Source organism: Dactylosporangium sp. NPDC000244 (genome assembly GCF_040300725.1).
GTDB lineage: Bacteria > Actinomycetota > Actinomycetes > Mycobacteriales > Micromonosporaceae > Dactylosporangium.
The window spans coordinates 1-50,680 of record NZ_JBEPEH010000065.1; the positions used below are offsets into that span (position 1 = coordinate 1).

The following is a 50,680-nucleotide window of genomic DNA, read 5'->3' on the forward strand; positions in this document are numbered from 1 at the left end:
TTATATTATCTAGTAGTTTTTGGTGTGTGTCGTCTCCCCGGGGGCGCCGGCAACGTGGTATTGCCCCGCCGGGGGGGGGGGGGGGGGGCCCCGCCCCCCCCCCCCCCCCCCCCCCCGCCGGTCACTCAGTTCCCGATCCGCTCCCGGCGCAGTCCCTGGCGGGCGGGACCGGCTGGCGTCGTCGCAGGCGCTGACGGCCTACGGACACCTGGACGAGGAACGCCTACGAGACCAGCTTCCAGGGACCGTTCGCGCTCCCGGGCGCCTGCCCCCGGGTCCACCACTGTGCCTGGTAGACGTGGCCCTGGTACGTGACCTTGTCACCGGCGTTGTAGATCGTGGTGGCGGCCCAGCCGGGGGCGCCGGCGGGCGTGGTCACGACCTCGGCCCACGGCCCGTTCGGGTCCCCAGGAGCCTGGTTACGGGTCCACCACTGAGCCTGGTACAGCTTGCCCTGGTAGTAGGCCCTGTCGCCGGCATTGAAGATCCGCGACGCCGTCCACGCCGGGGATCCGTCCGCCGTCACGGCCAGTTCCTGCCACGCCCCCTGCGGGTCGCCCGGCGCCTGGTTCTGCGTCCACCAGCTGGCCTGGTAGACCTTCCCCTTGTAAATGACCAGATCACCGTTGTTGTAGACGGCCGTCGACTTCCACGCCGCGATCGTCTTGATGGTGACCGGCTGGGACGTTGCGCTGCCGTCGGGCCGACCGGCGGCGCTCGCCGTCACGGTGACCGTAACCGCCTTGCCGGACAGGTCCGGCGTCACCAGCAGCTTGGCGCCGGTGGCACCGGAGATCGCCGCGCCGTTTGCCGACCACTGGTAGCCGAACGCGGTGTTGTCGACGTCCCACGTGCCGGGGTCGGCGGTCAGGACCGCGTTGACCTCGGCGGTGCCGCTGATGGACGGCGCCGTCTGGGCGCCCGGCGCGGGCACGTCGCGGACCGTGACGGTGACGTTCCTGTTGCCCGCCAGGCTGTAGAACTTGGTGCCGTCGCTGGCCGTGAAGGTGACCGTGTAGGTCCCCGCCTGGCTGTAGCTCGGCGTCCACGAGAACTGCTGCGTCGCGGGATCGAAGCTCGCCCCCGCCGGCAGACCGCTGGCCGAGTAGGTCAGCGCGTCACCGTCAGGATCGGTCGCCGCGACACCGAACGACAGCGCCTGGCCCTCGTCGACCGACTGCGACTCGCCACCGGCGGCGAACACCGGGGCGCCGTTGACGAACGCCCCGCGCTGCCACGCGTAGTCCCGCGCGAAGTTCGCGAAGAGCTGCGGCCAGGCGTTGAAGTCGTGGCCACCCGCGATCTTGTCGAACTTGTAGTTGACGAAGCCGTTGAGCGCGTTGAGCTGCGCCTGGGTCACGCAGAGGTTGAGGTTGTCCCACGCCCCGCAGCCCATGTAGATGTACGCCTGCTTGATGTTCGCCGTGGTGGTCCGCGGCGGTGGGGTCCAGCTGAAGACGCCGTAGTAGCCGAAGCGCAGCGGGTTGTTGTTGATGATGTTGATCGTCATCGACGCACCCATCGACAGGCCGGCGAACGCCCTGTCCATCCGGTCCGTCGAGACGTTGTAGTGGCTCTGGACGAACGGGATGATGATGCCCTCGAGGTTGGTCGTGTACGGCGAAGAACCCATGTACGCGGAGTTCGTCGTCACGATGACCGCGGGCTCGGTCTGCCCGTCGGCGATCAGGTTGTCCATGATCACCGGCACGCTGCCGATGTTCAGCCAGTCGGACTGGTCCTGACCGCTTCCGTGCTGCAGGTAGATCGTCTTGTACGGCTGGGCACGGTTGGGGTCGTACCCGGGCGGCAGGTAGACGCCCAGCGTCCGCGTGGCCGTGCCGATCTGGATGGGCACGTAGCTCCAGGTGCCCTTCGCCGTGTCCGGCCGCGGGTTCGCGATCACCCGCTCCGCCAGCGGTGCGTAGTTCTGCTTCGCGGCGTCGTACGGCACGTTGACCCTGTTGAAGGCACGCCGGGACGTGCCCGTCAGGCCGTCCGGGGCGTAGATCGGCGCGTTCGCCGGGTCGGACACCCACAGGTTCGTGTTGTTGTTCACGTAGAACCAGTACTGGTTCGGGCCGGCGGCCAGCGGGACGTCGGTGACCCAGTAGCCGTTGCCGGCGTTGGTCATCTGCACGTCGTACGCACCCGCGCCGCGCATCAGGCCCGGGCGGTACTGCTGGGGTTGGTAGACGGTGGTATCGGTCTGGTCGGCCCAGTTGCGTAACAGGATGTCGGCGACGAAGCGCACACTTGTGGCCGTCGGGTTGTAGTACACGAAGTGGCCCGTGTAACCCGTCGGCGAGTTGGGATCCGCGATGACGTGCGGACCCGGGGTCAGGTCGACCGTGTCCTCAGCGTGCGCCGGGCTCGACATGCTCAGCACCATCGCCGAAACGAGCACGACAGCCGCAACTGACTTGAGTAGCCGGGCGCGACTGCTCGAGGCCCCTCGGGGGTGTCTCCGCAATTGCAGAACGCGTAACAACGTTCCTCCTTGAACGGGCGGTGAGCGCCCAGCGGCGCTCCTGGGGCCAAGTTACAGTCGCTTTACGACGTTGTAAAGAAGTTCTCTACAACGTAGTAGTACCAGCCTGCGCAGGGCGAAGAGCCGGTGCGGTAGACGTCCGGGATCAGCGCGCTGAGGTGCAACCCGAGCAGCCGGGACCTCGTCCTACCGCACGCGCGGGCCGCGGCCTGACACCGCGGCGGCCCGCCGTTCACTGACCGGCCGGCCCCCGGCAGGGCGGGCCGCGCGTGGCGCACGGGAGCAGACGTCAGCGGCTCGGCGCGGTGCTGTGCCGCACGACCAGGGTCGGCGCGATCCGCAGGTCCGGCGCCGGCTGGTCCTCGCCCTCGGGATCTCCGTCGATGATCCCGAGCAGCGCGGCGATGCACCGTCGGCCGACCTCGTCGAAGTCCTGCCGCACCGTGGTCAGCGGCGGGAACATGAACGCCGCCTCCGGAATGTCGTCGAAGCCGACGATACTCACGTCGTCGGGCACCCTGACACCCCGCTCGTGGAACGCCCGCAGCATCCCCAGCGCCATCTGGTCGTTGCCGGCGAACACGGCGCTGACGCCACGCTGCGCCGCCAGTTCCAGCCCGGCCGCATACCCGGATTGGGCACTCCAGTCGCCCGTCATGAGCCTCGGCGCGCTCAGTCCGGCGTCCTCAAGAGTCCCCCGCCAACCTTCGATGCGCCGCTGTGCCTCGATCCAGTTCCGTGGTCCGGACAGGTGCCACACCTGGCGATGGCCGAGCCGGAGCAGGTGCTCGACCGCCAACCGCGCACCAGCGACCTGGTCGACCGCGATGGCCGGGATCTCGCCGCCCGTGTCGGCCTCCGCCGCCACGGCGGCCATCCCCGACGGCAAGCTGCGCAGCGCGGCGGCGGCCGCGGCCTGGGGCGCGATGATCACCACCCCGTCGACCGACTGCTCGGCGAGCGCATGGATCGCGGCCATCACGCGCTCGCTGTCGATCCGTTCGACGGAGGCCACGCTGATGCCATATCCGGCGGCCCGAGCGGCGCGTTCGATGCCCAGCAAGGTCGAGGCCGGGCCGTGCAGGATCGTGTTGAACGAGACCACGCCGACCACCCGCGAGCGCCGCCCGGCCAGCCCGCGGGCCATCGCGTTCGGCCGGTAACCGAGCTGGCGCACCGCCTCCAGCACCCGCTGCCGAGTAGCCACCCTGACGTTCGGATGCTTGTTCAGCACCCGCGACACCGTCATGTGCGACACGCCGGCCAGTCGCGCCACGTCAGCCATGACCGCCTGCCGCCCCTGCGTCATCACCCGTACCAACCTCCCGCCCGAAGAAACAAGCAGGTCCGCTGGATGGCGGCCTACCATCGCGGCCGCTGACCTCGCCGCGGCGCTGCCGAGGACGTGTCTAGAAGCCTTGGGCCAACCGGTAGTACGCGTTGTTCCAGCGCACCTGGTGCTCGAAGCCGCGAACGGTGGTCTCACCGTCGATCAGCAGGAGCTCCGTCTCCACGATCCGCGCGAAGTCCTCGAACATCTCGGCGGTCGCGGCGGTGGTGAGCACCGTGTGATGGGCGGCACCCGCCGTCAGCCAGGCGGTGGCGCTGGTCTGGAAGCTCGGCCGCGGCTTCCACACCGCGCGGGCAACCGGGAGCTTGGGCAGCGGTGCGGGCAGCGACACGACATCGACGACGTTGGCCGTGAGCCGGAACCGGTCCCGCATGTCGCTGAGCGCGACGACGAGCCCCTCGCCCGGGTCGGTGTCGAAGACGAGCCGCACGGGGTCCTCGCGGCCGCCGATGCCGAGCGGGTGTACATCGAGTCGCGGCCTCCCGGTGGTCAGGCTCGGGCAGATCTCGAGCATGTGCGCGCCCAGGATCATCTCGTCGCCCGGCGTCAGGTCGTAGGTGTAGTCCTCCATCAGGGACGCGCCACCCAGCAGCCCCGCGCCCATCACCTTCGCCGCACGCACGAGGATGGCCGTCTTCCAGTCGCCCTCCGCGCCGAAGCCGTAGCCGTCGGCCATGAGCCGCTGGACCGCAAGACCGGGGAGCTGACGCAGCCCGCCGAGGTCCTCGAACGTGGTGGTGAAGGCCGCGAAGCCGCCCGCTTCGAGGAACGAGCGCAGCGCGAGCTCGATGCGCGCGCCGTAGCGCAGGGATTCGGCGCGGTCGGCGCCGGGCTTCAGCTCCTCGGCGACGTCGTACGCCGCGAGGTACTCGTCGATGAGCGCGTCGACCTCGGCGTCGGCCGCCGCCTCGACCCTGGCGACCAGGTCGTTGACGCCCCAGGTGTTGACTGAGACGCCGAAGCGGTGCTCCGCCTCCGTCTTGTCCCCTTCGGTGACGGCGACGTACCGCATGTTGTCGCCGAAGCGGGCGAGCTTCAGGTGACGCACCGCATCCGCTCCGCACGCCGCGCGCACCCAGGACTCGACCTGGCATTGGACCACGGGGTTGGAGGCGTGGCCGGCGACCGTCTTGCGCGGGACGCCGAGGCGGGTCTGGATGTACCCGAACTCGCGGTCACCGTGCGCGGCCTGGTTCAGGTTCATGAAGTCGAAGTCGATCTCGGCCCACGGCAGCTCGACGTTCGCCTGCGTGTGGAGGTGCAGGAGCGGTTTCCGGAGGGCGTCGAGGCCCTGGATCCACATCTTGGCCGGGCTGAAGGTGTGCATCCACACGACAAGGCCCACCACCTCGTCGGCGGCGTTGGCGTCGAGCGCGGCGCGGCGGATGGCGTCGGTCGACGTGAGCACCGGCATCCACTCGACCCGCACCGGGAGCGCGTCGTCGAGGAGCGCGGCCACCTGCCGCGACTGCTCGGCGACCTGGCGGAGGGTCTCGTCGCCGTAGAGACCCTGACTGCCGGTGAGGAAGCGGACGACCTTCGTGGCGAGGTCGGGGACGATGCTCGTGGTCATGTGGACTCCGTCCGATGGTCTGCCAGGATGTCGACGAGCGGCGTGCGAACCCGGCAGTTCGTGAACGCGAACGTGTCCGCGAGCCGCTCCGCCTCCTCGGGACCCACTCCGGCGAAGCACCCGGCGTAGTCGTCCACCATCGCCTCGGCGAGCATCACGTGGCGCACATGGCCGGCGATCCACCGCTGAGCCCCCCACGGGTACGGCGCGAAGGCCGGGAACTCGCGCGCGACGAGGTCCTCGACCGGTTGCATGATGTGCCGGATGTGTTCGTCGGTCGAGCCCCACGAGTCGACGCCGAGGCGGGCCTTCTTCGCCACGACCGGCGCGATCCTGCCCAGGTACGCGGAGTCGGGGCGCGCGTGCACCAGGCCCTGCAGTCCGATGTCCTTGTACGTCCACAGCGCCCAGCTGGCGTCGTGGCGGGCGAAGATCTCGAGCTGATCCTGCAGCAGGCGGTAGCGCTGCTCATCGCGCCCCGGGTCGCCGGTGTACACCGGACCGAACTCCCCGACCCAGATCGGCGTGCCCGTTTCCCGCATGTAGGCCGTCCGCGCGAGGAACGTTTCCTCGACCTGGTCGCGGTCCACGTACTCCCCGCGCGAGACGCCCGGGTATGGGCCGCCGTCGACGAATCCGGGGAGGGCGTAGTCGTGAGCCGTGTAGACGGTGTTGGGCAGAGGGTCGCCGAGCTGATCGAACTGGGTCGAGTACCGGTTGCCGTCCAGGAACAGGATGTGCTCGGGATCCACCGCCCGGATCGCCGCCTCGAGCCTGCGGTAGAACGGCCCGATCGTGCTGCCTTCGGCGTCGGCCGGCTCGTTGACCGGGTTGTATCCCGCCACCCACGGGTTTGCGCGGTAATGCTCGGCGAGGTGCTCCCAGAGGTGGACGACTCGGTCCTGGAAGTGCCGGTGCGCCCAGAACGATGCCCATTGCGTCGGGTTGTCACTGTGCCAGTGCTGGTTCTGAGCGCCGGGTACGGCATGCAGGTCGAGGATCGTATAGATCCCGTGCCGGGCGCACGTGTCGACCACCCGGTCGAGCAGGCGGAAGCCCTGCGGCTTGATGGTGAAGGGCTCGCCGTCGTCCTCGAAGTGGCGGTAGTTGAACGGGATGCGCAGCGAGTTGAGGCCGAGCGACGCGAGGTACGCGGCATCGTCGTCGGTGAAGAACACATCGAGGAAGCGGTCGAAGAATCGGTCGTACACCTCCCGCCCCATGGTCCGCAGCAGCGCCCGACGCATCTGGGACTCCGCTCCCGGGTACCCGGTGATGAAGTTCTCCATGTTCATCCACCCGCCCAGGCCGAACCCGCGGAGCAGGACCGGGCCGTCCCCGGCGGTGATCGCGGAGCCTTCGACGCGGAGGATGGCGCCGCCGGTCATCGCAGCGTCACCGCGGTCCAGGAGACCGGTGGCAGCGTGATCCGCAGCGTGTCGTCGCCGATGGAGTGCGAGGTGTTCGGCGTCAGGCCGACGCGCTGCGGATCATCGAGCGTGTTCTTCGCGTGGATGTCGTCGTCGTGGAGCGTCCGCGCGTCGACGACCGCCACCTGGCCGAGGTTGCTGACGTCGACCGACAGCTCCACCGCCTCGGTGAGGCTGCGGTTGACCATGAAGACCGCGGTGTCGCCCGTGCTCGCGTCGTGCGTCGCGACGGCGTCCACCACGCTGACCTCACCGTGCAGGGCGGTGTCGTAGGTCGGGCTGTCCAGCTTGAGCTCGAGGGTCACACCACGGGCGAGCTGTGCGGTCAGGGCGAACGGAAAGAACGTCGTCTGCCGCCAGGCCGGTCCCCCGGGCTCGGTCATGATCGGCGCGATCACGTTCACCAACTGGGCGAGGCTCGCGGACGTGACCCGGTCCGCGTGCCGCAGCAGGGAGATGAGCAGGCTGCCGACGACCACCGCGTCGGCGACCGAGTAAGCGTCCTCGAGCAGGCGCGGGGCGACCGGCCAGTCGTCGATCCTGGTGATGCGGTCGACCTCGGCGTAGCGCGAGTGGTACCAGACGTTCCATTCGTCGAACGAGACGTTGATCGTCTTGCTGCTGCCGCGCACCGCCTTGACGTGGTCGGCGGTGGCGACGACCGAGTCGATGAACCGATCCATGTTCACCGCGGACGCCAGAAAGCTCGCGTAGTCCCCGTCGTGGGGCTCGTAGTAGGCGTGGCACGAGATGTAGTCCACATCGTCGTACGCCGCCTCCAACACGATGCGCTCCCAGGTCGCGAAGAGCGGCATCTGCGCGTTCGAGCTGCCGCAGACCACGAGCTCCAGCGTCGGGTCGAGCTGCCGCATCGCGCGCGCGGTCTTGACCGCCAGCTGCCCGTACTCCTCCGGAGTGCCGTGCCCGAGCTGCCAGGGACCGTCCATCTCGTTGCCCAGGCACCATATGCGGATGCCGTACGGCTCGATCGCGCCGTTCGCGATGCGCTGCTCGGAGAGCGTGGTGCCCGAGCGGATGTTCGCGTACTCGAGCACGTCGAGCGCTTCCTGCACACCGCGCGTGCCGAGATTCACCGCATACATGAGCTCGCTGCCGACCTTCTTGAGCCAGCTCGCGAACTCGTCGAGACCGATCTCGTTCGTCTCCGTGGAGTGCCAGGCGAGATCGAGACGCTGGGGCCGGTGCTCGCGCGGGCCGACGCCGTCCTCCCAGCGGTACCCCGACAGGAAATTGCCTCCGGGGTACCGGACCGTGGTCACACCGAGCTCCTTGACCAGCTCGATCACGTCGCGCCGGTACCCTTCTTTGTCGGCGTCGGGGTGCGACGGCTCGTAGATGCCGTCATATACGCATCGCCCGAGGTGCTCGACGAAGGAGCCGAAGAGCCTGCGGTTGATCGGCCCGACGACGAAATGCGGGTCGATGGTGAGATGCGCGGAGATCAAGGTGTCCTCATTTTCCTTAGCGGCTGGTCGATGTCGGGCAGGCGAGCGGGCTATTTCAGTGCGCCAACGGTCAGCCCTCCACGCCAGTAGCGCTGAAGGGAGAGGAACGCGATGATCAGCGGGATGATCGAGACCAGCGAGCCGAGGATGATGATGCTCCACAGGTTCGTTCCGGCGGCGCCGTAGGTGGATGCGGTGGACTGCCAGAGCCCGATCCCGACCGTCACCGGGAAGAGCCGGTTGTCCACGAGCATCGCGAGCGGCAGGAAGTAGTTGTTCCACGACGACACGACCGACAGCAGCAGCACCGTGACGATCACCGGCCGCATGAGCGGCAGCGCGACCTTGACGAACGTCCTGAACTCTCCGGCACCGTCCACGCGTGCGGCATCCAGCAGCTCGTCGGGCACCGCGTCACGGGCGTACAGATTCACGAGGAACACGCCGAACGGGTTGAGCAGGGTCGGCAGGATCACCGACCAGATCGTGTCGGTCAGTCCCACCTGGGAGAACAGGATGAAGGTCGGGATGACGAGCGCGGTCGCCGGGACCATGACCGCGCCGAGCAGGATCGAGAACCCGACGCGGCGGCCCACGAAGCTGTACTTCGCGAAACCGTATCCGGCGAGCACCGCCAGCACCGTCGCCCCGATGCCCCCGGCGAACGCGTAGAGGGCCGAGTTCGCCAGCCAGCGCGCGTAGAGGCCGCCGTTGTAGGTGAAGAGCTGCTTCAGGTTCTCGATGTAGTTGATGTCGGAGGCGAACCAGAGGGCGTTGGTGCCGCCGAACAGCCCGGCCGAGTCCTTCGAGCTGTTCACGATGACCCACCAGAACGGGATCAGGAAGTAGATCACCAGCAGCGCGAGCACGATATGCAGCGGGATGTGCCGCGGTGTCCGACGAGCTCGTCTGCGCTCGATGTCGGTGGCGCTCATGACAGGAAGTTCCCTCGCTTGCGGGTGGCGAACATGAAGATGTACACGCAGATGAATACGACGGCGCCCAGCGCGAACGAGATCGTCGAGCTGTAGTTGCTGTTCGCCAGCGTGAACGCCTGCTGATACGCGTACATGTTCGGCGTGAAGTCGTCCGGGATGGCGCCGGCGGCGAGCTGCTGCAGGATCTTGGGTTCGTTGAAGAACTGCAGCGTTCCGATGAGCGCGAACACGAGGATGAGGACGAGCGCTGGCGCGAGCAGTCGGATCTTGATCCGGTAGATGATCTGCCACTGCGATGCGCCGTCGATGCGGGCCGCCTCGTAGAGACTCGGATCGATACCCTGCAGCGCGGCGTACAGGATGATCATGTAGTACCCGGCCCATTGCCAGGTCACGACGTTCAGCAGGCCGGAGAAGATCAGGTTGCTGCTGAGGAAGTCCGGTCCGGCTGCGCCGAAGGCGCCGAAGATGTCCGCGATGGGACCGAAGTTCTTGCTGTACAGGAAGCCCCACATCAGGGCGCCGATGACGGTGGGGATCGCGTACGGCAGGAAGATCATGAGACGCGAGAACCGGGCGAACTTGCTCGTCACCGTGTCGAGGATCAGCGCGATGGCCAATGAGATGGCCATCTGGACCGGGATGAGCACCAGCGAGAACCGCACGACGAACCACACGCCGCTGATGAAGGACGGGTCGCCGAAAACCTTGAGGTAGTTGCCGAGGAAGACGAACTTGGTCCCGAGGATCAGGCTCTTCTGGAACAGGCTCAGATAGAGCGCGTAGCCGATCGGGAGCACGAGGAGGGCGAGGAAGATGATGCCGAAGGGGCCGACGAAGAGCCACCCGGCCACGTTCTGCCGCAAGTTCGTGCGGCGGCGCTTCCGCGTTCGCACGGCGTCGGTGGTCGGGGCGGTCGTGATGTCGTCTGAGAGGGGCGTGGTTCGGCGGCCCCCTCTCGTTGGCGCGGGGCCGTTGGTCGAGGTGGTCATCATGTCTCCGGGTCTGGGACGGAACGACGGAGGGCCGGCCCATGGGTTCTCACGGACCGGCCCGCCGGATCAGGTCACTTGACAGTGAACGATTGTTCTTTCGCGTACCCCACGACATCCTGTTGCAGCGCGTCCGCGGCCGCGGACCCGGTCTTGGACCCGTTGTTGATCGCGGCGATCTGCTTCGTGAAAGCCGAGTAGAAGTACTGTCCGATCGGCGTGTACGTCATGCCCTGGTAGGCATTGGCGGCCGGGACGTACACCTCCTTGTTGGCCTGCTGGCCACCGAAGAACCCGATCTTGGCGTCGACGAACTCCTGGTTCTTCAGCACGCTGACGTTGAGCGGGAAGATGATCTGCTTCTCCCAGCCGTCCCGCAGCGACGCGTCGTCGGCGTAGACCCCGAACGCGACCTTGGCCGCGAGCGCCTTGTCCTTCGCCTGGGTGGTCACCGAGAAGGCGGAGCCGCCCCAGTTCACCGAGACGGGGTTGGCCGGGTCCCACTGCGGCAGCGGGGCCGTCGCCCACACCTCCGCGTCGGCACCCTTGCCCACGCCCGCACCCTGCAGGTAGCCCGGCGCCCAGGCGGCGGAGAGGTAGGTGGCGTACTTGCCGCCGATCACGCCCGAGATGTAATCGGGAGTGAACTGGTCCTGCGTGCCGACCAGGCCCTTCTTGACCAGCCCGGCCCAGTAGTCGAGCACCTTCTTACTAGCGTCGTCGTTCAGCTTGATGCCGATCTCGCCCTTGTTGGCGGGGTCGTACGTGAAGGGCTTCGCGCCGTTCTGGTACAGCAGCGCCGTGACGTAGGCCGGCTGGTTCGCCGGGAAGTCACCGAAGAGCGGGCCGCCGGCGTCCTTCACCTTCTGCGCCGCGGCCTCGTACTCGGCCCAGGTGGTCGGCGGCTTGATGCCGTATTTGTCGAAGATGTCCTTGCGGTAGATCATGCCCATCGGCCCACCGTCGATCGGCGCGCCATAGACGCCGCCGCCGACCGAGACGTCCTTCCAGGCGCCCGCGCTGAAGTTCGCCTTCACGTCGTTGTACCCGAGGCTGCTGAGGTCCACGAGGGCCTTCTGCACCTGGTAGGTCGGAATGCGGTCCGCCTCGAGCATGACCACGTCGGGGGCACCCTTGCCGGCCGTGACCGCCGTCTGGAACTTGTCGTACTCGTCGCCACCGGCACCGGCGTTCGTCCAGCAGACCTGGACGTCGTCGTGCTGCTTGTTGAAGTTGTCGACCACCAGCTGCGTGTTCGGGTACCAGGCCCAGAGCGTGACAACAGGCAGGTTGGCCTTCGGGATGCTGTTGGTGCAGTTCGTCGCTTGCTTACTACCGCCGTCATCTCCGCCCGAGCATGCGGCAAGTGCGCCTGTCAGCAAGAGGGCCAGCGACGCAGCGAGGCCTTGCTTCGCCTTCACTGTCATTCCTTTCAGATGCGGGGTGTCATCTCAGATGCGGGGTGTCATCAGCGCAGGCGTATCCGGGGACGGGGCGACCGCGACCTGGGAATTCGCTGACCCGCTCCGCGTCCTGGACGCTTTCTCACGTTGTATTTCTAACGTTGTAGGACCGACTATCGCGGAGAGCATCAGCGCTGTCAAGACTGCGAGTTGACCATCAGATGTCCGGCCGTGCCGGGTCATCAGCCGGGTCGTCGAGGACGTCAGTCGGCGCGCCGCAGGTTCCGGACCGTCCCCGACCCCCGCACCGCGTACCATTCGTTCCCACGGCGTCACCACCGAGCCTCAGCGGCGTGCAGCGTGGCCTTGCACATGAGGCAACGGCTGTCAGCCCCCGGAGGCATCGACGTGGGGGAAGCGCGACTCGCTTCTCGGTCACCGGACCGCCGGGCCACACCACTACACTCATTACAAGACCATTTTTTTCTGCGGACGCCGCGCGATGAGGGGAGATGGCGATCGCCGCCACCATGCATGACGTTGCGCGCGTGGCCGGAGTATCGGTCAAGACGGTTTCAAACGTCATCAACGACTATCCCTACGTGCGCCCCGCCACGCGCGACCGGGTGCGCTTGGCGATCGCCGAGCTGGACTACCGCCCCAATCTCACGGCGCGCGGGCTGCGCTCGGGCAAGACCGGGGTCATCGGGCTCGCGATCCCGGAGCTGCGCCAGAACTACTTCGCCGAGCTCGCCGACGCCGTCATCCGCGCGGCCGAGCGGCAGAACATCGCGGTGCTCGTGGACCAGACGGGCTCCACTCGCGAAGGCGAGATCGCGGTGCTGTCCGGACATCGATGGCGGTTGACCGATGGGCTCCTGTTCAGCCCGGAGCAGCTCGGTCAGGAGGACATGGCGCTGCTGCAGGTGCCGTTCCCGCTGGTGCTGCTCGGCGAGCGCATCTTCGGCGGCCCGACCGACCACGTCACGATGAACAACGTCGGCGCGGCCCGCGCGGCCACCGAGCACCTGCTCCAGATCGGCCGCCGGCACATCGCGGTGATCGGCGCACACCCGACGCATCAGGACGACATCCGGTCCGCGAACCTTCGCGTGCGCGGATACCGGGAGGCGCTGGCTGCGGCCGGCATCCCTTACGACCCGGCGCTCGTGCGGGTCGCCGCGCCGTGGCATCGCGAGAACGGCGCCGCCGCGATGCGCGATCTGCTCGCCGACGGCGTCGAGTTCGACGCCGTGTTCACGTTCAACGACACGCTCGGGCTCGGCGCGCTCCGCACGCTGGGACAGGCCGGAATTCGCGTCCCGGAACAGGTCGCGGTGATCGGGCTCGACAACATCGACGAGGCGCGCTTCTCGGTCCCGTCGATGTCAAGCGTCGATCCCGGCCGGGACCAGATCGCCGAGGTCGCCGTCGACCTGCTGATCCAGCGGATCAACGAGAAGGGCGACCCGTCGCCGCCTCGGCAGGTCCTGGCCGACTTCAGGGTCGCGGCACGCGAGTCCACCGGATTCCTGGACCCGGAGCCGGCGCTTACCTCGGCCGTGAGTCCATCGGTGTTGGCGGAGGACGCTACCAGCGGGACGTAGCGCGTGGTGTCTCCGGATGGTCCGCTGCCGAGGCCACCGTCGCCGCTCCCTTCGCGCCGGCCCGCCGGACAGCGAGATCGTGCTGTCCCCCACGCGCAGACGGGTGATCGCGGAGCCGACCTCCTGGACCACGCCCGGACGTCCCGTGTGCCGTGCCACGCAACCGCTTTCACCGCGTTCCCTCCCAGGCGGCGCGGCGTCGTCACCGCTTACCCTGTCGGGCTCGTGAAGTGGGTTTGGGGCTGTGACGTGCAGCTCTTTGTACGACGCCTGCCGCGTCAGGAGCGCTAACGATGGGTCATGACCGCTTCGCTGGTGTACCTGCTCCTGCGCCAGATCCTGCAGATGCTCGCCCAGCTGGCCCGCGACGGCGGTGCGAAAGACGTCGAACTGCTCGTATTACGCCACCAGGTCGGGTCCTACGGCGGCAGGTCCACCGCCCCAACCTGCAGCCCGCCGACCGCGTGGTGCTGGCCGCGCTGTCGCAGCTGCTGCCCCGCCAACGGTGGTCGGCGTTCTTCGTCACTCCCGCCACCCTGCTGCGTTGGCATCGACAACTGATCGCCCGACACTGGACCTATCCACACGCCCGGCCCGGACGGCCACCCATCAACCGGGAACTCCGCGACCTGATCCTGCGCCTGGCCGCGGTGTCCTTGGCGGCCCCCGGGATCGTGTTCGTCCCTCCCGGGTGTCAGCACGTCAGGACGAGCGTCTCCAACTCGGCGAGTGCCGGCTGCTGGCTCGGGCTGAATTGCGACATCCGCTTCAGTTCGCCGAGCCGTCCGGCCCACAGCACCTTGGCATCCGCGGTGAGGTGCTTGATACGGCTCAACGGGAACCATTCTGTCTTCGGACGCTCTTTGGTGAGGATCTCGTCCAGAGAATTTAGAACCGCGATGTTGGCCTTGTCGACCGGTCCGTCCTCGAGAGCCGCTCCGAGTAGCATCAACAGTTCCGTCACGTCCGGCAACTGCTCCGACGCGTCCGACAGCGTCACCTGGACCCGTGCCTCCGCATCGGGGGCGTCGAGGAACTGGTACGCGAGGTCTACCTGCTCGATCCGGGCCAGCAGGACGACCGCTTCATACACCCACGTGTCGCCCCTGACACCCTGCGGCGCCCGCGCGCTGCCGGCTGGTGGTGTCCAGTCAAGGAAGCGCCCACCGCCAGCCGCTCACCTTCGGTAGTGCGTGGCGATGCGGGCCAGTTCGTCTCCCCGCCCGTTCATGTACCGCTGCCGGACCCAGAACCTGAAGGCGGCGAGCGCGGCCGGCGACGAGCTCGGCGACCACGCCTCCTCCTTGGTCAGGTCGAAGTAGGTGAGCAGCTTGAGGTCGGGGTACGCGCCCGAGCGCAGCGTCGTGTTCATGTCCCTGAGCCACTGCGCCTTGTCGCCGCCGTCCTCGGTCGACGCGAACTCGCCGATCATCACCGGCCGGTGCGGCGCGACGGCGCGGGCCTTGGCGTATGCAGCGGAAAAGGTCTGGTCGAAGGTGGTCCAGTGGTCACCGGCCGGGTCCCACGAGGGGCCGAATCCCCAGTTGTAGCCGTCGATGCCGACCCAGTCGACATACGCGTCGCCGGGGTAGGCGGCCGCCGGGTCGTTGTAGGGCGCATCCGGTGACGAGCCGTTGTTGAAGGCCCACACCCACTGCACGTTGCGCGCGCCGGCGGCCGCGACGAGGTCGTGCACGTGCCGGTACGCCCGCACGTACAGCGTCGGGTCGGCGTTGTTGTTCGCGATGCCCCACGGGTACCAGTTGCCGTTGAACTCGTGGCCCCAGCGGACCAGGATCGGCAGGCGCACGGCGGCGAACTCCCTGGCGCGGGCCGTGATGTAGGCGTCCCACGAGCCGTCGATGATGTCCTGCAGGTGGATCTGTGCGGGGTCGTTCGGGCCGAGGGCGGTGTCCCAGGGTTCCCAGGTGTAGTGCGGCATGATGCCGTGGCGCCAGAGCGTCTTGGCTTCCGCCACCGGGAAGGGGCTGCCGCTCGCCCAGCTGTCGAACCACATCACGCTGGCGGGGGTGACGCCGTAGAGGCTTCTGACGTTGGCGGCGATCGTGGTGGGGTCCTCCTCCCGAAACATGCCTAGGTAGCGGGTCGGGGGTATGTCCCGGCCGGCTCCGGCGGCGGCCGCGCTGGCGCTCGCTCCGGCGCCGGTCAGCACCAGCGCGACGGCGGCAGCCACCGCGCACAGCCGTGTTCGCATCCGCATGTTGCCTCCTCATCGACGTTGAGAGCGCTCTCTCGCACGGTACGGCATCGACAGTAGCGATTGGTAGCGCTTCCACTCAGAAGCTAGTAGGTGCCGCACTTGGCGTAAAGAGGCGGACCTCGATCCTTGACAACTGTGGTGGTGCGTCACACGCTGTCATCGACGCCGCCGGTTCAGTTCGACTGGAAGCGCTTCCGGTTTGCGTGCGGGATCCCGCCAAATCCCCGTCCGCCGTGCGTGAGCAGCGGCTCCGCATGGCTTGTATAGAGTGGAGACGCCACATGTTGAGGACTCGATTGACCGCGTTGGTCCTCGCCACGCTCGGCATCACCGCGATGCTGAGCGTGCACAACGCGGAGGCCGCCATCGGACCCAGCTTCGTCGACAACTTCGACACATTCGACACCGCCCGCTGGCACAAGGCCGACGGCTACAGCAACGGCGGCATGTTCAACGCCGGCTGGCGCGCGGACCACATCTGGTTCAGCGGCGGTGTCATGGGCATCAACCTGGACACCGCGTCCTGCCCGGGCGGTTGCTCCGGTAAGCCCTATGCCTCCGGCGAGTACCGCAGCAACGACCTGTTCTCGTACGGGCGCTTCGAGGTGCGCCTGAAGGCCGCCAAGAACCCCGGCACCGTGACGTCGTTCTTCACCTACACCGGGCCCAGCGACGGGCAGCCCTGGGACGAGATCGACGTGGAGATCCTCGGCAAGAACACCAGGCAGCTGCAGACCAATTACTTCACCGGCGGCACCGGCGGGCACGAGACCGTCATCAACCTCGGGTTCGACGCCTCGGCCGGCTACCACAACTACGCCTTCGAGTGGTGGAACGGGGGCACCATCAACTGGTTCGTCGACGGGGCGCTCGTGCACCAGGAGACCGGCTCACGCGGTCCGCTGCCCACCCACCCGCAGCGCATCATGATGAACCTTTGGCCCGGCACCGGCGTGGACAACTGGCTGCAGCCGTTCACCTACCCGGGTCGGACGCTAACCGCCACCTACGACTGGGCGAGGTACACCAAGTACTGAACCGGGGTCAGGCCGTCTCCCGCACGACGATCCTCGTCGGCAGGATGAGCGACGCCGGTTGGGCGCCGTCGAGCAGCTCGACCAGCATGCGGGCGGCCTCGCGGCCCAGCGACTGCACCGGCTGGTGCATGGTGGTGAGCTTCGGGTCAGTGTGCAGCGCGATGGGCATGTCATCGAAGCCCACCACGGCCACGTCGCCGGGAACCGCACGGCCGGCGTCGCGCAGCACCCGCATGGCCCCGGCCGCCATGTTGTCGTTGGCGGCGACCACGGCGTCGAGGTCCGGCCGCGCGCTCAGCAACGCGCGCATGGCCTCGGCGCCGCTGGCCTCCATGAAGTCGCCGGCAGCGGTGGCGTACGGCTCGAGGCCGGCCAGGAGCAGCGCCTCCGCATAGCCGCGCAGGCGTTCCCGGCCCACGGCCGTGTCCCCGGGCCCGGTGATCATCGCGATGCGCCGGCGGCCGCTGCGCAGCAGATGCTCGGTCGCCGTCCGCGAACCGCCGACGTTGTCGACGTCGACGTAGTACGGCGGCGTCCCGCGCACCGGCAAGCCAATAAACACCGTCGGCAGCCCGGACTGTGCGGCGATATCCACCAGGGGGTCAGTGCCGCGCGTCGCGACCAGCATCACGCCGTCAGCCCCGCGGGTCTGCAGGAAGGTCCGCAACCGCCGCTGGCCGTGATCGTTCGTGACCAGGCTGAGCATGAGGTGCAGGTCGGTCTTCTCCAGCGCGGCCGATGCGCCGACGATGACCTGCGCGAAGAATGGGTCCCCGAAAACCTCAGGCCCATCGCCGGACACCGCCAGCACGACCACACCGGTCTGCCGGGTGGCCAGCGCCCGCGCGCTGCGGTTGGGGGTGAACCCGAGCTCCCGGATCGCCTTCTCGACCGCGTCCCGCTTGGCCCGGCTCACGTTGGGCCCGTTGTTGATTACCCTGGAGGCGACAGTGCGGGACACACGGGCGCGCTCGGCAACCTCATCGAGGGTCGGCGGTCGAGACGGGACCGGTGACGGCATGCGTGGTCCCTCCGCTCACGGTCCAGCCATGGTAGGTAGCCCCACGCAGACCTGTAAAGCCGGGCTCGGCGGTACCCCGTTACCTTTTTGATCGTCCCCAGTTGGGGACTGCCCGGTCGCTCGGTTCGGTATGACTTAGCCCTGATCCACCGATGGGATTGATGTGAGTACGAGGGGCTGGATGTGATGATGCCCCCGCGAGCTGGAAAGATAGAGGTTCTTCAGGCTTCTATCGTCCGGTTCGAGAGGGCACCGTCGGGGTGAGATTACCGTACGGCGCGGCACGGGTGCGTGCCTCGTTCGATAATCCGAATCTGGTGTCGTGTGCTGGTCTGGAACCGGTGATACGGCTGGCTGAAACATGCGGGCTGCATGACATCCTCGCTGCTCGGCTGCGCGTGCCCACGGACAAGGGCGCCAACGCCTCGGCAAAGATCGCAGCGATCGTGGCGGGCATGGTGGCCGGCGCGGACTCGATCGACGACCTGGACGTGCTGCGTCACGGCGGGATGCCGACGCTGTTCGGCGGCGTGTACGCGCCCTCGGCCCTGGGTTCGTTCCTGCGCGCGTTCACCCACGCCATGTCCGGCAGTTGCAGGCCGCCGCTCGACAGTTCCTGATCCGGCTGGCCGGACGGGCGCCGCTGCTGCCCAGCGCCGGCGCGGTCACATTCGTCGACGTGGACTCGCTGCTGCGGCGGGTCTACGGCAAGCAGAAACAGGGTGCCGGGTTCGGTCACGCCAAGGTTGGCGGCTACCAGGTGCTGCTGCCCGGCCTGAACCCCCTCGTCGCCACGATCAGCACTCCGGGCGCGGCGCCGCTGATCGCCGCGACCCAGCTGCGCGCCGGCAACGCCGGTTCAGCCCGCGGTGCGGCGGCACTGATCGCCGAGGCCGTCGCCACCACCAAAGCGGTCATCGCAGCCCGGCCCGCCACCGCTGCAACGACAGCCGCAGCAGTGGCGGCCGAGATCATCGTCCGTGCGGACCCGGCGTTCTACTCCCGCGCGGTGATCACCGCCTGCCGGCGGGCCAGAGTTCGGTTCTCGGTCACCGTCCGCATCGATGCCAAGGTCCGCGCGGCGATCGCCGCGATCAGTGAGGACGCCTGGACCGAAATCCGCTACCCGCAGCCGGTCTGGGACGAAGACCAGCAGCGGTTCATCTCCCGCCCGCACATCGCCGAGACCACCTACACCGCATTCGAAGGCACCAGCCACGAAGTCACCGCCCGGCTCATCGCGCGCCGCGTCCCCGAGCTGAGAAATCCACAGTGGACAATCAAGGTGAACTGTTCACCGTCTGGCGTTACCACGCCGCGTTCACCAACAGCCCGTACGCCCTCGTCCAGGCCGAAACCCAGCACCGCGGCCACGCCATCATCGAACACGTCTTCAGAGGCCCGACCGTGCTCGACGAGTCGCCGCCGTTGCCCGCCGCAGTGCAGGACCAGGTGACCTCTGCGTGCAACCTGCGGTGCGCTATGTGCCTCGTCCAGCACCGACCTCCGGTGAACAAGGTCACCGGCGCGATACCGCTGTCCACGTTCCGCCGGCTGCTGGACGACCTGCCGCACGGGCGCCAGGTCACGTTGCAGGGTCTCGGCGAGCCGCTGCTCCCGCCGGACCTGCTCGAGATGATTCGGTACGGCAAGAGCCGGGGCGTGAGGGTCGGATTCAACTCCAACGCCACCCTGCTCACCGCCGCCCGTTCCCGCGAGCTTGTCGAGGCCGGTCTGGACTGGTTGCGCCTGTCGCTCGACGGCGCCGGCGCCGGCAGTTTCGAGGCGATCCGGGAGGGGCGCCTCATTCGAGCGGGTGGTGGCCAATCTGCGCCCCCTGGCCGAGGTCAAGCGCGAGGCCGGCAGCGTCACGCCGTGGATCCGCGTGGTGTTCGTGGCGATGCGCCGCAACGTCGCCGAACTGCCCGCCCTCGTCGAACTCCGCCGCCGCGTCGGTGTGCCGGAGCTGCGGGTGCAGAACCTGTCGCACACCTTCTCCGACACCGACCTCGTCGGCGCCTACGCCGGAGCCGCGACGCACGCTGAGCTACGGCTTGCGACCGTTGATCACCAGGGACGATCGATCTCACGGTGTCAACATCACGCGGCTGAATCCAGGACGCAGCCGCAGCATACGGCCGTCACCTCCAGTCGTGCAGCCTGGTGGCGAGCGTGCGCCGGGCGCGGTACAGGTGGCTGCGGATCGCCGGGACGGTACTGTCAGTGATCGCGGCGATGTCGTCGTAGCTGAGCCCCTCGAACTGGTAGAGGACCAGCGCGACGCGTTGGGCGGCGGGCAGCCCGGCGACGGCCTCGGTGACCGCGACGGCGGCCAGGTGCTGTTCGGCCTGCTCCGCTGGGCCACGGGCCGGATCGGCCGGTTCGGGCACCGCGTCGAGCGCGCTGGTCCGGGCGGCGCGGGTGCGCCTGTTCAGCGCCCGCGTGACGACGATACGGTGCAGCCAGGTGGCGAAGCTGGCGTCGCCCCGGAAGGTGGGCAGGGCGAGCCACGCGGCCAGCAGCGCCTCCTGGGTGACGTCCTCGGCATCCTCGCGTCTTCCCACCACGCCGAAGGCGACCCGGTAGGCGCGCGGGGCGTGGCGTTCGACGAGGACACGGTATGCGTCGAGGCACCCGTCCCGGGCGCGCCGCACCAGCAGCGTGTCGTCGGCGGAGTCGGCCGCGGTCCGGGCCGGCCGCCTGACGTCCGGGGAACGGGGGCCCATGCTCGCTGTTGTGCCCGCGAGCGCACAGAGAAAACCTGCCGTCGGCGCGCGAGGTTTCGCCGGCTCGGGTGTCTAACACAGGACGGTGGCCCTCGATTACGAAGGAGCGCACGTCTCATGACCCAGACCCAGAACCCGGCGAGGACCAGCGAGACAAGGCCGACGGCCCGCGGCGGCACGGAAGTCAAGGGCCCGATGCAGCAGAACCGGCTCGCCACCGAGGAGGGCAAGATCAGCGTCGCCGAAGGCGTGGTGCAGAAGATCGCCGGTATCGCGTGCCGGGAAGTCACCGGCGTGTACGCCATGGGCGCCGGCACCAGCCGCGCGTTCGGAGCGCTGCGGGAGAGAATTCCGGGCAGTACCGGGCCCAACGTCGCCCAGGGCGTCGGCGTCGAGGTCGGCGAGACGCAGGCGGCGGTCGACCTGGACGTCGTCGTCGAGTACGGGGTCGGCATCGCCGATCTCGGCCGTGGCATCCAGCGCAACGTCAAACAGTCCATCGAGCGGATGACCGGGCTGGAAGTCGTCGAGGTGAACATCAACGTCGACGACGTCCACCTGCCCGAGTCCGACGAGGCATCCGGCGAGTCGCGGGTGTCATGACGACCACGTCCGCCTCGCCGCCGGCCGTGGTGCACGGCGTCGACGTGGCGGCGGTGGCCGCCGCGGTGGCTGCCTGCCCCGCCGTCGCCGGCCTGGTCACCGGTCCCCGCGGCGGCCCGGCGACCTATCTGCCCGGGCAGCAGGTCGACGGTGTGCGAATCAGGCCGCGCAGGGTGGAGATCGCGATCCGGGCCCGGTGGGGCGTGCCCGCCGCCGAGGTCGCCGCGCAGGTTCGCGACGCGCTGCGGACGCTCGCGCCGGACCGGCGCGTCGACGTCGTCATCGCCGACCTGACCGAGCCACCGCCGGCAGTTGCCGGGCCGGCGGACCGGGAGGCGGTGGAGTGGAAGCACTGAACGATGACCTGCAGCGGCGGGCGCGGCGACGGGCGTTCATCCGGGCCCATCATCCCGACCTCGGCGGCGACGCGGCGGTGTTCGTCGCCGGCTTGGCGGCGTTCGACGAGCCTGTCGCGCCGGGAGCGTCCCGGCGGGTCCGGGTGACTGTCGTGCGCCGTCGGCCGTTGCTGGTCCGGCTGCTGCGGATCTTGGCCCGGCATCGCCGGCCGGCACGGGTCCGCTAGCCGATCCGCCCTTTCCGCAGAGATGCCTTCCCCAGGGACGTGAGGGTATGAACCGTATCGCCTTCGGCACCGCGATAGGCATGGCGCTGGGATTCGCGGCGGCCTTCGGCAGCTTCGGCCAGATGCTGATCGTCGCGGTGTTCACCGCCCTCGGCTATGGCGTTGCCAAGGTGGTCGCCGGCGACGTGGACCTGCGCAGCTATCGCATCACCCGCAGCGGCAAGTGATGCTGAGCGACACGCAGCTCGGTGCGGTCGAGCAGCCGCCCGGCTCGATCACCATCGCCGAGAAGGTGGTGGCGAAGCTTGCCTCGCGTGCGGCGCTGGAACTGCCCGACGCCGCGGCCGCCGCGCGGCGCGGCCTCGGCCGGTCCATGCCCAAGGCATCGGCTCGCGTCGAGGGCGATGTCGCCGTCATAGACTTGGAAATCGGCGTGCGCTGGCCGGCTTCGGTGCCGCGGGTCACCGCCGCGGTTCGCCGTCACGTGCGGGAACGGTTGACGTCCCTGACCGGCCTGACTATCGCCGAAGTCCGCATCGTCGTGACCGACCTGGCCACGGGAATCCCGTCGTTGCGGGTGCGGTAACGGCCACGGGCAGGAGGGCCCTGTGAGACTGGTCAACCGGCTGCTCGCCCTGATCGTCAGCCTCGCGCTCGTCGCGGGCGCGGTGGTGATCGTGGTCGACGTCGTCGCGGTCCTGACGGGCCACCGGCCCATCGCCGCGGACTGGCTCGCCGCGTACCGGTGGGGCAGCCACATGACGTGGGCCAGCGGTGAGGTCCGGCTCATCTGCGTACTGCTCGGGGTGGTCGGGCTGGCTCTGCTGGGCATGGAGCTCAAGCCACGCCGTCCGGCCAGGTTGAGCACCGACAGCGACAACCCCGCCACCGACGCCGCGTACACCCGCCGCGGCGTCAGGCAGGCGGTCCGGGATGCGGTCACCGACGTCGACGGCGTGGACGACGCTGCCGTCACCGTCCGGCGCCGGCACCTCCACATCCGCGCGAAGTCCATCGCGCGCGAGCCGGCACCGGCGTCGCTGCGCGACAGCGTCACGCAGGCCGCGCGATCCCGCCTCGACGCGCTCCAACTGCACCGGTCCCCGAAGGTGACCGTGCGAATCTCGGCCAAGGCGCACTGATGCACGCCGACCGCGTCAACCGCGTCGCGCTGGCCGTCCTGGGACTGGTCCTGCTGAGTATGGGCGTGGCCGGACTGCTGCTCGGGGCGGGATTCTTCGGCGGCGGCGCGGCGCACCGAACCCTGGTGGACAACGACGTCGTCCGCTTCGTCATCGCGCAACGCGACTGGCTGTGGCCGGTCGTGGCGGTGTTCGCGGTCGTCGTCGCGCTCCTGGCGCTGCGCTGGCTGCACGCCGTCCTGTTCTCCACCGGGCGGCTCGCCGGCATCCGCGTGGCCGGCGATCGCGCCGCCGGTCGCACTACCCTCATCTCCGCCGCCCTGCGCGACGCCGTCTCCGGCGAGATCGAGCAGTACCGCGGCGTGCGCTCCGCCCGCACCCACGTGGAAGGCAACGCGGCCGACCCGCGGCTGACCGTCACCGTTCACGCCGACCGCGACGCCGACCTGGCCGCCCTGCGCCACAACATCGAGGACAACGCCCTCACCCACGCCCGGCACGCCCTCGACGCGCCCGCCCTGCCCATCCGGCTGGACGTCACCACCGCTAGACGCCGCGGCCCACGGGTCACCTGACGGCCACCGCCCCGCGCCGGAGAGCGGCGCAGATCGCGGAGTGCGTCGAATGGGAACACGAACGTCGCCGGAGGTGGCGCCGGTCCCGCCGCCGCGCACACCCTCGGCCCGCAGGTTCTCGCTGCCGCAGCAGGAGCGCGCTCGCCGCCGGGAGCTGCGCAACCGGCTGCGCTGGCTGGGGTACGCGCCGCTGTACGACGGGCTGTGGATCTCGCCGCACGCGCTCACCGACCTGGTCTCGGTCCAGCTCGACGAGGTCGCCCCCGAGGCGATCACGGTGTTCCGGGCCCGGCACGCCGAGTTCGGCGCGGCGACCCGGCGCGATCCGCTGCAAGCCTGGGACACCGCGGCGATCGCCGCGCACTACGACACGTTCACCCGGCGGTGGCGGCCACTGCTGCACCGCTTCTCCGTGCTCGATCCCCGCCTGCCCGTCCGGCTGCTGCCCCCGGACTGGCCCCGGCCGGCGGCCCGGGACGTCTTCACCACCGTCTACGACGGACTGGCCCGGACCGCCGAGGAGCATGTGCGCGCGGTCGCGACCCGGCATGCCGACGGGTCGATGCCCGCCGTCAGCGCGCACACCGTCGCCGAAATTCTCGCCGGCGTCAGGGCGTCATAGCTCGGGACGGCGAAACCTCGGGATCCCGCGTACCGGCCCGAGGATTCTTTGCCCGCCGGTGGGTATCACACGGCCATTGTCCCAGCTCCGACACCGTCAGGTCGCCGGCGGGTTCACGCCCGACCACGTCCGCCTGGCTACGACCACCGCCGCAACCGTCGGACGTCGCGGTCATGAGTGAGTGAGGCCGACCATGGGGATGTCCATCGAGACGCGTGACGTTGCCGACGGCCTGGCCGTGAGCATCGCTGGCGAGTTGGACGTTGCGGTCGCGGACGCGGTCCGGCAGACCCTCGATGCGGCTCTCGCGCGCCGGCCCGAGGTGCTGCGGGTCGACCTGGCGAAGGTCCGGTTGCTCGATTCCACGATCATGACCGTGCTCTGGCGGACACAGAAGGTCGCCTCCGCACAGAACACCAGGCTGGTCCTGCGGAACCCAAACGAGTTCGTCGCGCACGTGCTGGAGGTGGCCGGCCTGCTCACTGTGCTGCGGGTGGAGCGTGAGTACGGCGGTGGGGCGGTCACTGGCTGAAGTCATCCGGTGTCATCGTCGAGTGACGACGGCACCGCCAACACATTTGCCCCAGGACGGCGCGCGGACAACGACATCAGATGCCAGCGGGTCCGCGAACCTGGGCCGCGTTCGGGCGATGCGTTCACGGCAACCATCCTCGATGCGGGCGGGAAATCCCCACGCCGCGTCGCCCCCCGATGGGTATGTTCATTTCGTATTGTCCGGCAGGAGGTAACGCGATGACCTATGCATCGATCTCTGCCGACGTCCACGTGACCGGCCGCCGCGTGGTGGCCACCATCGTCGACGCGGTCCTGCTCGGCTGTCTCGGTGGCATCGTCGCGGAGGTGACCGGTGTCGAAACCACAGCCTCGGGCTTCAGCTCCACCCGGTTGTCGAGCGGCGGCAGCCTCCTGTGGTTCTTCCTCGTGGTGCTGTACTACGTGCTCCTGGAGGGACTCTTCGGCCGCACGGTCGGCAAGCTCGTTACCGGCATCCGCGTCGTCGACGCGGCTACCGGCGCCTCGCCCGGCATCGGCAAGGCCATCATCCGCACACTGCTGCGCATCATCGACGGCCTCTTCGCCTACCTGGTCGGCTTCATCGTCGTGCTGTGCTCGCGGCGCCGCCGACGCCTCGGCGACATGGCGGCCCGGACCCTGGTCGTGCGCGCCTGATCCGTAGATGCGCTCCTCCCGGTTGCAGCGAGGCGAGTTCCGCGGGCCGCTGGGCGGTGTTGCCGACCGGGACGCGGCCGGCCCTCATAGGCGCCGAGTTCTGTCACCGCCATGCTTCGCCGGCTCGCCACACGGACGGTTGACTATTTCGGGTACTGGCGAAATAGTGAGGTCGTGGATGTCGACGAGCTGCTGCGGGCCGTCGCGCATCCGGCGCGGCGCGAGATCCTGCGGCTGTGCAGCCCCGGCCGCCAAGCGGCGGGGACGCTCGCCGACGCCCTGGGCCTGGCGCCCGCGAGCACGTCCGAGCACCTCAAGGTGCTGCGCAAGGCCGGCCTCGTCGAGTTGGAAAAGCAGGGAACGTTCCGGTGGTATCGCACGAACCCAGCCCCGCTGCGCTGGCTCGCCCGCTACTTGACCGATTTCTCGGATATTGGAGGAATATCGCAATGAGCAGCCCGATCGTGCACATCGACATCCACGGCGGCAACGAGCCCGCCCAGCACCGCTTCTACGCCGAACTGTTCGGCTGGCACGTCGACGCGAAGGGGCCCGGCTACGCCCTGGTCCGCACGCCACCGGGCGGCCCGGACGGCGCCCTGGTCGAGTCCGAGCACGCGCCCGGCGTGGTGTTCGGCGTCGCGGTTGACGACCTCGACGCGGCGGTCGAGCGGGCCGCAGCCCTCGGCGGCGCCGTTGTCATGCCGCCGACCGACAACGGCTGGGTGGTCAAGGCCCAGGTCACCGACCCGGCCGGCAACCGCGTGACACTCATCCGATCGACACCGACGGACGCGAGCTAACTCGCGCAACTAGGTCCCGTCCGGGCGATCCGGACATGTCGGGGACGGGAACGGCACGGGGTCTATCAATCGTTGGACTTCTCTACGCCCGGTGACCGACAGGACGTCCCCGCGCGCGTGCTTCCATCATCGCTGGTGAACCTTTGTGCGGCAGACTTCCCGGCGTCGTCACCCGTTCGGGGTGGACTTCGACCCGCTCATCCGCTGGGCTGTGACCGCCGCCGTGTTCCAGATCGGCTGGTGTTCGAGCCTCCCATCGAGGCCCTGGTGCACGGCTCGGGCCATGAGCAGATCGCTGGTCCGGGCTGCTCGGACGCCAGGGTCCGCCGCCGGCTCGAAGCCTCGGCGGCGGCCGGTCTCGGCGAGCGGATGCACGCCTTGGTCCTGGCCGTGTTCGACCTGATGATCGGGGCTGCAGCTGGCTGACCTGGCCGCAGACGGCTGCCGCCCTAATGAGAGGCTCCGCCAAACCGGGGGGGAACTCAGGGCCTCGGTGACGCCGGCGTCTGAGCCGCGGCTTGGTTCAGGGGCTGCATCATTGGTGGATCTCCTGCGGCTGGGCTTGTCGCGATCAGGGCTCTGGAGTGCTGCGGGCTGGATTGTGGCGGCCACGGTGACGTGGGCTGCTGGAACGGCGTCGCAACACCTAGAGGCCTTCCGGAGGGTTCGACGCCCATGGCCCGGCGAACTGTTGCGTCTCCACGCCGATGCCTACGCAGGGGGACGCAGCAGGCCACCGAACTCAGCAAGCGCATAGTCATCGATCGAGCGAGGGAAGTACGTGGGCACGAGGTTCCAAGGAAAGACCGGGATCGTCACCGGGGCCAGCCGGGGCACTGGCCGATGTGGGCGGCGCTGGGCGCGCTGCTGGTGCTGACGGTCAGCGGCCTGGCCTACGAGCGCTACGGGCCGAGGCGGGCGCGGACTCCCGGCTCCCCCGCCTCCGCGGAGGACGCGGAGGACGGAACAGCAATAGCGCCCGCCGGTCAGGACCGGTCTCCCGCCCGGCTCAGGTCGGACAGGACGGCGGCGCGGATCGCCGCCGGATCGGCGCCGAGCGCCCGCGCGAGCACGGCCGCGGTGCCGGCGCCGTCCTCCAGCGCGGCCGCCACCAGGTGCGACACCCCGGTCTGAGGATGGCCGGCGCCGTCGGCCAGGGCGACCGCCCGGTCGACGGCGTCGACGACCTCGCCGGTCCACCCCGGCCCGGCGACCACGGTGATCTCCCGGATCTGGTCGGCCGCGACGACGTCGCCCGTGGACGGGCGGGCCCGGAGCGCCTCGATCAGATGCTCGAAGGTCAGCCCGTGCGCGGCCAGCATGTCGGGGGCGCCGTTGAGCGGCTCCACCGCCGGGCGCAGGTGCCGGCCCGCCAGCCGGAGCTGTGCACCCATCGACGCGACCCCGAGCAGCAGGTAGCCGGACGTGACCGGGCCGCCGTCGAGGCGGACGGCCTGCCGTACCACCTCCCTGAGCAGATGCCCCACGACGACGCCGCCGTACCGGCTGCCGCCGGCCGCGAGGCGCCGCCACCGCCGGTCGAACCAGCCCGGTACGCCGGTGCGTTCCTCGAGCTCCCGGTCCACCCGCAGCTGCCCGACCAGCGGCGTGTGCGGCCGGTCGGACGCGCGCCACGCCGGGTCCGCGCGCAGCGCCCCGGCGACGTCGTCCCGCTCGCCGCGCAGGAGCGCCGCCGCCAGGTGGATCGGCCCGGCGTAGGCGACCCCCGCGTCCCGCGCCTCGTCGAAGGTCGCTCGAACGGCCGCGATGGCCGACGCGTCGTACCGGACCAGGCCGGGCCGGGCCCGGTACGACGTCGATGCCGACCAGCGCAGCTCACGCAGCAGCTGTGACGCGGCGTCGGCCCCGATGATCACCTCGGTGGCGGCCCCGGCAACGGTCGTCGCCGGCAGCCGGACGCGGCTCAGCGTCTGCCGCAGGCTCGCCGGGAGGCCCGCCGCCGCGACGGTCATCGGATCGAGCAGTCCGGCGGAGTCCACCACCAGGGACTCCCGGCGCAATCCCGTAGAGGTCCCGAGCTCCAGCATCTTGACGGCCTCCGCGCCGATGCCGGGTGTCGTTGTCGACGTAGCACGCTCCACCGGACTCCCCCTGTCAACAGTCGTGCATGAAGAAGCCCTGGGCGAACCGGCCGACCGCGGTCCAGTTGCTGTACGGACCGGTGGTCGAATGCATCCCGGCGCACCGGAACCCGATCATGGCCCGGATGTGCAGGTCTCGCCAGGTCCACGGCCCGGTCTTCTGGATCGCCCAGCCTATCCTGCCCACGCCCCACATCTGGAGCCGGCCGAGGCCCCGCATCCCGGCGTTCCAGACGTAGCGGGCGCCGCCCCACCACTGCCCGACGGCGGTGGCGATCCGGTTGCCGGCGCGCTGCAGCAGGGCTTTCGTGCCCGCCCACGGGTTCCAGCGGTTATAGCGGGACGGGCGGTTCTCCCGGCCGTCGAGGTCGGAGTTGTTCTGCGGGTCGGCGCACGTGTAGTCGTACCGGCCGCAGCTGCCCCCGAACACCGGGTCGACCGACAGGAAGCGGCCGATGGTCGGCAGGTAGAGCCGGACCCCCATGAGGACGACGCCCGCCGGGGTGTCCGCCGCCCGCTGTTCGGCGCCGAGCCAGCCATACCGGCGGTTGCCGGTGTCGGAGGCGTTGCGCTGGGTGCCGAACTCGGTGGAGCCGCCCGCCGTGGTGAGGCCCGCGTCGGTGTTGTGGACGGTCGCCACGATGTTGCCGCGCAGGTCGGTGAGCTGCCAGTCGGTGTCGGTGACGCCGAAGGTGGTAGTGAGCGCCGCCATCCCGCCGACCCCCGCCACGACGCGGTTCCACGCGCCGCCGGCCTCGTCCGTCCACGCGGGACGGTCGGTGTCGGCGGTGTAGTGGTTGGTCTTCGTCGTGGTGGTCGTGCCGTCGTTGTCGGACCAGCCGCGGATGCGCTCCCCGGTCGCGTCCAGGGTGTAGGTGGTCGTGCGGCCGGCGTGGGTGATGGTGCTGACCAGGTCGGTCACGTGGTAGCCGGCGGTGAGGTTGCCGCCGCCGGCGTTGCCGGTGTCCACCGCCGGGACGGTGGTGGCGCGGCCGAGGCTGTCGTAGACGTAGCCGGCGCTGGTGAAGCGGCCGGAGGTGTCGTACGACCAGGTGCTCGTGCTGGCGGCGGTCGTGGTCTGGCAGGCGCCGCCGGTGCCGGGGTTGTAGGTCGCCAGCGACGTGCGGTCGGTGGCCGTGTTGTAGGCGTACGCGCGGGTCGTGCACGCGTTGTTCACCGTGTCGCTGACCGTGCTCAGGCGGCCCGCGTTGTCGTAGGAGTACCGCTGGCTGGAAAGGCTCGAACCCCCGTCGCGCTGCTGGCCGTGGGCGGACGAGCGGACGGTCTCCGTGAAGAGGGTGCAGTCGGACTGGCCGCAGCCCGGCTTCGTGTAGGTGATCGAGCGCTCGGCGCCGGTCTCGTCGTAGCCGGTGGCCACGACGACGCCGTTCGGCCAGGTCTGGCCGGTCAGGCGGCCGTCGGCGTCGTAGCTGCCGCCGAAGGTGCCGGCCTGGGCGTCGGCGACGCCGGTGGCCAGGCCGCGGCGCTCGCTGCCGCCGTCGTAGCTGTTCGTCCGGGTCGCCTTGCCGTCGTTGGTGGTGGCGACGCGGCCGAGCAGGTCGTAAGTGGTGCTCGAGGCGTTGCCGTCGGCGTCGGTGTAGGCGGTGGTTCGGCCCAGGGTGTCGTAGCCGCGGATGTTCTCGGCGGTGACGATGCCCGACCCGTCGAGGCTCTGGGTCCGGGTGTGCCGCCCGGTCGCCGCGTCGTAGACGTTGCGGCGGGTTGGGACGGCCTGGCCGGTGCCGGAGGCGCCCGTCACGGCGACCGTGAAGGCCCGCCCGGCGCCGTCGTAGGTGGTGGTCGTGGTGCGCAGCACGCCGCCGGAGGTCTTCTCGACGACCGTGCGCGGCTGGTTGTACAGGTCGTAGGTGGTCACCGTGACGGGCAGCTCCGGCCCGGAGGCCGCCTGGCCGCCCGGCTGGTAGCGGCAGACGAGGTTGGCCCACTCGGGGTGGTTGTCGCACTCGCTCTGCCCGGAGGCGGTGCCCGCACGGTAGTACACCGTGGTGCGGGTCGCCGGGGTATTGGTGGTCGCGCCGCCGGCGGGGGCGGTGACCGAGGTGGTCAGGCCGGTGCCGGCGTCGTAGGTGGTGCGGGTGGCCAGCGCGAGACCGCCGGCGTCGAGGGTGGAGACGGTGGCCAGGCGCAGGGCCCAGTCGTAGGCGGTGGTGGTGGTCCGGGCGTCGGCGTCGACGTCCGTGCCGGCCGCCCCGGTGTACCTGGCCGTGGTGGTGCTGGTGGTCACCAGGCGGTACGGGCCTCCGGTGTTCGGGGCGCCCTGGTCGTAGACGTTGACCGTGTGCTTGCGGCCGCGGACCACCGCCCCGCTGTTGAGCACGAGCTCGTGCTCCGGGCCGAAGGTTTCACGCAGCTCCTGGCCGTCGGTGGAGTAGACGTTGACGGTCGACAGGCGCGCCGCGAGGGCCGCCTCCGCCGCCGCGGTGTCCGAGGCCGACGCGTCTAGCGCCCGGGCCCGGTTGCCGGCGGTCAGCGTCCGCACAGTGTTGCCGAAGGCGTCGTACCACGTGGCGGACGTGTGGCCGCCGGGCGTGACCACGTCGACCGCGCGGCCGTTCGGGTCCAGGTAGGTGACGGTCGCGCGCTCGTACGAGCCGGGCAGCGTGCCGGCGGCCTGGTCGCCGGTCGGCACCTGGGCCGGGGTGAACACCGCGGTGGCGTCCACCGGCTGCTCGGCCTGGCCCCAGCGGGCGGTCTGCGTGGCCGACAGGTCGTACGCCGAGCCCGTTCCGGACACCGGAACCTTGTAGACCACGGTGTGCCGGGCCGTGCCGGCCGTCAGCGCGGAGCGGCTCACCTGGGCGAGGCGGCCCTTGCCGGGGTCGCCGGGGACGGTGGTGTAGCTCAGCTGCCAGGGCTCCTCGCCGCCCTTCGGGGTCACCGTGGTGACGATCCCGTCGGCGTCGTAGTCGTACGTGTCGGCGAGGTGGTGCACCGACGGGTCCGTCCAGTCCAGCCGCGGGTCCCACGTGGCGCGCAGGCGGCCGTTGCTGTCGTAGGAGTACCGGGCCACGACGACCGTGCGCATGGCGGCGGGCGACGCGTCGGGGTCCCACGCGGTGAACGAGATCTGGCTGACCCGGCCGAGGTAGTCGCCCCACTGGGCCTGGCCGGTGCCGGTTGCTGTGGTGGCGGTGGCGTAAGTGAAGTCCAGCGCCCGGCAGCCCTTCACCAGCGTGGCGCAGGCGACGCCGGTCGGCACGGGCGCGAGCGCCCGCGTCGGCCGGATCACCTCGCTGCCGGCGATCATGACCTTCTCCCAGCCGATGGTGGTCGTCTGGCCGGAGCCGGGTGTGCTGACCGCGGTCGGGCTGTAGACGCCGGCCGAGGCGCCGGCGACCCGGGTGAAGAGCACGACGTTGCCGTCGTAGTCGCGCAGCGTGTACGCGTCGCCAGAGGTGGCGTAGCTCAGGGCGAGCTGCTCCAGCCCGGTCTCGGAGTCGTACGTCTTCGCCGACGCGGTGGACGTCTTCTGGGTGAAGCCGAGCGTGTCACCGCCCGGCAGGCCGACCTGGACCAGCGAGCCGGTCACCGTCAGGTTCGTGTAGGGCGCCTCGGCCTCCTCGACCACGACGCCGGAAACCCAGCCCGGACCGAACATGCCCGCCTTGTCCACTGCCGCCGGCCGGCGGGTGTTAAACGCCCGGGTGACAGTCAGGTCCGAACCGTAAGAGTCGACCGACACGTCGGTGTCGCTCAGCGTGTAGTTGCCCGTGAGCAGGTTGACCGTGCCTGGGCCGACGGCGCTGGTCGCCGCGCTGGCCTGGTTGCGGTCAAAGCTGATCTTCACCGGGGCGGAGGCACCGCCGGTGAACAGCGCTCGGACCTGCAGCGGTCCGTCGAGCGGGTCAGGTCCGGCCTCGGCGGCGTTGACGGTGGTGTCGAGGTTCCAGTTGAGCTTGGGGAACTGGCCGGAGGTCTTGGTCAGCGGCCAGGTAATGGCACCGCCGCCTGCGGCGAGGGATACGTCGGCGAGGGGGATGGTCTGCCAGGTGTCGGTGTCGGCGCGGCGCCACTGGTAGCTGACGCCGGTCGCGGCCGGGCTCGCCGTGGTGGTGAGGGCGACCTTGCCGGCGGTGATGTCGCCGGCCTTCGGGCTGGTGAGGCCGCCGTGACCGACGTTGAACTGGTAGGCCGTGATCGGTGACTGGTTGCCGGCGCGGTCCTGGGAGCGCACGTAGAGGGTGTGCGGCCCGTCCGAGTCGGGGGTGATCGACACGGTGGCGTTGGCGCCGAGGCTGGGCGCGTTGACGACCGTGGTCGGCGGGTTGGTGTCCACGCCGTACTGGTACGACGCGACGTCGGTGACGCCGGCCGGGGTGAAGGTGAAGTTCGCGGCGGTGCCGGCCGAGACCGGGGCCGTGCCGGCATTGTAGGTGAACACGACCGCGGTGTCGTTGTTCAGCGAAGGGGTGTGGAAGGAGTACTGCGTGGCGGTCGTACCGTCACCGTTCTCGACCCCGACGAGCGCGGCGGAGCCCTGCTCGAAGGCGTTGTCGATGCCGGAGTAGTTCAGGGTGACAGTGCCGGAGGTCTCGGAGAACAGCACCTCGGCGTTCTGCCGGCGGGACGTGTTGCCGAACTGGTAGGGGTTGTTCCACTCGACGAGGAACTGCCGGTTCGGGGCGGTGCCCAGCGTCGCGGTGCGGATGCTCGCCGAAGCGTCGACGATCAGGTCCTGCGCGAAAACGTAGACCGCCGCGTTGGGGGCGGCGCTGTTCGGCAGCGGCACGATGTCGTCGGGATGGGAGCCGTTCGGGTTGACGAACGACAGCATGCCGTTGGTGTCGACCCAGGCGGTCGAGTAGGTCTGGCCGTAGTAGGTGATCGGGAACGGCAGCGTGATCTGCCCGACGGCGTCGTCGCCGCTGAGCGGGACCGTGGTCGTGCCGTTGACGTACGGGGTGGCCGCGGTGCTCGCCGTGTAGCCGGTCAGCTGCCCGGTCCAGGCGCCGGCCGGGAACGTCGGCGACGAGACGCCGGGCGCGCTGCCGGGCTCACCGGTGTCGACGGTGAACTCGCACCAGGACCCGTAGGCGCCGGTCGTGCCGCCGTCGGTGCCCCGCACCCGCCACGAGTACGTGCCGCCGTTGGTGAACGCGGCCGCCGGTACCGTCGCCTCGAAGCTCGTGCCGGAGGCCTGCGGTCCGACCGTCGTGGAGCCGATCATGGCCCCGCCGGTGGTCCACCACTCGAAGGTCGCTGACACCGGCGAACCCTCGGGGTCGGTCACCTGCGCGCGGAGCTTCGGCTGCACGGTGCGCACGTAGGGCCGGTTCGCGCCGGACACGCACTCCGTCGACGGGTCGGTCGACTGGCTGGTGACCTGCGGGGTGGCGTTGAACGTGATCGTCGCGTACGGCGGGTTGCTGCCCTGCGCGGACGAGAACCTCTTCCAGCCGTTGTGGTTGGTCTCGCTCTGCGCCTTGAGCCCCATCGTCGTGGTGGCCCAGCCGCTGCCGGCGCCGGTCTGGAACAGCGCGGTCGCGTTCGCCGAGACCCAGCCGTCGTTGCACGCGGAGCTGTAGCCCTTGGTCTGCGTCGAGGACCCCTGCGGCGCGTACCACGTCGGCTGCGCGTTCCACCGCGTGCCGGTCCCGGCCGCCGAGGTCGTCCAGATCTCCCAGGTCGCGGCGGTGCACGACCACGAGTGGGTCTCCCACAGGTTGACCGTCGCCGAGTTGACCTGGGCGCCGGACAGGAACGCGGTGTCCCAGTTGATGAACGACCGGGCCGTGAACGAGCCACCGTCGTCGGAGTAGCCGAGCTTGAGCTCGCTGCTGCCGGACTGGTCGGTGGTGAAGTTGTTCTGCACGAACGTGTCGAAGGTGAGCGTCACCGACGGGTCGATCGTGATCGGGAACGTCAGGTCCTTCATCGCCAGCAGCGCCGGGTCGGGCGTCAGCTCGAGGGTGATGTCCCGTCCGCGCTGGCTCGCGGCCAGCCCCACCGCGCCGACGTGCAGCGGGTCCAGGGAGTGCTCGCCCCGGGCGGCGTCCCACATCGCCGGCTGCGGGATCCGGCCCGCCTCGCGGCCCTTCTTGTCCTTGAACAGCAGCCCGCCGTGCCCGTCGGGGGTCGCGGTCAGGCCGGGCGAGCGGAACTTCAGGGTCAGCTTCCCGGACCGCGACAGCGCCTCGCGGGTCTTGACCACGTAGTACTGCTCGTAGCCGCCGCGGGTCGACTCGATCACCAGGTCCACGCCGTCGGCCACGTCGGCGTAGGTCGCCTTCGTGCCCTCGATCCGCGGCTTCGGCAACCGGCCCTGCCACAGCAGCCCGACCGCGTCGTCGCCGGAGCCGAGCCGGACCACCTCGTGCTCGCCGTCGCCGGACTGACCGGCCAGCTTCAGCCCGCGCGGGTGGGCCTTCGCCGACACGCCGCCGTCCGCGTCCGCCTGCAGCGCCGGGTCGACGGTCATCCAGCCGTTCTTCGCGTCGCGCATCCGGACCGGGCCGGCGCTCTGGTCGGCGGTCAGCGTGCCGTCCGGGTTCGCCCACAACTGGAGCGTCTCGGACTTCTCGCCGGTCACCTCGACCTTCGCGCCGCACAGCCGGGCCGCCGCGGACGCCGACACCCGGTCCGGGCGACCGGCCGGGCAGGCCGGCTTGGCGGGCGGTGCCGCGACCGCGGGCTCCGGCGCGGCGATCGCGGTGACGAGCGACGCCGCGAGCAGGACCGGCATGGCGTAGTTGAGCAGGCGACCACTTCCTCGGCGGCAGAATCTGCCGACCTGCGTGATCGAGCCTGGATGATGACGCCACAGGACATGGCGCATCGGCGACCTCCCCGTTTAGGGCCGATAAGTGAAGGCAGACCCTACGGATCGACGGGGACGAACGTCAATGTGCGAAATCTGCGTCAAGAAGATTCGGGAAATAGGGCAGCGGCCGTTGACCACGAAAGATCACCGTACGTCGGGAGGTTACGTGCTCCATCAGCACATACTCATAAATCAGACATTAGCCACTCTAACGTAAATACCCCATCGTATATGAAGTTAGGGGCGCATCTACCTGCGAATATACGACCACCCGACCGAACCGTACATCGCGACTGTACGTATCGGCAGGCGCTCCCGTCGGCATTCGACTACGCAGAGCACCGACAATCCGGGAGCGTTCACAGCACCTCAGCCAGCACGTCAGTATTACTGAAAGCTATTTTTAAACACCTAGGAATTGCGGTTGAATGAAGACCGAAAGGGCGTCCCAGCCTGCCGGATTCGGATGCACGCCCTCCTGCCGGAAATGCTCATTCGCGCTGCGCAGCCGGGTCACCTGCACGAACCAGGAGCCGGCGACGACATCACTCAGCTTCGCACCGAACGAGCCCAGGTCGTTGCGCAGCAACGCAACCTCGCCCCCGGCGGCCACACCACGACCGGCCCGGCGCCGCCGATATCTGCACCGGCTGCTGCCGCTGCTGGACCAGGCCGAAATCCGGACAGCCCTGCCGGCCGGGCCGGAGCAGCCGCTCGGCCATGGGGAGCCGTCCACGGTCGTCGCCGCCCGCGTGGCCGCCGCCCGAGCCGCCTCAGCGGCCCGTTGACACCCCACGTCACGGCCACCCAACCACGACGCCATCCTCCAGCGCAGTGTCGCCCGCATCCGTTCGGCCGACCTGGCGCCGCTGCGCGACGCGCGTGCCGCCGGGACCGTATCGGCCCGCGGCGCCACCCACATCCTGCGTCTGGCCTGGAGTCTCGCGGACCTCGCCGACCGGGGCCACCCGGGCCCCAACGAGCTCACCGAAGCCATCACCATGCTCGACCTGGCCGCCACGAACAACACGGACGGCACTGAGCACCGCTGAACGCCGGACCTGGCGGATGCCTGGCTGCGTCGATTCCCTGTCCCGCACCGGCGGCACGGACCGGTGACGGCCGGTCCGCAGACCGACATCGACGCCGGCGCAGGTCCCGGCAGCTATCACGTAGCACTCGACCATGCCGGACGAGCCGAATACCTGCACCAGTCCCGTCAGGTCGAGCAGGAGACCGTAGCCGCCGACCGCGATGAATGGATCGCCGCCTGGCAGCGCATCGCCGGCATCGAACGCTACCTGGTCAGGATCTGGCCAGCCACCTAGACGATCTATTCCAAGGTTTTAGAGTTCCTAACAAAGATGGTCGATGACCCGCTGGTGTCCTTTGTGGAGGATCGTCTATCATGCTGGGCTGTGCGGCGTGGTGAGCAGCCGCCGTGGATCGTGCCAGATGGGTTGTGGCAGCGGATCGAGCCGTTGCTGCCCAGACATGTCCCACGCGATCCGCGGCGTCCCGGTCGGAACCGGATCCCGGATCGGCAGGTGTTGTCCGGGATCTTGTTCGTGCTGCACACCGGGATCCAGTGGGAGTTCCTGCCCCAAGAGCTTGGCTTCGGCTCCGGAATGACCTGCTGGCGGCGTCTGGAGGAGTGGAACCGCGCCGGGGTCTGGCAGCAGTTGCACGAACTCCTGCTCGCCGAACTGCAGGGCGCGGGGAAGCTGGACTGGTCCCGAGCCGTCATCGACTCCTCCCACGTCCGCGCCGCTCGCCGCGGCCCAAAAGCGGTCCGAGCCCGGTCGACCGCGCCCGCGCGGGCTCGAAGCACCACCTCCTGACCGGGGGCGCCGGCATCCCCCTGGCCATCTCCTTGACCGGCGGCAACCGCAACGACGTCACCCAACTCCTGCCCCTGATCGACAAGATCCCACCGGTCCGAGGCCGCCGCGGTCGGCCCCGCCAACGCCCCGACGAGGTGTTCGCCGACCGCGCCTACGACCACGACAAGTACCGCCGAGCCGTACACGCCAAAGGCATCAAGCCCCGCATCGCCCGCCGCGGCACACCCCACGGCTCCGGACTCGGCGTCTACCGGTGGGTCGTCGAACGCACCATCGCCTGGTACCACGGCATGAAACGACTCCGCATCCGCTGGGAACGCCGCGACGACATCCACGAAGCCTTCCTCGGCCTCGCCACCTGCATCATCACGTACCGACACGTTGTCCGACTTTGTTAGGAACTCTTAGTGGTCGTAGGCGATCAGAGATCGCATGGTCGGTTGGCCGGTGTGCCAGTTGTGCCAGATCGCGGCGGTCATGGCCAGGACGCGTTGCAGCACGCGGATAGCGACGCCGGCGGGGGTCCGCCCGCCGTGGCGTTCGAGGTCGAGTTGGCCTTTGAGGGTTTGGTTGACGGACTCGATGTTCTGCCGGACGGTGCGCAGGAGTGTCCGGCCGGGGCGTGGCGGTTCGGTGTGGTATGCGGGTCGGACGACGTCGATGTTGTTGTCGTTGAGCCAGGTTTCGGTGATCCGGTCGCGGTAGCCCTTGTCCACGACCAGGATCAGTCCATCGGGGTGGTGGAACATGTTTGGCTGCAACGAGATCAGATCGATGAGGACGTCACGTTCGTCGGTCTTTGGGTTGGTGAGGGCGAACGCGACGGGCAGGCCGTGGACGGTGGTGACGAGGTGCAGGCGCAGTCCCCAGAACAGTCGGGAGTGGGAGGCGCAGTAGCCGTAGCCGGCCCAGCCGGCGAGGTCGGAGCGTTTGACGGTTTCGCGGGAGGTGCCGCACTGCACGGGGGTGGAGTCGGCGATGCGGATCGGGTGCTGCCACAGGTCGGTGTCCGCGGCGAGGATGGCGATGAGGTGGGTGAGTTGGTGGCCGAGGGCGCGGAGGCGTTTGTTGTAGCCGGGCTGTTTGGGTAGGTACGGGAAGAGATGCCCGATGTCTTTGCGGGCCCGGCGCAGCCAGCGGTTCTCGTTGTCGTGGCCGAGGAGAACCTGCAGGACTGCGACGGTGATCAGTTCGGCATCGGTGATCTGTGGCGTGATGCCGATCTTCGGCCGGTACGGGCTGAGCTCGGGTGAAGCCTTCAGTTCGTCGTCGATCTTCACGTAGAGTGCGGTGGCGAGGGTGTCCAGATCGACGTGCACGTGGCCTCCATGGTCTCGTTGCTCAGCAACGTCGATCCTGGAGGCCCTCGCCTTCGTTCGCAGCCCCATACCCCTTGGAATAGATCGTCTAGTACTCCAGCCGGACTTCCGTGCTTGACGTCTTGCCTGCTCAGCAACGGTTTTGGTGCTTGATCCGGGTCACGCCACGAGTGTTGATCGTCCTATGTAGACTGCCGCTCGTGTCGGTCGACGCGGTACCCGGCTGGATGTCGGCGTGATGATCTCATGGCGGTCCTGGCGCCTAGGTTCGGTCGGGTGGAGCCACGTCGGCAGGCCCGAAGCTATCTGCTCGGGTTGCTATCGCCGCTGGCGGACAAGAACGGCTGGACCCTGGCCGAGGCGGCCGGTGACCGGACTCCGGACAAGATGCAGCGGCTGCTCAACGCGGCCCGCTGGGACGCCGACACGGTCCGCGACGACCTGCGCGGGTATGTGGCCGGTCAGGTCGGCGACCCCGATGGGGTGCTGATCGTCGACGAGACCGGGTTCATCAAGAAGGGCAGCAAGTCCGCCGGCGTCCAGAGGCAGTATTCCGGCACCGCTGGCCGGGTCGAGAACTGCCAGCTCGGCGTGTTCCTGGCCTACGCCAGCCCGCACGGCCGAGTACTGCTGGACCGGGAGCTGTACCTGCCTCGCACCTGGTGCGACAACCAAGAACGCCGCCGTGAGGCCAGGATCGGCGACGAGGTCCGCTTCGCGACCAAGCCGGCGCTGGGGCTACGGATGCTCGCCCGCACACTGGATGCCGGCCCGCCCGCGAAGTGAGTCACCGCCGACGAGGCCTACGGGCAAGGACGGCAAATTCCGGCTGTGGCTCCAGCAGCGCCACGTCAGCTACGTCCTTGCCGTGCCGAGCAACCAGAAGATCCCGACCGAACGCGGCAGCGCCCGCGCCGACGTCCTCGCCGCCGCCGCGCCCGTCCCGGCCTGGAAACAGCGCAGCTGTGGCGACGGAGTGAAAGGACCTCGGGTCTGGCCACGCCGGCCGGGCTCTGCGCCGGCAGGGTGGCGTCGTCCGACTCGCGGTGCGACTGGGCGGTTGCCCCTTCGAGCCCTCACCAGCGGACAGGCGCTTCCACGCCTGCTCGGGAGCGCCCGCGACGAGGGTGTCGGCGCGAGCAGTACCCGATCCGGTGTGGATCGACTGGCTCCGTGGAATGGCCACCACGTAGCCGATCCCACGCAGTCCCAGGAACCGGCGGAACTTCGAGTCGCGCCCGGACGCCTCATCCGCGGTCACCTCCACGCAGCTGGTGTGTCGGCATCCAACGCCCGGCCCAACATCCGGGCGGCGAGCACCGGCTTGGTGGCGAACTCGTACTCGGCCGGAACCTCGGCATCGTCCATCCTCGGCCGATCATCAGTCCAGGACTTGGGCAGGTACAACTCCCGGTCGATCAACGCCCAGCCATTCACGGTGGCATAGGCACAGAAGACGGCCAGCCGACAGTTCTCCACCCGCCCCGCCGTTCCCGAGTACTGCCGCTGGACACCGGCGGATCTGTTGCCCTGCTTGACGAATCCGGTCTCGTCCACGATCAGCACCCCGCCAGGGTCACCCAGATGCTCGACCACGTACGCGCGCAGATCATCGCGGACCCCATCCGGGTCCCAACGAGCTGCGTTTAGCAGCCGCTGCATCTTGTCCGGCGTGGTATCCCCGGCCGCCTCGGCCAACTGCCAGCCGTTCTTACGCTCCGCCGGCGCCAACAACCCGGTCAGACACGCCCTGGCCTGACGACGCGGCTCCACCCGACCAAACCGGCCGGCCACCTGTGCAAACAGCCCATCAAGCCCAGCCACCCACGCATCGAGATCCGCACCGACCACAGTGGACACCATCAAAGCGGACGGTCTCAAACCACCGTTGTAGAATTGGTCGGATGCTGGTGGCCACGCTGATGGCCCTTCACTGTCGCTTCGAGCACGCAATTGGATTCGCTGTCCTCGGTGGCCGCCGCTGGCGATGCCCGCCCAGTCCCGGGCCAGCCGGCTGGGCTCCCGGACCGAAGCTGCCGTCACCATCCCGCGGCACGGTGATCTCGACCGCGCCGACACCGGTCAGGACCGTCTTGGCCCGGGACCCGTTGCGGGAGTTGCCGCCGTTCTTCCCGGCCGGATCGTGCTTGTCATAGCCCGGGTGGTCAGTGATTTCGCCGTCCAGCGCGGCCTCGATCACCCGCTTGGTCAACTGCTGCAACAGACCACCTTCGCCGGTCAGCTGCAGACCCGCGGCACGGGCCTGCTCGACCAGCCGGCCCACCAACTCGGCATCCACGCCCTCCGGCGTGACCGCAACTTACGAGCGCTGGACAGCGCAACCCCCAGCTCGTGCGCGATCGCTGTGTTACCCAACCCGTCAGTCGCCGCCAGGACGATCCGCGACCGCATCACCAACCCATTCGCCGTCCGCAACCGGCGGGCCCACGCCATCAACTGCGCGCGCTCAGCATCGGACAACACCGCAGCAGCAGCGACCGGATTCGGCATCCGAACACGACAACAGATAGCCGCGAATTCACGACTCAGGACACGAGACGACGACGACGGCGAGTGAGGTTGCTGGGGGATGAACTGCTCGAGCTCGGCAGCCGCCCAGTCCTGAGGGATACTTGGCGACGCCGCACACCTCGCGGCCCCCAACGGCGACGCGCCAACCCAGCCCTGGTCGACGGCGCCGAACTGGGCAACGCCATCGCCGCGCACCCCGACGACATCAAACCGCGCTCACCGAATACGAGCAGGCCATGTTCCTCACCGGTCACGATCGCCGGAGCCGGTCTGGGCGGCCTGGTGCTGGACCGCGTGCGGCCAGCCTGCGCCAAGCGCTTGCTTGGCGCAGGCTGCCGCCGCGCGCCAGGCGACCCTCCTCTCCCCCGGTCCGCTACCGGATCCCGGGACGGATCAGCCCGGCCTCGTAGGCTGCGATGGTGGCCTGAACCCGGTCGCGCACGCCGAGCTTGCTGAGGATGACGGCAACGTGGTCCTTGACCGTCGACGTGCTGATCCCGAGCGCCGCCGCGATTTCGGCGTTCGAGAGCCCGCGGGCCACCTGATGCAGCACCTGCGTCTCGCGTGCGGTCAGCCCGCGCAGGCGCTCGGCGTCGGCCGGGCCGGGGCCGGTCGCGAAGCGGTCGATGAGCCGACGCGTGACACCGGGGTCGAGGATGGCCTCGCCCGCGGCGACGACCCGGACCGCTTCCACGACCTTAGCCGCCTCCGCATCCTTGAGCAGGAACCCGGCGGCACCGGCGCGCAGGGCCGCGAACACGTACTCATCCAGCCCGAACGTCGTCAGCATGACGATCCTGGTCGCCGGCTGTCGTCGGCCGATCAGCTCGGCGGCCGCGAGACCGTCGGTGCCGGGCATCCGCACGTCGAGGATGGCCACGTCGGGGGCGGTGGACGCGGCGATCGCGGCAGCAGCCTCGCCGTCGGCGGCCTGCCCGACGACGGTCATGTCGGGCTCGGCGTCGAGGATCGCGGCGATGCCGGCCCGCACCACCGTCTGGTCGTCGGCAACGATCACGCGGATCATCGCAGCGTCTCCGGCAACCAGACGCGGACCGTCGTGCGGTCGGTGTCGAGCGTCACGGAACCGCCGGCGGCGTCCACCAGGTGCCGCAGCGGCCGCATCAGGTCGCGGCCCGGGGGCGGACGGCGGCGAACCTCCATGCCGAGGCCGTTGTTGGCGTACGTCACGACGACCGTCGCACCGTCAGTGATGAGCGCCTCGCCGGCACGGTGCGCGACCACCTCCAGCGGCGCCGGCAGTGGGCGGGGCGCGCCAAGGTAGCGCAGCGAGGACCGGCGCCGCGCCGCCAGGTCGGCCAGAGCGGCCACCGCCGGTGGTGGATCAGGCGAGTCCTCCGGCAGCCCTTGAAGAAGCTTCCGGAGCGCATGCAGGCCGGCGCGGGCCTCTTTGGCGACCTCGTCCAGCCGGCCGGCCTCGGCCGCGGCGACCGCCGACAGCGCGTGCCCACGTGCGCTGCGGCGCAGCCCATCCCCGATGCGGAACCGCTCGTGCCGCGCGGCGCTCTCCGCCCGGCGCAGCAGAGCCTCCCGTTCGCGCTGCTCGGCTGCGGCTTGCCGCGACCGACGCGCCGCCACAAACCTCCCCACCAGCCACGTGACCATCAACGGAGCCCCGAGGATGGCCGCCAGCACGGCCGCGGCCGCGATGCGGTTCCCCGTGATGTCCGGGCCGGCGCCCAGCGCTACGCCGCCGACGGCGGCCACCGCCAGCGGCGCACCGAGCGCGTAGCGGTTCGCGGGCCGATAGGCAGCCACTGCGTACACCAGCGCGAGCTCGACCCACCAGCACCACAGGAACGTCTCGGCCGGGTCCCGCCGGGTCCACCCCGCCGCGGTACACCCCAGCCAGGCGAGCAGGATCGCCAGCGCCGCGCTCAGCGCGTGGCCGGGCGCGAGCCGACGCCACGCCAGCGGCAGCGCGCGCAGGGTCAGCAGCGCGACCAGCAGCATCCCCGGCACGGGCGCGGCCAGCGGATCCGGGTCGTCCCCGCTCGGCAACAGCACCGCACCCATCGACAGGCCGAGCGCGAGGACGACCAGCGCACGGTCCCGGATCACCCCGCCGGCCACGTGCAACGCCGGGGCGCCCGGTGCCGGGTCCGAGCGGGTCGGTAGCCGCGCATGGACCCGCCAGCCCGGTCCGGCCGGTCCAGCCTCCAGGCGCCCGCCGACCGCCTCGACGCGGGCGCGCAGCCCGGCGAGGCCTCGCCCGGCGCCGAGGTCACCGGCGGCCGAGGCGCCGCCGCCGTCGAGCACGTCGACGCTCACCCAGCCCTCGCTGGCCGCGATCCGGACCGTCGTCGCGGCGCCCTCGGCATACCGCATGATGTTGGTCAGCGCCTCGCGGACGATCCGGTACGCCAGGCCCGCGACGTCCGGCGACAGGGCCGCCGCGGTGTGCTCGTACCGGACCGACGGGTGTCGGGCCACCAGCGCGTCGATTGCCGCGATGCCGGCCTCGTGGTCCGGCTCCGTTAGCACGACCAGGCGGTCCAGGTCCTCGACGGCCTGCCGCCCGGCGTGCACCGCGTGCTCGACCGCCTCCTTCCGCAGCGCCGGGTCCGCGAGACGCAGCGCCGCACCGGCAGACACGACGATCGCGGTCAGGCGGTGCGCGGCCACGTCGTGCAGTTCGGCGGCGAGTCGACGGCGTTCCTCCGCCGCCGCGAACGGCCCGAGTGCGTCCGAAGCCGACCGGAAGGCCGCCGCCGCGTCCCGGTCGACGCGGATCCGCCGCCCCAGCCGCCCGACCGCCCACACCGCGCCGCCCACGGCGCCGAGCAACAGCGCGGCACCGGCGGTCGCCCGCAGCGAGGCACCGTGCAAGGCCGCCGCCACGGCCAGCCCGAGCACCGCGGCCGCGACGCCGACCGCCGAGACCACCGCGGTACGGTGCACCACGAGCCCGTACGACGTCAGCACCACCGCGACCGGGCCGGCGACCGCGACCGTGGCGAGGCCCGCGCTCAGCGCCGTGGCGAGCACGGCACACAGCAGCGCGAGCTCGGGCGCGCGGTGCCGGTACAGCAGCGCACCGAACGCGACCACGGCGACCGCACAGACCCCGGCGAGCGGGCGCGCGTCCAGGGCGACGCCGAACCACCACGGCCCCAGCGGCCACCACAGCACCTGCGCCAGGACGACCGCCGCCGGCGCTCGCAGGTCGCGCCACGCCGGCGCCCACTGACCCATGCATCGAGCGTACGGGCAGGCTTTCGGCGGGGGCCGGCCCCCGCCGAAAGAGGGGGTGCCAGCCCCGGGCATCCCATCCGCGGGCACGACGAGAACGCCCGGCCGGCCGCTCAACATGATCCTCATGGTCCGTACCTTGCTTCGCCGTTGCGCCGGCGGCGTGCTGCTGTCCGTGGCCGTCGTCGCCGCCGCGACCGCGGGCGCCGCCGGCTTCTTCGCCACCGCCGCCGCTACCGCCTGGATCCCGCTGCTATGCGCGGCCGGGCTTGTCGCCCTGTCCGCCGTCGCCTACCTGCTGGCCCGGCCAGCGTTCGCGCTCCTCGGACGCCGGCGACAGCGGCGTGCGGCGACCCTGTTCGCGGCCGGCGTGGCCGTCGCCGTCGGCGGGCTCGCCACGGTGACCGTGTTCCGGCCCGGGCCGCACCCCGCTGCCCCGGCGCCGCCTGCCGGCGTGCGGTTCTGGAACCTGCCGACCGGGTCTCGCATCGCCTACGTCCACGCCGCCGCCACGGGTGCGCCCCGGCCCGCGCCGGTGATCTTCCTGCACGGCGGCCCCGGCACCCCTGGCGAAGGCATGCCCGCGGCCGGCACAACGCTCGCGGCCGACGGCTTCGAGGTGTACGCCTACGACCAGCTCGGCGCCGGCCGCTCCACCCGGCTCGACGACGTGACCGGATACACCGTTGCCCGGCAGGTCGCCGACCTCGACGCGATCCGCGTGACGCTCAGCGCCGACAGGCTCATACTGATCGGACAGTCGTGGGGCGGCTCGCTCGCCGCGCAATACCTCGCAGCGCACCCTCAGCACGTCGCGCGGGCCGTCTTCACCTCCCCCGGGCCCATCTGGCCGGGCGCCTACCCGGACGGCGGGGGCGGCGACCCGTGGGCCCGGCTCACCGCAGAACAGCGCAAGCGCCGCGACGACCTGTTCAGCTCACCGCGTGTCATCGCCGCGTCGATCCTGCAGACCGTCAACCCGAACGCGGCGCACGCCCTCGTCGGCGACGATGAGGCCGACGCGCTGCTGCACACCGTCGCGGTGCTGGGCAAGGACGCCGCCAACTGCCCAGGGGGGCCACCGGCGAAGGTCCACGACAACCACCAGGGGTACTACGTCAATCAGCTGACAGTCGAGGACTTCGCGCACGTGCCAGACCCCCGGCCGGCGTTGCGACAGCTGCAGGTGCCGGCCCTCATCATGCGCGGCGAATGCGACTTCGTGCCGTGGGCGCAGACATATGAGTACCGGCGCACATTCCAGCAGGCGACGCTGGTGTACCTACCACACACCGGACACAACCTCGAAAGCGGTCAACCAGACGAGTACGTCGCGCTGCTGCGCGCATACCTGCGCGACGAGCCGCTCCCGCTGCCCGCATACACCTCCGCCGACCCACCCTCGTGAACCATACCGGGGCACACCGGGACTACCGCCGGCCGAGCGGGCGGTGCACCAACGCGGGCGGGAAGTTCGCCTACACCAGCGGCGTGCGCTCCAGCGTCTGGAACCGCGCCCTGAGCTCGGCGGCGAAGTCCCGCGGCAGCTCCGGACGGAGCGGGCCGGTAGCAGCGCGCCGGCCGCCCCGGGCTCGTCGCCGACGACCGGCGTGCCGTTTGCGGATGCGTCGGCTGGCCGGATCCGCCCCAACGGTCTGCCACGATGCGATCGGGTCACACCCGGGCCGCCGAGCCTCATGCCCGTACGGCGTCAAATGCAGCGCCGTCCGCTCCGCCCGACCTCCCGTGCGGCGGCAGCCCGACAGCGGAGCGCTTTCTCGCGTACATCAACGCTTCCGGACCTGGCGCGCCGCTCGTGCAGATGCTCAACGACGCATCACAGATCACGGCAGACGCGCTCGTCACCTCGTGCCAGGTCATCGTCCTCAACAGGGACGAAGGCGCTCGGCCGGGGACACGTGCGGGCGCGTTGGGCACGCTGCGGTGCTCTACCGGGCCAGGTGCGACCCGCGCGCCACGGTGCGGCAGTCATGACCCGGTGCCGTCGCCGCCCTGGGCGAGCTGCTCGTACCGCTCCCAACCTCGGCCCTCATCGACTAGAAAGCGAATCTTCTCCTGAGATTTGAGTCATCCGGAGCTTCAAGGCCGTACTGCTGGCCTCGCCGACCATCGGCTCATCGAATGGAGGCCAGCCCGATGAGGTGCGTGCGGGCGTATTTGATCGCGGACGGCGTATCCGGGAAGATCAACCCTTCACGGCGCAGTTGCTCGGCGACGCCCAGCGTCGCAAGTACCTGGTCGTGGCCGGCCACGATACCTGACAGCAGCACGGTGGTCCCGCGCCGCTGCAGACGGGTGATGGCGTCACCCAGAACGCGGGCGCCGGTCGCGTCAATCGTGGACACCCGCGACATCCGCAGGATCACCACACGGACGTCGGCGACCTCGGACAGTTCGATCAGGAAGTGGTGGGCGGCTGCGAAGAAAAGCGGACCGTCGAGGCGGTACGCGACGATATGCTCCACCAGCAGTTGATGCTCTTCGGCGCTGTGATCACCAGCTTCCAAAGGAACCTGCTCCAGCCGGGCAGTACGTGCCACCGCCCGCAGCGCGAGCACAACCGACACACCGATGCCCACCAAGACGGCCGTGACCAGGTCAAAGACGACCGTCACTACCAAGGTGAGGGCGAGCACCACAGCGTCGCCGCGCGTCGATCGGGCCAAGGCGATCAGGGCGCTGGCCTCGACCATCCGCACGGTCGTAGCCAGCAACACCCCGGCCAGGGCGGCAAGCGGAATCCGGGACACTAGCGGCGCTGCGGCCAAGACGATCGCGGCGAGCGCCACCGCGTGGGTGAGTGACGCCAGCTTCGACCGCGCCCCGGCTCGGACGTTGACCGCCGTCCGGGCGATCGCGGCGGTCGCCGGGATACCGCCGAACACCGGGGCAGCCAGATTCGCCAATCCCTGGCCGAAGAGTTCCCGGTCTGGGTCATGCCGTTCACCAACGCTCATCCCGTCAGCCACTGTCGCCGACAGCAGGCTCTCCAGCGCGGCCAAGGCCGCGACAGCCAACGCGGACGGCAACAGCGTCCCGACAGCTGCGGGATCCAGAAACTTCAACGATGGCGCCGGCAATCCGGCCGGGAGGGTACCGATTCGCGTCAGCCGAATCGGTGCCCACTCAGCCAGCGCGGTTGCCGCCGCAACCGCCAGCAGCGAGAACGGCACCCCGGGACGCCACCGCGCGCCGAGCAACATCACCGCCGCAACACCAACGGCAACCGCGACGGAAGCAGCATGAGGGTGGTGGATGAACCGTGCCAGCGCGTCACCGGCGACCGCCCATACCTTCTCGCCATGCGCATCGGCGACACCCAAGGCCGCCGGCACCTGCTGCAGGGCAATCACAATCGCGATCCCCGCAGTGAAGCCTTCGATCACCGGCGTGGGCAGATATCGCACGTACCGACCGAGGCGCGCCACCGCCAACCCGAGCAGCACCAAACCCGCCATCACGCCAACCATCAACACACCAGCCGCGCCGAACTGCTGAATCACCGGCACCAGCACCACGGTCATCGCGCCGGTCGGCCCGGACACTTGGAGGTTCGACCCCCCGAACACCGCGGCGACCGCACCAGCCACCACGGCAGTGACCAGTCCGGCCTGCGCACCGAGCCCAGACGTGACACCGAAAGCCAACGCCAAAGGCAACGCCACCACAGCCACTGTCAGCCCAGCAACGAGATCGGCGCGCGGGCTACGTCGCACCGCTTCCCAATCCGACCGCTTCGGCAGTAGACCGGTCAACCGCGCAGTGGCCATCCGGAGCGTCTCAGCGGTCACCAGTCGAACCCGCCCGCCTGCACCTGAACCGACAGCCCGCCGTGGCCGGCCAGCGCCAGGTGCAGCACCGACGGTTCAACCATTAACGGTTCGGCAGCACCGGGCCTGCTGTGCATTGACGGAACTGGCCCTCTATCTCGCAACGACACCGCCGACTCCGCTGTCCGCACCATAGCCACCAAGAACGCACGCGCCAGCATCGCCCACCCCGCCCCTCCGCTTCGCGAGCAACGACTTTAGCAGTTGCGAATATTGTACATTCGTTAACTGCCTGCTTTGCGGTGCACGAGGACCGCCGCCATCGGCATCTCCTCGAAGCGACCACGGCATGGGCAGATCAGAACCTGAAGCTCTCCCGGCGTCTGGGCCGGCGCACAGTCCAATCGCAGTGGCTCTCAACGGCCGGCGGCCGCGGCCAGCGCGTCGACACCCTCGCCGACAGCCCCGACGCCAGGGCGGCTTCCCCCGTCGCCGCGATGCATCTCGCCAGCTGCGGACTACTGCTCGACCGCCGATGCGATCATGCCTTGGAAGTCACTGATGCGCGTGATGACGCCGCTGATGTCGTGGAATGCCGTGCTAGCGGTGGGAGTGTCGTTCCGGCCTCGGTGGCCACGACGGTGAAGCCCTTACCAGCTTCACCAGGTACCGGTGGGCAACGCCCTGCACCTCAACCGGCGCAACGGATCGGGCGCAATCGGACCTTGACGCCGAGCCGTTGGCAGATACCTGCGCGCCGATAAGGCCGCAGCCGTTTCGGCGGCAGCCCGCCGCGGCGACGGAGCAGGCATCAGACCCGCTGACAGGAAGCCATGTCTCGTAGGGGCGTGGCATCGACACGCCTCCTGCGGCAACGCGAAGTCATAGCCGCCGGAGGATGGCAATCTCACCGACAGTCGATTCACGCGCGATGCTGTGTCGCCGCAACGCGCCGAAATAACCGTGCGGTCGAGTTCTCGGTCCACACGGTCGATACGGACGACACAGGCCCCGGGGGCTGATGCGATGACCTGCGTCACCTTGAGCGCCACAGGGCATACCGGGCGCTCCGTACCGCCACTACCTCGTCGAAGGCAGTGAGGCCGATGCGCGGAGATCTGCCAGCAGTCCAGCCTGGCCAGACAAAACGCCTGTCAGGATCTTCCGAGCCACAGCGAGCAGCTCAGCCACGTCAGGGCTGGTTAAGGCATAGAAAACCGTTGAGCCTTCCTTGCGGGACACGACGAGGTTGGCCCGACGCAACACGGCCAGTTGCTGCGACAGGTGCGCTGGCTCGATTCCGACTTCGGGCAGCATCTCCGATACTGCATGTTCCCGTTCACTGAGCAATTCCAGCACCCTGATGCGGGCAGGGTGAGCCAGCGTCTTGAAGAATTCGGCCTTCAGCTGATACAGCGGCGGGCTTGCCACATTCACCCCTTCGCGGCGCTTGGACGCGGTCCGACCAACGGGCCACCGTCAGCTTGTTCATGGGCAGCGGTACAACCCGATACGAAGTCTAGCAAGTCATCGTCAAGCCGCCCCACGACGAGAGCGCAGGTAGAGCGCCTCGCGTCGCCGCCGATGCAGCGCCCTGGAACCGCCGGATGGCGAGCCAGCACCAGCGACTCGCGCTTCGCGCACGCCGGGCAACGTTCCGCAAGGCACGGGCCAGGCCCCCCATCAGCGTACTTCGGAATGTTAGCAGTTGCGAATAGCGGCAAGTCGTGCTGATATACCAACAGATCCGACGCTTGCCGCCGCCTAGCACCACCGTGTCCGGCAACCCACCAAGCACACCGATAGAGATTGCGCACAGGGCCAAGGTGCCGCCGGCGGGCTTTAGCTCGCAGGTGACACTGGCCCACCGACCGTCAGCGAGCAAGGTCAACTAGTCCTGCCCAGGACAGCGCCACAGCGACTGGAGGCTCAGCATGCCCGACCTGGACGTCGCCCTCAAAGCGGCAATGCAGATCGAAGGCGCGATCGGTGCAGCCGTCGTCGATTGCACCAGCGGAATGGCACTCGGCACCGCCGGCGGAGGCAGAGACCTCGACCTCACCGTCGCAGCGGCCGGCAACTCCGACGTAGTCCGGACCACGCTCCGCGCTCAGGAAATGCTTGGCGAGCAGAGCATCATTGAAGACATCCTCATTACACTGGGCGAGCAGTACCACCTGATTCGGCCACTGGCCAGGCGTGCAGGCCGCGACCTGTTCGTGTATCTGGCCTTGAACAGGCGACGTGCGAATCTCGCCATGGCCCGCCACCAGCTGCGCGACATTGAACAGACCCTAGAGCTGTAGATGGCGTAGCGTCGCACCTCCGGCGCCGAGCCGTCTCCCCCTGGCGGGAGCTCCACAAGTGCGATCGACTGATCGTGGGCAGGAGAGCTCCCGTGGCCAAAGCGGGGCGTACGAGTCGTCATCCCTTGGTAGTGCTTGCCTCGAACCCCGTGCAAGCACCACCGACGAGAAGCGGCCCCAAAGTTGTCTGCTGTTGCCGATCAGCCGGTCGCGGAGAGAATCGGCGACGACGGGGTCTGGGAACAGCGGAAACCCAGTCCTACGGTGCGCGGTTGGCAGTCCGGCGGTGCTGCATGGTGACGGTGCGGCCTCAGCCATGTGGGCGGTGCCACGGTTCGTGAGTTCGCTGATCGAGGCGGGTGTCGCGGGTGCCGCCCGGCCGGCCTGCCCCCGTTGCGGCCGGGTGGTGCGGCTGCAGAAGTGGTACGAGGGGGTGCGCATCTGCCCGCGCTGCGACCAGCTTCGCGCCGTGCCGTGCATCCGTTGCGGACCGGTCCGCGAGGTGCACGGCCGCGACGCCGAAGGCCGGCCGATCTGCTCGACGTGCCGCCGCCGCGAGCCAGGCCGGGGCGAGCCGTGCAAGGGGTGTGGCCGCACCCGGGCGGTTAGCGTTCGCACCGCTGACGGACCGAGGTGCTCGTCCTGACGACCGATCGCCGTCGGTGTCTGTGCGTTGTGCGGGCGGACGGCGCCGTGTAAACGGTCGGTGCTGACCGGACGCCTGCGCTGCCGGGCGTGCACCGCCCGGCTACGCCGGTGCGGCGGGTGCGGCGAGGTGCTGCCGATGCACGGCGGCACCGCGGACGATCCGCGGTGCGCCATCTGCACGGCGGCCGACGCCGGACTGCCGCCGCGGCGGTGGCAGAATTGCCCGGGCTGCGACCAGCGCGGCGTCGCCGCGGGCCTGTGTGCCCGCTGCCACCTAGTGCTCCGAGTCGCTGATTCGTTGATAGATTGACGGTATGGGTGACGGTCGTGGTCCGAAGTTGGCGGTGCTGGAGCTGACCGCTGAGGAGC

The 50,680-nt window shown here is 69.7% G+C and carries 46 protein-coding genes and 2 pseudogenes; 25 read left to right on the top strand and 23 right to left on the bottom strand.

Annotated elements, in window-relative coordinates; translation table 11 throughout:
- Positions 1 to 223: 223 nt before the first annotated feature.
- The 8 genes from ABT369_RS53705 to ABT369_RS53740 form a co-directional block, all read right to left on the bottom strand.
- Positions 224 to 2,380, bottom strand: coding sequence for a carbohydrate-binding protein (locus ABT369_RS53705; RefSeq protein ID WP_350625761.1), 2,157 nt, complete (start codon positions 2,378 to 2,380; stop codon positions 224 to 226).
- A 400-nt stretch (positions 2,381 to 2,780) separates the two neighbouring features.
- A complete protein-coding gene (locus ABT369_RS53710; RefSeq protein WP_350625763.1) occupies positions 2,781 to 3,977 on the bottom strand; it encodes a LacI family DNA-binding transcriptional regulator in 1,197 nt (398 codons plus the stop codon).
- Positions 3,901 to 5,415, bottom strand: a complete 1,515-nt coding sequence (gene araA / locus ABT369_RS53715) for an L-arabinose isomerase (RefSeq protein WP_350625765.1) — start codon at positions 5,413 to 5,415, stop codon at positions 3,901 to 3,903. Before araA ends, ABT369_RS53710 begins: the two co-directional genes overlap by 77 nt.
- On the bottom strand, positions 5,412 to 6,803 hold the full coding sequence (locus ABT369_RS53720; protein WP_350625767.1) for a glycoside hydrolase family 5 protein: 1,392 nt from the start codon (positions 6,801 to 6,803) through the stop codon (positions 5,412 to 5,414). The genes araA and ABT369_RS53720 overlap by 4 nt, the downstream gene beginning before the upstream one ends.
- A complete protein-coding gene (arfA, locus tag ABT369_RS53725) occupies positions 6,800 to 8,311 on the bottom strand; it encodes an arabinosylfuranosidase ArfA (protein ID WP_350625769.1) in 1,512 nt (503 codons plus the stop codon). The genes ABT369_RS53720 and arfA overlap by 4 nt, the downstream gene beginning before the upstream one ends.
- A gap of 50 nt (positions 8,312 to 8,361) precedes the next feature.
- Complete coding sequence (locus ABT369_RS53730) at positions 8,362 to 9,246, bottom strand: carbohydrate ABC transporter permease (protein ID WP_350625771.1); 885 nt, start codon at positions 9,244 to 9,246, stop codon at positions 8,362 to 8,364.
- Entirely contained in the window at positions 9,243 to 10,145 is a 903-nt protein-coding gene (locus tag ABT369_RS53735) for a carbohydrate ABC transporter permease (protein WP_350625773.1), read from the bottom strand. Before ABT369_RS53735 ends, ABT369_RS53730 begins: the two co-directional genes overlap by 4 nt.
- A 170-nt stretch (positions 10,146 to 10,315) precedes the next feature.
- Positions 10,316 to 11,662, bottom strand: coding sequence for an ABC transporter substrate-binding protein (locus ABT369_RS53740; protein ID WP_350625775.1), 1,347 nt, complete (start codon positions 11,660 to 11,662; stop codon positions 10,316 to 10,318).
- 512 nt (positions 11,663 to 12,174) lie between these two features.
- On the opposite strand from ABT369_RS53740, the gene ABT369_RS53745 reads away from it, so the two are divergent.
- Entirely contained in the window at positions 12,175 to 13,251 is a 1,077-nt protein-coding gene (locus ABT369_RS53745) for a LacI family DNA-binding transcriptional regulator (protein WP_350625777.1), read from the top strand.
- 694 nt (positions 13,252 to 13,945) lie between these two features.
- Here the strand turns inward: ABT369_RS53745 and ABT369_RS53750 are convergent.
- On the bottom strand, positions 13,946 to 14,344 hold the full coding sequence (locus ABT369_RS53750) for a hypothetical protein (protein WP_350625779.1): 399 nt from the start codon (positions 14,342 to 14,344) through the stop codon (positions 13,946 to 13,948).
- A gap of 84 nt (positions 14,345 to 14,428) precedes the next feature.
- Positions 14,429 to 15,472 carry a glycoside hydrolase family 26 protein gene (locus ABT369_RS53755; RefSeq protein ID WP_350625781.1) on the bottom strand — a complete coding sequence of 348 codons (1,044 nt, stop codon included), beginning with the start codon at positions 15,470 to 15,472 and terminating at the stop codon, positions 14,429 to 14,431.
- 296 nt (positions 15,473 to 15,768) lie between these two features.
- On the opposite strand from ABT369_RS53755, the gene bglS reads away from it, so the two are divergent.
- A complete protein-coding gene (gene bglS / locus ABT369_RS53760) occupies positions 15,769 to 16,509 on the top strand; it encodes a beta-glucanase (RefSeq protein ID WP_350625783.1) in 741 nt (246 codons plus the stop codon).
- A 7-nt stretch (positions 16,510 to 16,516) separates the two neighbouring features.
- Here the strand turns inward: bglS and ABT369_RS53765 are convergent, their stop codons facing one another.
- Positions 16,517 to 17,530, bottom strand: a complete 1,014-nt coding sequence (locus ABT369_RS53765) for a LacI family DNA-binding transcriptional regulator (RefSeq protein WP_350625785.1) — start codon at positions 17,528 to 17,530, stop codon at positions 16,517 to 16,519.
- 287 nt (positions 17,531 to 17,817) lie between these two features.
- Here ABT369_RS53765 and ABT369_RS53770 point away from each other — a divergent pair, with 287 nt between their 5' ends.
- From ABT369_RS53770 to ABT369_RS53780, 3 genes and pseudogenes are all read left to right on the top strand, one after another.
- The gene (locus ABT369_RS53770; RefSeq protein ID WP_350625786.1) at positions 17,818 to 18,150 is read left to right on the top strand and encodes a hypothetical protein; all 333 of its coding nucleotides are present in this window, start codon (positions 17,818 to 17,820) and stop codon (positions 18,148 to 18,150) included.
- Positions 18,123 to 18,986 (top strand): transposase, encoded by an 864-nt coding sequence (locus tag ABT369_RS53775; protein WP_502891943.1) that lies wholly within the window; start codon positions 18,123 to 18,125, stop codon positions 18,984 to 18,986. Before ABT369_RS53770 ends, ABT369_RS53775 begins: the two co-directional genes overlap by 28 nt.
- Positions 18,987 to 19,012: 26 nt before the next feature.
- Positions 19,013 to 19,237 (top strand): annotated as a pseudogene (locus ABT369_RS53780) (radical SAM protein); the annotation flags it as partial.
- 97 nt (positions 19,238 to 19,334) lie between these two features.
- On the opposite strand, the gene ABT369_RS53785 reads toward ABT369_RS53780, so the two are convergent.
- On the bottom strand, positions 19,335 to 19,520 hold the full coding sequence (locus ABT369_RS53785) for a hypothetical protein (protein ID WP_350625841.1): 186 nt from the start codon (positions 19,518 to 19,520) through the stop codon (positions 19,335 to 19,337).
- A 151-nt stretch (positions 19,521 to 19,671) separates the two neighbouring features.
- The gene (locus tag ABT369_RS53790; protein ID WP_350625788.1) at positions 19,672 to 20,256 is read right to left on the bottom strand and encodes an RNA polymerase sigma factor; all 585 of its coding nucleotides are present in this window, start codon (positions 20,254 to 20,256) and stop codon (positions 19,672 to 19,674) included.
- Positions 20,257 to 20,373: 117 nt separating this feature from the next.
- Here ABT369_RS53790 and ABT369_RS53795 point away from each other — a divergent pair, with 117 nt between their 5' ends.
- The 13 genes from ABT369_RS53795 to ABT369_RS53855 all read left to right on the top strand — a co-directional run bounded on the left by ABT369_RS53795 (position 20,374) and on the right by ABT369_RS53855 (position 26,201).
- Positions 20,374 to 20,859, top strand: coding sequence for an Asp23/Gls24 family envelope stress response protein (locus ABT369_RS53795; protein WP_350625790.1), 486 nt, complete (start codon positions 20,374 to 20,376; stop codon positions 20,857 to 20,859).
- Positions 20,856 to 21,215, top strand: a complete 360-nt coding sequence (locus ABT369_RS53800; protein ID WP_350625792.1) for a hypothetical protein — start codon at positions 20,856 to 20,858, stop codon at positions 21,213 to 21,215. Before ABT369_RS53795 ends, ABT369_RS53800 begins: the two co-directional genes overlap by 4 nt.
- Complete coding sequence (locus ABT369_RS53805; RefSeq protein ID WP_350625794.1) at positions 21,203 to 21,442, top strand: hypothetical protein; 240 nt, start codon at positions 21,203 to 21,205, stop codon at positions 21,440 to 21,442. The genes ABT369_RS53800 and ABT369_RS53805 overlap by 13 nt, the downstream gene beginning before the upstream one ends.
- Before the next feature lie 47 nt (positions 21,443 to 21,489).
- Positions 21,490 to 21,669, top strand: coding sequence for a hypothetical protein (locus ABT369_RS53810; protein WP_350625796.1), 180 nt, complete (start codon positions 21,490 to 21,492; stop codon positions 21,667 to 21,669).
- Positions 21,669 to 22,028 (top strand): Asp23/Gls24 family envelope stress response protein, encoded by a 360-nt coding sequence (locus ABT369_RS53815; RefSeq protein WP_350625833.1) that lies wholly within the window; start codon positions 21,669 to 21,671, stop codon positions 22,026 to 22,028. The genes ABT369_RS53810 and ABT369_RS53815 overlap by 1 nt, the downstream gene beginning before the upstream one ends.
- A 22-nt stretch (positions 22,029 to 22,050) precedes the next feature.
- Complete coding sequence (locus ABT369_RS53820; RefSeq protein ID WP_350625798.1) at positions 22,051 to 22,584, top strand: DUF6286 domain-containing protein; 534 nt, start codon at positions 22,051 to 22,053, stop codon at positions 22,582 to 22,584.
- Entirely contained in the window at positions 22,584 to 23,159 is a 576-nt protein-coding gene (gene amaP / locus ABT369_RS53825; RefSeq protein ID WP_350625800.1) for an alkaline shock response membrane anchor protein AmaP, read from the top strand. The genes ABT369_RS53820 and amaP overlap by 1 nt, the downstream gene beginning before the upstream one ends.
- A gap of 49 nt (positions 23,160 to 23,208) precedes the next feature.
- On the top strand, positions 23,209 to 23,781 hold the full coding sequence (locus ABT369_RS53830; RefSeq protein WP_350625802.1) for a PaaX family transcriptional regulator C-terminal domain-containing protein: 573 nt from the start codon (positions 23,209 to 23,211) through the stop codon (positions 23,779 to 23,781).
- Between the two features lie 193 nt (positions 23,782 to 23,974).
- Positions 23,975 to 24,313, top strand: coding sequence for an STAS domain-containing protein (locus tag ABT369_RS53835; protein ID WP_350625804.1), 339 nt, complete (start codon positions 23,975 to 23,977; stop codon positions 24,311 to 24,313).
- 221 nt (positions 24,314 to 24,534) lie between these two features.
- A complete protein-coding gene (locus ABT369_RS53840; protein WP_350625806.1) occupies positions 24,535 to 24,972 on the top strand; it encodes an RDD family protein in 438 nt (145 codons plus the stop codon).
- A gap of 174 nt (positions 24,973 to 25,146) precedes the next feature.
- Positions 25,147 to 25,425: an ArsR/SmtB family transcription factor gene (locus tag ABT369_RS53845; RefSeq protein WP_350625808.1), complete on the top strand. Its 279-nt coding sequence runs from the start codon at positions 25,147 to 25,149 to the stop codon at positions 25,423 to 25,425.
- The gene (locus ABT369_RS53850; RefSeq protein ID WP_350625810.1) at positions 25,422 to 25,775 is read left to right on the top strand and encodes a VOC family protein; all 354 of its coding nucleotides are present in this window, start codon (positions 25,422 to 25,424) and stop codon (positions 25,773 to 25,775) included. Before ABT369_RS53845 ends, ABT369_RS53850 begins: the two co-directional genes overlap by 4 nt.
- Before the next feature lie 240 nt (positions 25,776 to 26,015).
- On the top strand, positions 26,016 to 26,201 hold the full coding sequence (locus ABT369_RS53855; protein WP_502891944.1) for a hypothetical protein: 186 nt from the start codon (positions 26,016 to 26,018) through the stop codon (positions 26,199 to 26,201).
- A 560-nt stretch (positions 26,202 to 26,761) separates the two neighbouring features.
- Here ABT369_RS53855 and ABT369_RS53860 read toward each other — a convergent pair.
- The 3 genes from ABT369_RS53860 to ABT369_RS53870 all read right to left on the bottom strand — a co-directional run bounded on the left by ABT369_RS53860 (position 26,762) and on the right by ABT369_RS53870 (position 35,247).
- Positions 26,762 to 27,877 carry a Clp protease N-terminal domain-containing protein gene (locus ABT369_RS53860; RefSeq protein WP_350625812.1) on the bottom strand — a complete coding sequence of 372 codons (1,116 nt, stop codon included), beginning with the start codon at positions 27,875 to 27,877 and terminating at the stop codon, positions 26,762 to 26,764.
- A gap of 13 nt (positions 27,878 to 27,890) precedes the next feature.
- Positions 27,891 to 34,673: an NIDO-like domain-containing protein gene (locus ABT369_RS53865; RefSeq protein ID WP_350625814.1), complete on the bottom strand. Its 6,783-nt coding sequence runs from the start codon at positions 34,671 to 34,673 to the stop codon at positions 27,891 to 27,893.
- A 388-nt stretch (positions 34,674 to 35,061) separates the two neighbouring features.
- A complete protein-coding gene (locus ABT369_RS53870) occupies positions 35,062 to 35,247 on the bottom strand; it encodes a hypothetical protein (RefSeq protein WP_350625816.1) in 186 nt (61 codons plus the stop codon).
- Here ABT369_RS53870 and ABT369_RS53875 point away from each other — a divergent pair.
- From ABT369_RS53875 to ABT369_RS53890, 4 genes are all read left to right on the top strand, one after another.
- Positions 35,237 to 35,446, top strand: a complete 210-nt coding sequence (locus tag ABT369_RS53875; protein ID WP_350625818.1) for a hypothetical protein — start codon at positions 35,237 to 35,239, stop codon at positions 35,444 to 35,446. The genes ABT369_RS53870 and ABT369_RS53875 overlap by 11 nt on opposite strands.
- Before the next feature lie 33 nt (positions 35,447 to 35,479).
- Positions 35,480 to 35,710, top strand: coding sequence for a magnesium chelatase subunit ChlI family protein (locus ABT369_RS53880; protein ID WP_350625835.1), 231 nt, complete (start codon positions 35,480 to 35,482; stop codon positions 35,708 to 35,710).
- A 63-nt stretch (positions 35,711 to 35,773) separates the two neighbouring features.
- On the top strand, positions 35,774 to 35,986 hold the full coding sequence (locus tag ABT369_RS53885; RefSeq protein WP_350625820.1) for a hypothetical protein: 213 nt from the start codon (positions 35,774 to 35,776) through the stop codon (positions 35,984 to 35,986).
- 117 nt (positions 35,987 to 36,103) lie between these two features.
- Positions 36,104 to 36,900 (top strand): IS5 family transposase gene (locus ABT369_RS53890; protein WP_350625837.1). Its coding sequence is split into 2 segments (ribosomal slippage): positions 36,104 to 36,440 and positions 36,440 to 36,900, totalling 798 coding nucleotides; the frame shifts between segments, so codons are not numbered across the junction.
- Between the two features lie 6 nt (positions 36,901 to 36,906).
- On the opposite strand, the gene ABT369_RS53895 is transcribed toward ABT369_RS53890, so the two are convergent.
- Entirely contained in the window at positions 36,907 to 37,821 is a 915-nt protein-coding gene (locus ABT369_RS53895; protein ID WP_350625822.1) for an IS982 family transposase, read from the bottom strand.
- A gap of 276 nt (positions 37,822 to 38,097) precedes the next feature.
- Here ABT369_RS53895 and ABT369_RS53900 point away from each other — a divergent pair, with 276 nt between their 5' ends.
- Positions 38,098 to 38,607: an IS701 family transposase gene (locus ABT369_RS53900; RefSeq protein WP_502891945.1), complete on the top strand. Its 510-nt coding sequence runs from the start codon at positions 38,098 to 38,100 to the stop codon at positions 38,605 to 38,607.
- 471 nt (positions 38,608 to 39,078) lie between these two features.
- Here the strand turns inward: ABT369_RS53900 and ABT369_RS53905 are convergent, their stop codons facing one another.
- The 4 genes and pseudogenes from ABT369_RS53905 to ABT369_RS53920 form a co-directional block, all read right to left on the bottom strand.
- A complete protein-coding gene (locus tag ABT369_RS53905; RefSeq protein ID WP_502891946.1) occupies positions 39,079 to 39,684 on the bottom strand; it encodes an IS701 family transposase in 606 nt (201 codons plus the stop codon).
- A 160-nt stretch (positions 39,685 to 39,844) separates the two neighbouring features.
- A pseudogene (locus ABT369_RS53910) lies at positions 39,845 to 40,120 on the bottom strand (transposase); the annotation flags it as partial.
- Positions 40,121 to 40,726: 606 nt separating this feature from the next.
- Positions 40,727 to 41,380 carry a response regulator gene (locus ABT369_RS53915; RefSeq protein ID WP_350625824.1) on the bottom strand — a complete coding sequence of 218 codons (654 nt, stop codon included), beginning with the start codon at positions 41,378 to 41,380 and terminating at the stop codon, positions 40,727 to 40,729.
- Entirely contained in the window at positions 41,377 to 43,569 is a 2,193-nt protein-coding gene (locus tag ABT369_RS53920; protein ID WP_350625826.1) for a histidine kinase, read from the bottom strand. The genes ABT369_RS53915 and ABT369_RS53920 overlap by 4 nt, the downstream gene beginning before the upstream one ends.
- Before the next feature lie 124 nt (positions 43,570 to 43,693).
- Between ABT369_RS53920 and ABT369_RS53925 the strand changes: the two genes are divergently transcribed.
- On the top strand, positions 43,694 to 44,974 hold the full coding sequence (locus ABT369_RS53925; RefSeq protein WP_350625828.1) for an alpha/beta fold hydrolase: 1,281 nt from the start codon (positions 43,694 to 43,696) through the stop codon (positions 44,972 to 44,974).
- Between the two features lie 727 nt (positions 44,975 to 45,701).
- Here ABT369_RS53925 and ABT369_RS53930 read toward each other — a convergent pair.
- Positions 45,702 to 47,357, bottom strand: a complete 1,656-nt coding sequence (locus ABT369_RS53930) for a SulP family inorganic anion transporter (protein ID WP_350625839.1) — start codon at positions 47,355 to 47,357, stop codon at positions 45,702 to 45,704.
- A 1,080-nt stretch (positions 47,358 to 48,437) separates the two neighbouring features.
- Positions 48,438 to 48,788 (bottom strand): ArsR/SmtB family transcription factor, encoded by a 351-nt coding sequence (locus ABT369_RS53935; RefSeq protein ID WP_350625830.1) that lies wholly within the window; start codon positions 48,786 to 48,788, stop codon positions 48,438 to 48,440.
- A 503-nt stretch (positions 48,789 to 49,291) separates the two neighbouring features.
- On the opposite strand from ABT369_RS53935, the gene ABT369_RS53940 reads away from it, so the two are divergent.
- The gene (locus tag ABT369_RS53940; RefSeq protein ID WP_350625832.1) at positions 49,292 to 49,663 is read left to right on the top strand and encodes a hypothetical protein; all 372 of its coding nucleotides are present in this window, start codon (positions 49,292 to 49,294) and stop codon (positions 49,661 to 49,663) included.
- Positions 49,664 to 50,680: the final 1,017 nt, after the last annotated feature.

What these genes read in the sequence shown, in the direction of transcription:
- ABT369_RS53790 (WP_350625788.1), bottom strand. Translation starts at nt 20,256, where the DNA reads ATGGGCCCCCGTTCCCCGGACGTCAGGCGGCCGGCCCGGACCGCGGCC.
- ABT369_RS53830 (WP_350625802.1), top strand. Translation starts at nt 23,209, where the DNA reads ATGGGAACACGAACGTCGCCGGAGGTGGCGCCGGTCCCGCCGCCGCGC.
- ABT369_RS53920 (WP_350625826.1), bottom strand. Translation starts at nt 43,569, where the DNA reads ATGGGTCAGTGGGCGCCGGCGTGGCGCGACCTGCGAGCGCCGGCGGCG.
- araA (WP_350625765.1), bottom strand. Translation starts at nt 5,415, where the DNA reads ATGACCACGAGCATCGTCCCCGACCTCGCCACGAAGGTCGTCCGCTTC.
- ABT369_RS53930 (WP_350625839.1), bottom strand. Translation starts at nt 47,357, where the DNA reads ATGGCCACTGCGCGGTTGACCGGTCTACTGCCGAAGCGGTCGGATTGG.
- ABT369_RS53925 (WP_350625828.1), top strand. Translation starts at nt 43,694, where the DNA reads ATGGTCCGTACCTTGCTTCGCCGTTGCGCCGGCGGCGTGCTGCTGTCC.
- ABT369_RS53865 (WP_350625814.1), bottom strand. Translation starts at nt 34,673, where the DNA reads ATGCGCCATGTCCTGTGGCGTCATCATCCAGGCTCGATCACGCAGGTC.
- ABT369_RS53915 (WP_350625824.1), bottom strand. Translation starts at nt 41,380, where the DNA reads ATGATCCGCGTGATCGTTGCCGACGACCAGACGGTGGTGCGGGCCGGC.
- ABT369_RS53745 (WP_350625777.1), top strand. Translation starts at nt 12,175, where the DNA reads ATGCATGACGTTGCGCGCGTGGCCGGAGTATCGGTCAAGACGGTTTCA.
- ABT369_RS53905 (WP_502891946.1), bottom strand. Translation starts at nt 39,684, where the DNA reads ATGGTGTCCACTGTGGTCGGTGCGGATCTCGATGCGTGGGTGGCTGGG.
- ABT369_RS53795 (WP_350625790.1), top strand. Translation starts at nt 20,374, where the DNA reads ATGACCCAGACCCAGAACCCGGCGAGGACCAGCGAGACAAGGCCGACG.
- ABT369_RS53705 (WP_350625761.1), bottom strand. Translation starts at nt 2,380, where the DNA reads ATGTCGAGCCCGGCGCACGCTGAGGACACGGTCGACCTGACCCCGGGT.
- ABT369_RS53720 (WP_350625767.1), bottom strand. Translation starts at nt 6,803, where the DNA reads ATGACCGGCGGCGCCATCCTCCGCGTCGAAGGCTCCGCGATCACCGCC.
- ABT369_RS53940 (WP_350625832.1), top strand. Translation starts at nt 49,292, where the DNA reads ATGCCCGACCTGGACGTCGCCCTCAAAGCGGCAATGCAGATCGAAGGC.
- amaP (WP_350625800.1), top strand. Translation starts at nt 22,584, where the DNA reads ATGCACGCCGACCGCGTCAACCGCGTCGCGCTGGCCGTCCTGGGACTG.
- ABT369_RS53850 (WP_350625810.1), top strand. Translation starts at nt 25,422, where the DNA reads ATGAGCAGCCCGATCGTGCACATCGACATCCACGGCGGCAACGAGCCC.
- ABT369_RS53840 (WP_350625806.1), top strand. Translation starts at nt 24,535, where the DNA reads ATGACCTATGCATCGATCTCTGCCGACGTCCACGTGACCGGCCGCCGC.
- ABT369_RS53755 (WP_350625781.1), bottom strand. Translation starts at nt 15,472, where the DNA reads ATGCGGATGCGAACACGGCTGTGCGCGGTGGCTGCCGCCGTCGCGCTG.
- ABT369_RS53800 (WP_350625792.1), top strand. Translation starts at nt 20,856, where the DNA reads ATGACGACCACGTCCGCCTCGCCGCCGGCCGTGGTGCACGGCGTCGAC.
- ABT369_RS53810 (WP_350625796.1), top strand. Translation starts at nt 21,490, where the DNA reads ATGAACCGTATCGCCTTCGGCACCGCGATAGGCATGGCGCTGGGATTC.
- ABT369_RS53835 (WP_350625804.1), top strand. Translation starts at nt 23,975, where the DNA reads ATGGGGATGTCCATCGAGACGCGTGACGTTGCCGACGGCCTGGCCGTG.
- ABT369_RS53815 (WP_350625833.1), top strand. Translation starts at nt 21,669, where the DNA reads ATGCTGAGCGACACGCAGCTCGGTGCGGTCGAGCAGCCGCCCGGCTCG.
- ABT369_RS53730 (WP_350625771.1), bottom strand. Translation starts at nt 9,246, where the DNA reads ATGAGCGCCACCGACATCGAGCGCAGACGAGCTCGTCGGACACCGCGG.
- ABT369_RS53765 (WP_350625785.1), bottom strand. Translation starts at nt 17,530, where the DNA reads ATGCCGTCACCGGTCCCGTCTCGACCGCCGACCCTCGATGAGGTTGCC.